We start from the raw sequence: 55,834 nt of genomic DNA, 5'->3' as shown, positions 1-55,834 counted from the left end.
ATCGACGAACCCATGGCTTGTCAAGCTATCGACCGCAGGCATCAATACTTGAGAGCCCTGAGATGCAGGTGTAAACGCGCCGCTGCGCGCCAAAAGCCCAAAAAGGCCGGCAAATCGGTGCCTGTTTGAGTCTTGCAAGGCGGGCGCTTAATAGCGGATCGCGTGGCGCGCATGCGAGGATAGTCGGCACAGTTTTATTCTTTGTGTCACCGCGCGCACAAGCGTACGGACCGCGGGCCTACCGTGTGCCGACCGCGGACCGGCCTGATACTTCCTCTGCTGCATCGCCATGCCATCTTCACCTCTTGCCAACGCCTTCGCTGCCGCTGCGCAGCCGCCCAGCATCGACAGCGAGCTGACCCGCATCCGCGCCATGGTCGATCGCGCGCAGTTCCTGGAGGCACTGTCGGACCTGGCGCAACTGGTGGCCCGGGACCCGCGCAACTCCAAGGTCTGGCTGCACATCGGCTTTGTCTACGTGCGCATGAGCATCTGGCCACAGGCCATGGAAGCGTTGCAGATGGCCTTGGAGATAGAGCCCCGAATGCCCAACGCCCAGCGCCTGCTGGCGCTGGCCCTGTTCAGCACGGGGCGCAGGCAGGAGGCCTGCGACCTGATCGACGACGCCTGCCGCCACGCCAAGAACGAGAACACGCACTGGATGACGCGGGCCTACATCCACTCGCACACCAGCAGCGATCCGCTCAAATCCCTGGAAGTGGCGCGCGACTGGGGCCGGCGCTTCGCCGATCCGCTGACCCGCAACGCCAAGCCCTTTCCCCCGCGCGATCGCAACCCGCGCAAAAAGCTCAAGGTCGGCTATGTCACGGCCGACTTCCGCCAGCACTCGGTGGCCTTCTTCATGCGGCCCGTGCTGGAGCACCACAACCCGGACAACGTCGAGATCCACGTCTACTCCAGCGGCCGCCCCGACAAGATGACCGAAAAGCTGCGCGCCCTGGTGCCGCACTGGCACGATGCGGTCGAGCAGACCGACGACCAGCTCTACGAACAGATCCGCGCCGACGGCATTGACGTACTGGTGGACCTTTCGGGCTTCACCCTGGGCCACCGCCTGGAAGTCTTCGCCCGCCGCGCCGCACCCGTGCAGGTGACCTGGCTGGGCTATATGCATACGCTGGGGATGAAGGCCATGGATTACCGGTTGGTGGATGGCGGCATCGCGCCGCCCAGCCATGCGCCGTATTACTCCGAGAACCTGTTTCAGCTGGCTTGCATGGCCAGCTACGCACCGCCGGAGTACTCGCCCCTTTGCGAAGAGCCGCCCATGCTGCGCAATGGGTATCCCACACTGATCTCCCTGAACAACTCCGCCAAGATCACCGACGAGATGCTGGCGGTCTGGGCGCGCATCCTGCACGAACGCCAGGACGCGCGGCTGATCATCATGGTCAAGGAGCAGGACCCGGACGCCGCGCAAGCCCACATGCAGCCGCGTGCGGAGGCCGCCGGCATGCCGCTGGACCGCGTGTCCGTGCTGCACCAGCAGCCGCTGGATGGTTTCATGGAGCTGGGGCATATCGCCGACGTGGCATTGGATACCTCGCCCATTTCCGGGGGGACGACGACCTTGCATGCGTTGTGGATGGGGCTGCCGATTGTGGCGCTGGATGCGGAGCGGGCGGTGGATGCATCTACTGCACGCGCACTGCAAGGACTGGGGTTTGGGGACGACGTGGCTAACAGCGTAGACAGCTACGTTCAGACCGCTGTGCGGCTCATGAATGATGTAGAGCATCTCCAGTTGCATAGATCAAGGGCACGCTCAAGTCTGGCGCACAGCGTACTCATGGACTACTCGGCGCGTGTTCAGGAGCTGGAGAAGGCGCTTCGTATCATGTGGCTCAACTGGTTGCGTGGTAGTCGAGACGCACTTTCGGTTGCTCATGACCTTGATGCTCTGCTGCAGCAAACGGATGCGCTCGCATGAGCAAGCAAACTACTGCATCTGACTGGGTGCCTCTGCTGGTGCCGGACATGCCATCGCCTCAAGTGTTGATGCCTTGGCTGGAACGCATGCATGCTGCGCGGCACTATTCAAATTTTGGCCCGCTTGTGCGGGAATTAGAGGCAGAGTTCGCGCAGCGCTTCGATGTCCCTGCAGAAGGCCTTACCACGGTGGCAAACGCGACGCTTGGCCTGGAGCTGGTATTGCAAGCCCTGGCTATGCCCCGCGGCTCCCGTATTCTCCTGCCTGCGTTTACCTTTGTAGCGACAGCTACAGCTGTGGTACGTGCGGGGCATGTGCCTGTGCTGACAGACGTGGACCCGAGTACCTGGATGCTCACGCCCGAGCTTGCCAGGGCAGCCTGTGCAGAAACACATATCGATGCCGTACTTCCGGTGGCAACTTTTGGAATGCCCCAGGACATGCAGGCATGGCAATTGTTCGAGCGAGAGACCGGTCTGCCGGTGGTCATCGATGCGGCGGCTGGTTATGGCAGCCAGTGGTTGCAAGGTGCACATGGGACATTGGTTTTCAGCATGCATGCCACCAAGAGTTTACCGGCTGGTGAGGGAGGACTTGTCGTTTCCACTCGCCCGGGATTGGCTGCTCGCGTGCGTCAGCTGTCTAATTTTGGAATAAATCTGGATCCTGCTTCGCATCTGCCTGTGGGTGCTCTGGCTTGTATTGGATCTAACGCCAAATTAAGTGAGTACCATGCAGCAATTGGATTGGCATCACTGCAAGTGTGGGAAGCTCACGCGTTTCAAAGGAGGTTGCTACAGTCTGAGCTTGTCAATGAACTTGACAAGATTTGTGATCAGCAGTTGTCTTGGCAGACACCCGGGCCAGGGGGTGTTTTGCAAGCGCCTTCGTTGCTATGTGTGCGAGTGCCAGATGAGAACGTGCGTATTTCTCTTGAGCGCTGTTGCAATCAGGCGCGAATTATGGTCCGGCGTTGGTATCAGCCCTTGCTGCAATATATGCCGGAATTATCCGCTTCTGTTGTTACGTTGAATACAAAGAATTCCCAGTTGCTAGCAAAAACCTTGTTGGGTTTGCCATTTTTTTTGGGAATTAATCAAGAGCAGAGACAATTGATTTTAAATGCGGTTCAACGGGCATGGAGAGAATGTACTGGTTGATGTCAGCCAATTCTTCTTGCGTAGTGGTCTGCAATACTGGAGTTTCTTTTGAAAATCTCCATGACCCTGTGCTCGGTATTCCCTGAGTTGTTTGCCAGATTATTCCACCATTTAGTGTCCGGGTTGATGTTGCTATCAAATTCCATTCCAAATAGCGGAGTGTATTTTAAAGAGTAGGTTGTCAATTCTGGTTCTACTGGGACGAGTTTTTCTCTCATGAACAGAAGGTAATCTTCAATTGTGTTGTTTGCATATCCAATATTTTTGGCATATGTAGACCATACGAAATTCTCATTCGTGGAACGCGCAAGGTCGGAGTGATGCATCTCCGGTGAGAAGAGTATGCTGGGATCGTCCTCGTGACGCTGATCTTCTTCAATGCTCCACAATGAAAGCATATCCTCTGCTCTCGCCACCATAAATGCCTCGGATATTTGAAATGGAATATTTCGCATAGTCCAACCCATATGGAATCCAATTCTTCCGGGAAAATAGCTGCCTTGGTGGCCGAATGTTGTTTGGATATATTTTCTGACATTTCCAATTGCCACGTTTCCGCTTCTAAGTCGGACGGAGTATTTTATGCCTTTTTTCTGGATATTTTCTGCGCCGGCCTTCGCTGTGCGAATCATATAGTTTCGGCGAAGCGGCCCCGGCACCTCAGGTAGTTGTACTTCGATTATCTCATCTACCCATCTTGCGCATCGGCTCAATGCTTCTGGGGACTGGCCGGCATCTGTCGCAAAGCAATGGTAGTCATTAGGGTATTGGAATCTCTGATAGGCCAGTGCAAGCTCCGTAAATGCGAATATTGGACCCTGAGTGAAAAATCCTATCTCTGAGTAATGTTCCTTTTGGGGAGGGACTAGATGAATATTTTTTTGAAGTAGCAAAAGCTCTTCGGCAATGTGATTGCTCTGTGTTCCGTATTCGATTGCAGGGATGGATTGAAAATTTCCAAGACTTCCAATTTGATGCGATACTTCAACAAAGGAAGCGGAAAATATTAGAATGAGAACGCTTTTTGGATCTTCATTTTTGAGAAGATAATCCGGTGATTTGACCTCTAGGTTATGGATTATCTTTCCTTGATTTTCTGAGTGAGGGCAGATTGTATATTCTGCCTTTATGCCAACAAGAGGGTAAAGATCTCTTAGAAATTGACCAGCGCCCCATGCAATGATTTTTATTTTCTTAAGATCAATGTTGGGGTATCTGATATGCAGCCTGGATAGGCCTCCTTGAATGATTGCCATTTTTTGGGTGAGTTTGTTAGATGAAGATGGCGTCGAGAAGTATTTCCACTGACTGCTTTGCCAGCTCGACGCGTGACTGCGGACTCATTTTTTCTTCGTAATTGAAGTTATCGGAAACCATGTTGATGGTTAGTGCATGACGTTTCCGAGTGATTGCCAGTAAATACAAATAATAAGTCTCCATATCAACACCGAGTATATTGGCATCTCTGTAGGCGTGCCACCAATCGGTTTTGTCATTGTAGAAATTATCAGAAGCGAAGAATGTGCCTACGTGAACACGCTTTGAATATTTGGACGAGGCCTGCATGAACTTATTCAGTAGTTCATGGCTGCAGCAAGGTGCGATACTGAAATCCTTGGTACCAAGCCGGCTATCACTGGAGGCACTCATTGGGACAATGATGTCTCCAATTTCAATTTCTTTTTGAAAACTGCCGCAAGTACCGATTCGAATGATGTGTTTTACATCATAAATATCGAACAACTCGGTTGCGTATATCCCAAGACTAGGTTGCCCCATTCCTGAGGCTTGAATGGATACTTTGTGCCCTTTGTAGTATCCCGTGAATCCTAGACAATTCCTTATGCTGTTAACCTGCTTCGAGTTGTCAAGGAAATTTTGCGCAATATACGCAGCTCGCAACGGATCTCCAGGCATCAATACCGTATCAGCATAATCTCCTGGCTTGGCTTCATTGTGTGGTGTCATTGAGCATCTCCTTAATCATTTTGTATTTTGATGTGTTTACATGATTGGCAACGCTAAATCCATCTAGTTCGCTGAGCAAGTTTTCAAATTTTTCAAGGATATTGAAATCTGCTTGTAATAATTCTATCTCTATCAGCTTAATGGTCGTATTGCGTACGGTGAAACTGTAAAGGACAAGAACTGCCTCATTGGATGTAAATATATGGCAGTTTTTTTGTATTTTGAAATCAAATTGAGATGCAACAAGATTGAGAAATGTCAATATGGATTGAGTCTTTGTCTCTTTTGATAGTTGTATGACAAGCTCAAATCGATTTAATGAGTTTGGGTTGGCATCTTTGATAGTGATGTCAGAAGGGAACGTCGCCCCTGCTGGCTGCTCTCGGTACCTAATGAACTCTATTTTTTCATTGTTTGGCGAGAAGTAATAATCTGCCGAATTGATGTGCTCATATGTGAAGCTTTGATCTTTAGAGAATATTTCGATGAAGGAATTTTCATCTACCTCGTTGGCGAGATATTTTTTTTCTATCTCGGTGTCTGCTGAAATATTTGTTGTGGACAAATATTTGTTATAGTTTTCCCAGGTTCCAATATCGATGTAATTGTTTTCATATGTGCGATCAAATCCGTATATATTTATTATTTCACCGATTTCTTTAGTTCTCTTGAATACATCATCTTCATGGAATTTTCTTAGATCTATTCCATCAAATTTTATAACACCCCAGAATCTATCTGAGTTATTCTCAGTTTTGGGAGACTTTACCTCGAATCTGGTTCCGCAAAGTGTTAAGCGATCCACCTTGGTGCTGTCCGTTGTCGTAAATAGTCCTGCGCAGATCCCCGAATGTCCCAGCATCTCCATAAAAGGATTGCCGTCGAAGATACTGTCGGGTAGGCCGAAAAGGCATTGGTCTTTGTCGTCAGGAAGGGTATGGAGATAAAAATCCCTTAATATTTGTGCAAATCCAATATCTTTTTGCTCTATATGAGAGAATTTTTGCGTATCAGAATAGTAAGAGACCACATCTTGTTTGAAGCTCTTTCCATGTATGAAAACTATCTTTTCTGCTCCTGCGAATAGCATTTTCTGCACAAGATGATTCGATACAGGATTATAAAATCCGTAATTTTTCTGAGGCAGCATTTCTTTGGAGTATGGCAAGCCTAGCCTGCTGCCTTGGCCACCTATTGGAATAAGACCATAAATCATAGTTTGATAATTTTGTTGATACTGATGTCTATGTGATGATGTAAAGATCGTGTGCTGTCTTAGATATTAATTGCTGGGTTGCATATTGTTTTTTTTCATTGCAAAGCAATATGCTCTCTGGAAGTGAGCTACCCGATCTTCAATTCCTTGTCCAAGAACTGCATATTGCGTAGCCTGCTGCACGCCTTGCTGTATCTTGTTGCAGATTTCGCCATCCTCAGAAAAAACCTTATGTGTGAAATCATGGCTATCTGAATAAATGCGCTCCATCATCTTTGCTCCTACCTCGGTGCTGTTGCTGAAGCCAACACCTATTGTGCGTGAGTGCACTCGCGTGCGACTGGCTGAGATAGGGTCGAAGCGCTGCACATGAAAGCTGTACCCCATGAATGAGGTGACGGTGAGGTTAGGGAAAATCAAGTGATGCGTATAGTGCTCAAAGCGCCATGGCCATTGACCTATTTTCGTGCCCAAGCGCGTAAACCGGGCGACCCAGTCGGGATTGGCTGTATGCTCCAGATGAGTGTGCAGGGGGTCATCTAGAAAAAAGACTGGTGCCTGCTCCTCCTGGCTCATGCCATCTATCTGGCCGAAGGTGCGATTGTGCACTGCGGGGACATGATAGCCCTCTAGTGAATTCTCGATAACTACCTTCCAGTTGGCTGTCACATCTTCCTGAAATTCATCAAGCACGCCATTCATCCCGGAACTGGCACGCTCAAGGAATTCATATTGATTTCCCAAATATTCTCTAAGACAGGGGCCTTGTGGGGAAAGACGTACGAAGACGAACTGACCAACAGCCTCACAGGAAAATTCCTTTAATCGGAATCTTTCAGGATCAGCTGTGACCATGGGAAACGATTTTTTTTGTGGAATCCCTGTGGGAATGCCTTCACGATCAAAAACCCAGCTATGGTAAGGACAGCGTATCGGACCCTTGTGCAGACCTGGCTCACATAGCTTGGCATGGCGATGAGAGCACACATTCAAGAAGGCGCGCGGATGGCCTTGAGTGTCTGCTTGCAGTAGCAGTTCGGTTTCGCCTAAACGAACACCATAATGCATTTTTCCCTGCAACTCAAGCATCAATCCTGCAAATAGCCAAGCCTGAGGGAATAGGTTTGTCAATTCCTGCGCATGCTGTTCTTTCAGCCAGTAAGCCTGAGGTGGGATGCGATCGGGAATCGATTCAATAGAGGAATTCATGAGGAATTTGCCAGTGGAGCTCAGTCGTTGCAAGATGTTGCGAACAGGTTGACCACGAAGGGGTGGCCGTAATGCTGATCCAGTCTGGGTAAGTATTCATGCAAAGATGTTTGGATGTTTTGGCGTAGATCAAAAAATATCTGCCTTAATGAGGTCTGAGTAATTGGGCTAGGATGTATGAGCGCATTATCTCAATGCAGAATTTTTAAGATCCCGATGTATTATCCTTTGTTTATGATAAGAGGTTTGGATTTATATTTAGGTTTTGAATATTGTTAATAATTGTGGCGTGATTTTATTCAATGATCAGCGGAATGAAAAACGTCGAGCAGGATTTCCAAGTATTGTAATTTCTGCCGGGATTTTTCCGATAACCACGCTGCCGGGTCCAACGGTAACTCCATCTCCGATAACAGCGCGACTGGTAATGACACTGTTCGGGTGAATTGTGACAAAATTACCTATCCGGGCGCCTCCTGCGATAGTACAGTGGCTATTGATCTGGCACCAATTGCCGATTTTTGCATCATGTCCGATAACGGTGTATTCCTGAATGTGGGTAAATTCACCAATATTGACATCCACGGAAATTCCAACATGAGGCGTAATTATGCAGCCGTGTCGTATTTGGGCGTGTCGATTTACGTTTGCGCGAGGGTGAGCCACAGTGATAAATTCGGCATCATACTTGTCGCGTAGTGCTGCAGTGTATTTGAATCGTTGCTGGGGATCTCCCAGTGCAGCCAAAAATACCTCTTCAGGTTTGGGCGTGTAAGTCAATGGGTTGCTGATGATGGGCACATTACGTGGTGTCGAATCCAACGCATTTGTTCGACTATCAAGAAAACCTTTGACGGCGAAGATGGGGTTGTCATCCTCTATATAGCTCAGTACTTCACGTCCGAATCCGCCTGCGCCGACAATCAATAAGGGTCGACGCGTATCTGGATGTTGCATTTTAACGAAAATTAGCTAATGGTTAGTCCGCCATCCATCACCAAGGTAGTTCCCGTGATCCATCGGCTGGCGTCTGACAATAGAAAAACTGCGGCATTGGCAACATCCTCTGGTTTGCCGAATCCGAGAGGATAGTTACCTCGCTCTTTTTCCATGGAACCTACTACGGTTGCTGTCGCCTCCAGTAGTGGTGTATCAACTAATGCTGGAGACAAGCAATTTGCCCGTATTCGTCGCTTGACAACCTCCATGGCCAAGCAGCGCACCATTGCTATTAGTGCAGCCTTTGTGCCTGAGTATGCCGCTACTCCTGGAACCCCTATATGAGCCGCAATTGATGAGAGAAAAACCAATGAACCATCTGCGCTTATGAGGTTCCGTTTGAGTAGAGCTTGCGTTAGAAGCATTGGGGCATCGACATTGATGGCTTGGACTTCTCTGAGGTGCTGCTCCGATATCATGCGTACGGGACTCAGGCGAGAGATTCCGGCGCTGTGCACTACTCCATGCACCGGGCCTCCAATATGTGCGACCAATCTTTCACGATCCCTTTCAAGGGTGAGGTCCGCCTGCAGCATTTCATGGGGCTTATCCGATATGGATTTCAACTGCTGCAGGCTGCTGGCCAGACGCTCTGGATTTCGCCCTATCCCCAGCACCTGGGCACCCATGCGTGCGCAAGCTAAGGCTGTAGCAAGACCCAGTCCAGAAGTTGCGCCCGTCACGATGATGCGGCGGTCATGCAGGTGAAAGGGAGTGAAAGTCTCGTGGTTCATGAGGGTTATTCTTCGATCAACTCAGGAAGACAAGCGCCATCGATATCCATGATGCAGGCTCCCCATGAAAGGCCAATTCCAAATCCCGAGAGAAGTATTTTGTGCCGGTCTTGCGCAAGTGTATTGCGAAGTCGCGCCGTAATTGTTATCGGTAAAGTCGCACTGCTGGTGTTGCCAAAATCATGCAAAGTGCTTGGAGTCTGTTCGATAGTAAGTCCCAGCTTTTTTCTGATGGTCTCATTTATCATTCTATTGGCTTGGTGAAAAATATAATAATCAATATTATTTTTTTCAAGCTTGGCATATTCGAGGATTTGCTGTACAGCAGGTGGCACTCTTTGGGTCGAGAAGCTAAGAACTGCTGGTCCATCCAGAGATAAATCATTGGGCCAATGGAGAATTCCATGGTCATCGCGGGTTGGAATGCCATGATGTATCGCGTACGGTTCCCTATGCCCCCCAATAGGCTTCATGATGGCCTTGTAGCCGCTGCCGTCACTATTGAGGTCAAAGTGCATGGGAGCTGCATCGGCCGAGAACTCTAGCGCTGTCGCGGTTCCTGCATCTGAGAAGAGTGGATCATTGATGTTAGCCGATTTATCGCCCACCAGCAGCAATCCCTTCCTTACTCCACCTGCTGCAATCATGCTGCCCAGGAGGTGTAGTCCGAACGGATAACCCGAACAGCCCAGGTTCACATCAAAAGCAATAGTTCCGTGTGGTAATCCCAGCCTGTCCTGAAGAATGATTGCGGTGGATGGAATCAGATAGTCGGGAGACTGGGTAACGACGATCAGAGCATCGATTTCGTTGCGCTGCCACTGCAGTTCGGCCAGCAACTTTTCTGTGGCAGCAAAGGCTAGGTCCGAAAAGCACTGCCATTCCGGGCAGATGCGCCGCGTCTTTATACCGATGTTGCGCACCAGCCTTTCACGCTCGGAGCGTTGCGATGGTGGGCAATCCTCCAGATTGGAGATCACCCGCTTGGGTACGCAACTGGACATGCCCGCAAAGCGGACGTTGTGCAGAGTGGACAGCGCCATGGTGGTTATCCCAGCAGCTTGTAGAGGTCGGTGATCGTCGAGCAGTTCTTGAGGTCGTCCCCGGTGATGGTCTTGCCGAACTCGACATCGAACATGACGATCACGCCCAGCGCGGCCAGAGAGTCCCACTCGGGCAGGCTCCTGAGCTCGGTTTCGGGGGTGACTTCTACGGCTTCCTGGAAGTCCACGGCGGTCAGAAAGCTTTCGATGAATTGGTCAATGGAGGGCATGGGATGGGTTCCTGAAAAATAGGCTGGGCGCCTGCCTATGAGGGCAAACGCTTCGATGAATTTTCGCAGAGCGCCCCTGCGCCGGAAGGCTGGAACTGTGGGCGAAAGCGAGTCCTGTTCCGATGCTGCGCGGGGCGATGCTGTCCTGGCGGACCCGGGGATGATGGCATATGGCTCCCTGGGGTGCTTCCTGTTTTGTAGCAGGCGGTGACCGGGCCACCTGGTAAAAGTGGAAGAAATGCGGTTTGCGCCCGCTTATCCAGGGGCCGTGTTTGCCGGCTTGCCTGCACGATGGCGGTATTTGTGCGGGTGCTGGCCTGGGTGCCGGGCCTGTGGTGGGGCGCTTGCCCGCAACCTTGATGACCAAGATGAATACGAACGAGCATTTGCAGCAGGCCCGCCAGTTGCACGACCAGTGGCAGTTCGAGCAGGCCCGCCAAGCCTATGAAAAGGTGCTGGAGCAGGAGCCTGCCCATGCCGAAGCCCTGCACGGCATGGCCCAGCTGCTGGGTCTGCACCAGCTGCGCAGCGCAGAGGCGCTGCCCTATCTGGAGGCGGCCATCGGCGTGCGGCCTGCGGATTTTGGCTACTGGCGCCTGTACATCCACATGCTGATCCGCGAGGGCCTGCTGGACATGGCCATCTCGCTGATCGACGTGGCACGGGCCAACGGCATGCAGGAGATTGCGCTGGAGCAGCTGGAAAAGGATGTGGCTCTGGTGCAGGGCGCCCAGGCCGCAGCGTTTCTGGAGGAGCAGGCCGCGCGTTGGCCGCTGGGGCCGGCTGAGCCGGAGATGGCGCCTGCTGCCGGCGATGGCCGGGGCCGGGTGCCCGATGCGCAGCTGCGGCTGCTGATGCAGCTGTTCGCCCAGCGCGAGCATGCCGAGGTCAGTCAGTTGGCGGGGTCGCTGGTTCGCCAGTATCCCAGGAGCGGCTTGGTCTGGAAGCTCAAGGCGGCAGCCGATCATGCGAACGGCCGCATCGAGGCGGCCCTGCAGTCAGCGCGCCAGGCAGCCGTTCTGCTGCCGCGCGATGCCGAGGTGCAGTTCAACCTGGGTGGTATCTGCCTGCAGGCAGGCCACGCGGCCGAGGCCGAGCGTGCGATGCGCGCGGCTTTGGCGCTGCGGCCGCATTGGACCCAGGCTTTCTCGCATCTGGGCGATGCACTTTGTGCCCAGGACCGTACCGAAGACAGCCTGCCCTGCTATGTGAACGCGCTGCTGCTCGATCCCGAGGATGTGGACACGCTGTCCCGGCTGACCGCTGCGCTGCAGAAGACCGGACGGCTGCAGGAATGTGCGCAGTTCCTGGTGCTGCTCATGCAGCAGCGGCCCGAGGACCTGCGCTTGTGCCTGGCCAGCGCCCATGTGCTGGGCGAGGCTGGCTGGGAGCTGCAGGCGGAAACGGCCTATCGCATGGCGCTGCAGCTCGATCCCGGCAGCCTGGAACTGCTGCTGCATCTGGCGTTGCTGCTGTGTGCCGGCGGCCGACTGGGGGAAGCCGAAACCTGCTTGCGCAAGGCGCTGCAATTGCGTCCCGACAATGCGGTGCTTCTCTGCGAAACGGCCTTCACGCTGTTCGCCCAGAAGAAGTGGGATCAAGCGTTGGAACTGCTTGAAGAAGCGCTGCGCATTCAGCCTGATAGCGCTCGCGCACAGATCATCCGTTGCCACGTGCTGCTTGAAACCCGTGATCTGCCCCGGCTCGACCAGGCGCTGACGGCCGCGCTGGAGCGCTTGCCCGGTGACCGGGAGCTGATGTTCCAGCGTGCCGCCTACTGGGACCGCTGCGGTGACGCCGCGCGCCACATGCAACAGCTGGATGAACTGGTGAGGCTGCACCCGGACTACGAGCCCGCCTACAGCGCGCGCCTGTTCGCCATGATCCATTCTCCTGAGGCCAGTGCAGCCTCGGTGGGCCGGGCCAACCGCGAATATGGCGCGCTCATGCGGTGCCACTCCGCGGGGCAGCAAGGGACCGGGCATGACAATGCCCGCGACCCCGGCAAGACATTGCGCCTGGGCTTTGTGTCCGGCGATCTTCGCGCCCATGCGGCCGCCAAGTTCTTCCTGCCGGTGATGCGCGAGCTGTCCCGGCATGGCGACCTGGTGTGCGTTGCCTATTGCAACAACGAGATCCACGATGAAGTCACCAAGGAGTTCCAGGGCCTGTTCCAGCTGTGGCGCGGTATCCGGGATATGAATGTGCAGTCGCTGTCGAACCTGGTGCGGGCCGACGGCATCGATATCCTGATCGATCTGAGCGGCCACACGCGCGGGCACCGGCTGGATCTGTTTGCCGCCAAGCCTGCGCCGCTGCAGATGACCTGGATAGGCAACCCCGGCAGCACGGGCCTGGAAAGCATGGACTACATCGTGCTCAGCGACCTGATCCTGGAAGATGAACTGCTCAAGACCCAGCTGACGGAGCGGCTGATGCGTGTTCCGCTGGCATATGTCTTCGACGGAGGCATCCACCAGGAGGCCGTGGCGCCACTGCCGGCGCTGCGCAACGGGCATTTGACGTTTGGCTCCTTCAACCGCCTGTCCAAGATCAACCGCAAGGTGGTTTCTGTCTGGGGTGAGGTGCTGCGCACCCTGCCCACGGCGCGGCTGAAGATCGCGGCCTGCTCCCGTTCCGGTCCTCCGCAGCACCTGCGTGACTGGCTGGCCCAGGAGGGCGTGGCCGCGCAACGCGTCGATTTTGTGGAGCAGATGGGATTCGAGCACTATCTGCAGGCCCACCATGACATAGATATCTGCCTGGATACTCTGCCCTTCACGGGCGGAGTGGTCACCAACCACGCACTGTGGATGGGCGTGCCCACGCTGACGCTGATGGGGGAGCTGCTGGCGGGGCGGCAGTCGGCCGAAGTGATGGCTCGTGTGGGCCTGGACCAGGGCTTTGCAGCGCGGGACCTGGCGCAATTGCTGGACCAGGCTGCGTACTGGCAGGCACATTTGCAGCAGCTGCAGCAGATACGCCAGGGGCTGCGCGCACGCCTGCAGGACCTGGAGCCGCAACAGGCGGATATCGTGGCGCGCTCGGTGGCGATGGGGATGCGCCAGGCCTGGGCCCGCTGGTGCCAGGGACAGGAGCCTGTGGATCTGCGTGTCTCCTATGAGGATCTGGGTCTGGCCGCTCCCGTGGCCCCCGTTTTGTAACAGCGAATCAGGCACCGCGCGGATGGGCCATGCCGCGCGGTGCAAAAAATCTTGTGAAGTCCCCCTAAAGTTCGCCGGGGCAGCTCCGAAAACCAACTCAGCAGAGGGACAAAAAGTCCTGAGCCCACCAAAAGCCGCGTAATTCGATGTGAAAGCGGCCGATGGTCGGATTGGGCCGCCGCCGCCCGCCTTGCGATAAGCGAGGGCACCGTGGCGGCGACGTAACTGACTTTACTAGGAGTTGTCACCATGGCCATGTCTATCAACACCAACGTGCAATCGCTGAACGCCCAGCGCAACCTGGCTACTTCGCAAAGCTCGCTGTCCACCACCATGCAGCGCCTGTCCTCCGGCCTGCGCGTCAACAGCGCCAAGGATGACGCCGCTGGCCTGGCCATCGCAGAACGCATGAATGCCCAGGTCCGCGGCATGAACGTGGCAGTGCGCAACGCCAACGACGGCGTGTCGATGGCCCAGACCGCTGAAGGCGCCCTGTCCAAGGTGACCGACGCTCTGCAGCGTATGCGTGAACTGGCTGTGCAGGCCCGTAACGGCACCAACGGCGCCAAGGACCAGGTTTCGCTGAACAAGGAATTCGTCGAGCTGGGCAAGGAAATCGACCGCGTGATCAAGGGCGCTGATTTCAACGGCAAGAAGATTCTGAGCACCGACTCCGGCGCCATCAACTTCCAGGTCGGCGCCAACACCTCGGCCAACGACTCGATCACGGTCACCACGAGCAACCTGGGCACGAACACCGACATCACGGCCATCACCAGCGCCTCGATCGGCTCCAACGCCACCACGGCTCTGGACGCTACCGCCCTGGCCACCGTGATCTCCAACCTGGACACGGCTCTGGACACGGTCAACTCCGAGCGCGCCGTGCTGGGCGCCACGCAGAACCGCTTCGAGGCCGTGGTCTCGAACCTGCAAGTGGCTTCCGAGAACACCGCTTCGGCCCGTAGCCGCATCATGGATGCCGACTTCGCTTCGGAAACCGCCAACCTGAGCCGCTCGCAGATCCTGCAGCAAGCCGGCACGGCGATGGTGGCCCAGGCCAACCAGCTGCCCCAGGGCGTTCTGGCCCTGCTGCGCTGATCGTAGTACGAGTCCGGCTGCCTTCCCAAGCAGGAGGCGGCCGGAATTCTCCAAACCCCAGGCATCTGCCTGGGGTTTTTTTTATGGCCGAAAGAGTGGGCGAAGAGGGTGTTCGAAGGGTGAATTGGCGCCGGATCATGGGCTTTATCGGCGCTTTGGCGCAGGGGCTTTTCCGCACAATCGTTGGCATCAGATAGGCAGAGCTGGAAGTCCTGGCGTGCTTTCTGGCGTTCTGGCGGCTTGGGGTCGTCGAACGGTTGGCCATTGTTCATGCCTAACGAGGAGCTGCCCCATGGCATCCATCATCAACACCAATCTTGTTTCGCTTAACGCCCAGCGCAATCTCAGCACATCCCAGTCGTCGCTGAGCACGACCATGCAGCGCCTGTCTTCGGGTCTGCGTGTCAACAGTGCAAAGGACGACGCGGCGGGTCTGGCCATTGCCGAGCGCATGAACGCTCAGGTACGCGGCATGAATGTGGCCATGCGCAATGCCAATGACGGCATTTCCATGGCGCAGACGGCCGAAGGCGCGCTGGGCAAGCTCAGCGACAACCTGCAGCGCATGCGTGAGCTGGCCGTGCAGGCCGCCAACGACACCAACGGCACGACGGACCGTGGTTCGCTGGACAAGGAGTTCCAGCAACTGGCACAGGAAATCGCCCGTATCGTCGGCAGCACGAGCTTCAACGGCCGCCAACTGCTGGACAACAATAATGCCACCGTGTTCCAGGTGGGGGCAAATACCGGCGCCGACAACCAGATCACGATCATGGCCGTCAACCTGACGGGCACAGCACCGGGCGGTTTGGATATCACGACCGGTACGCCTCCTTCGCTGGGTGGAGCTCTGGGTTCTCTGCTCGGTGCAGGCAGCTCGGCTCCTGATGCGCGCCTGTCCATGGCTGCCATCGATACGGCGCTGGACCTGGTCAACAACACGCGCGCCACCTTCGGTGCCGCACAGAACCGCTTCGAAGCCGTGATCTCCAACCTGCAGGTGGCTGCAGAGAACACCGCATCCGCACGCTCGCGCATCATGGATGCCGACTTTGCCGCCGAAACCGCGAACCTGAGCCGCACGCAGATCCTGCAGCAGGCCGGCACAGCCATGGTGGCTCAGGCCAACCAGCTGCCCCAGTCGGTGCTCAAGCTGATCCAGTAAGAGGGAGCCAGGGGGGCTTTTGAGCCTGGCTGCGCGGGGCGTGGCCAAGAAAAGCCTCAGGTTCCAGAAAAACCGGTCGATAAGATACCGGGGGATGCTCTCGGGCATTTGGTGTGCGTGTTCGCAAGGACGCGCTCTGCGCTATGGCGCGGAGGTGTTCTGCACTTAGAAAGGGATGGTCATGGCCACCTTGAGTTCAGCTGGCATCAGCGGCAGCGGCCTGGACGAGACGATGATCGCCAAACTGGTGGCCCTGCAAAGGCAGTCACTGGTTCCGCTTCAGCAAAAAGCGTCTGTCCTGGATTCCAAGATATCCACGTTCGGGCAGATCAAATCCCTGATGTCCACGCTTCAGGACGCGGCCACTTCCCTGGCCGACGCTGATACGTGGCGTTTATCCAATGCCACCTCGACCAATACGGCCGTGACTGCCACGGTGACGGATGCCAATGCACTGCCCGGATCTTCGGTGATCTCGGTGACGCAACTGGCGCGCAGCCAGTCCGTGGCGACCGGTGTCATGCCGACGGCCACCCAGTTCGGGGCTGGCAAGCTCACCATCACCATGGGCAGCTGGGACAAGACTGGCGACCAGTTCAGCAATCCCGGCACTCCCGTGGAGATCGATATCGCGGCTGGTGCCAAGCTGGAAGACGTGGTCCAGGCCATCAATAGCAAGGGCACGGGCGTGGTGGCGTCGGTGCTCAAGGATGCCCAGGGTGAACGCCTGGTGCTGCGCTCGCGTGCCACGGGTGCCGATGCCGGCTTCACGGTCGGTGCCAGCGGCGATTCCAGCCTGTCGGCCCTGGCCTTCAACGGCAAGGCAACCACGGGCTCCGTGGCGCAGTACGCCCAGAATGCCGAGATCAATGTCAACGGCATCACGGTGCAATCGACCACCAACGAGTTCAAGCAGACCGTGCCTGGCCTGAACATCACCGTGAACCAGGTGACGGCGGCGGCCACCCCGGTGACGGTGACGGTGTCCTCGGACACTGAGGGCATGAAGAAGAAGATCCAGGCCTTCATGGATGCCTACAACGGACTCAATGACGCGTTGGCCAGCTCAACCAAGTACGACGCCGAAAGCAAGGCCGCCGGCGTGCTGCAGGGCGACTCCACCACGGTGGGCATGACCAACAGCCTGCGCAGCGTGGTCTCGGGTACGGTTGCTGGCGCAGCGGACACGCTCAAGCGTCTGTCGGACATGGGCATTCAGATCCAGAAGGGCGGCAAGCTGACCTTCGGCACGACGGCAAGCGACAAGACCAAGCTCGATGCAGCACTGAAGGACCCCGAGTCCATGAGCAAGATGTTTGCTGCAGTGGGAACGGACGGGCAGCCTGATACGCAGGGCCTGGCCGCGCGCATGAAGGATTTCACGCGCAAGGCGCTGGAATTCGATGGCACCTTCGACACCAAGAGCAAGAGCCTGCAGGAGCTCAAGAAGAGCAACGGCAAGTCCCAGGACCGGATCAACGACCAGGCCGATTCGCTGGAAAAGCGCCTGCGTGAGCAGTACGCGTCGCTGGACAAGAAGATGAGCGGCTACTCGGCGCTCAGTGCCTACATGAACCAGCAGGTTTCCCAGTGGAATAAATAAATAGGAGCCATGCGGAGCGGCGGTCGTGTTTTCTGTAACCAATGCCCGGTGCCTCTAAATTTTCAGGCATTGCAGCCGAAGAACAAGACATCAAGGAAACGAACATGTACACATCGCTCAACCGCCGTGCTGCAAGTGCCTACGCCCAGGTCGGCGTCCAGTCGTCCGTGGACGGCGCATCGCCCCACCAGCTGATCCAGCTGCTGTTCGATGCGCTCGAAAAAGCGCTGAACGCGGCCAAGGGAGCCATGCAGCGTGGCGACATCGGTGAGAAGGGTGTGCAGATCGGCAAGGCCGTGCGCATTCTGGAAGAAGGCCTGAAGGCCTCCGTCAATCCCGATGAAGGTGGCGAGCTGGCCCAGAACCTGATTTCCGTCTACGACTACAGCATCACCCAGCTGACGCTGGCCAATCTGCGCAACGACACGGCGCTGCTGCAAAGCGCGCAGGATGTGCTGGCTCCGATTGCCCATGGTTGGCGCGACATCGCCAACGCGCCAGCCGTTGCCGGGACCTAGAAATGGAGCTGACATTGATTGACTTTTACCGGGCCATAGAAGACAGCAGCGCCAAGATGCTGCAGGCCGCACAGAACAAGGATTGGGAGGGGGTGACGCGCTACGAGGGCACTTGTGCCGTGCTGATCGAGCAGCTGCGGCTCAAGTCGCATGACGAGCCGCTGGCGCCCGATCAGCGCAAGGAGAAGGCCCGCATCATGCAGCGCATCCTGCGCAACGATGCCCAGATCCGCACGCTGGCCGAGCCCTGGCTGGCACAGTTCGAGCACATGTTCGACGGCCAGCCCCACGCCATGCATTGAGCAGGGCAGATCGGCAGGAGCAGCATCCGCAGCCTTCCTGCCGGCCAAAAAAAAACCGCCTGATGTTCAGGCGGTTTTTTTATGGGCGGAATCTGCGGATGCCAGGGGCGGCTGAGGCTTCCCACCCGGCTGCTGTGGACTGATCAGGCCGCAGGCGCGGGCTGCACCTGCAGTTCGCTGAGCATGCGCAGCAGGATGCGGTTCACGTCCTCGATCTCGAAGGCGTGTTCTTCGCGCAGCTGGCGAATCGGTGCGGGATCGTCGGACTCCAGCGCAATGGCCATGAGCAAGGCTGGCGCGTAGGGGCCGGTGCGCGTCACTGCGGCGTCGAAGACGCGCTCGGACACGGGAATGCGGCGCAGCGCGGTGGGCAGGGGCTCGCCCAGCAGCTGGTCCAGCTGCGAGAGCAGGCCCAGCAGATAGACCTCGCGCTGCAGGTCGTGGCTGATGCCGGCCTCGATCAGTCGCTCGGTCAGGCTGGCGCGCAGCCGGATGGCGGTGCGCACGGGCACCAGGCTGGGCTCGGTGCATGCGTGGGGCAGCTGGTCGGACAGCCAGCGCTGCAGCGTGCCGTATCCCAGCATCACCAGGCCGCGGCGCAGCGAGTCCACATTGCCCCGCAGGCCCAGGGCTGCGGAGTTGGTGTAGAGCATGAAGCGATAGGCCAGGATGGGGTCCTCGCCCAGGATCTGCTCGAAGGCCTCGATCGATTGCTCGGCATCGACGGCGCGCATCAGTGCGAGCACGGTGTCGCGGCTGGGCAGGGCGGCGTGATGGCGCTGGGCATGCAGCGTATCGGCCACGGGCCAGCCGGCGATGGCGCCCGCATGGAAGCTGTCCAGGCACAGATCGGTCAGGGCCAGGCTGTCCAGCCCCTCGTACATCTGGCCGCCCAGAAGTTGCAGGGGCGGCAGGGTGGGCGCGGGCCTGGCGGCCTGCTTCAGGGCCTGCAGCTTGGTCGGTGCCTGGGCTGCCTGCGCGGCCTGTTGCAGCGCAAGCGCTGTCTGGTTTTGCATGCCAGAAGCGCCTTCGGGCGGCAGGTGCAGCAGGCTGCTGGCAAACCAGTGGGCGGCCTGGGCGTCGGGCACATCGGACAGTGGCCCGCGCCACACCAGCATGAGGCCGCGCGCATGGGCCTGGCGCACCAGATCGTAGATGGCGGAGTCCTGCAGCCAGTCGCCGCGCACTTCGATCCAGGGGCTGCCCTTGGAGGCGTTTTCCAGCAGGTCGCACAGCACCTGGCGCGACTGGGGCGACAGCAGTACCGGCGGCGACTGCGTGCCCCAGGTCTCGCGCAGTATGCGCAGCAGGTGGGCCACGTCGGCCTGGACGCCGGGTTCCTCGTGAAGATAAAGCTGCACGCCCGCCAGACGGCGGGCCTGGTTCCAGAGCGGCCTATAGCCGAGGGTCAGAGAGCTCAGGACGGACTGGACCATGGATGCATGCGCGGGTGGCTATCAGTTGATGAAGTTGAACAGTGACAGTTTCTGGATCGAGGCATAGGACTGCAAGGCAGCCTGCATGCCCACCTTCTGCATGTCCACATCGGAGAGGGCCTTGATCATATCGATGTCTTCGGCCCGCGAACGCGCTGCTTCCTGCTGGTCCGCCTGGTTCTTCATGTCGTCTTCAAGGCGGTCGGCGCGGTTGAGCTGGTCGCCGGCGAAGCTGCGCATGGCCTGGACACGGCTCATGCCGGCATCGAGTTCATTGAGGCCGCGTGCCAGCCCTTGCTGCAGGCCGCCAGGGTCCGTGCCGCCGTTCTTGACTGCGGAAATCACGCCGTCGAGCACACTGAACAGGTCGGTGCGCTGGCTGGGCGCCAGCTTGAAGGTGTCGCCGGTGGCCGGGTTGCCCGAAATGCCGACGGACATGCCGTCCACGGTGAGTTTGCCGTCGGCGGGGAAGGCCGTACCGGCGGGAACCTTGTTGGTTGTGGTGCCCCCGGGGGCGGGCAGGGGGTTGAAGGCGTCGATGCTATAGGTGACGGCGTTGGTGACCGGGTCCTTGACGAAGGCAATGGTGTAGGTGTCACTGGTCAGTTGACTGGGATCCGTTACGGTACCCAGGCTCGCGTAGGCGGAACTGCCGGCCACCGACTGGCGCGAGACGGAAAACACGCCGTTGCCCGTAGGCACGTTCATCCAAGTCGAGAACCCGTCCAGCGCGATCGGCAGCCCGTTCTCGCCGCCTGTGCTCTGGCCTGCCTGCAGCTGGGAGCTCGCGCCAGGCGTGGCGCTGGTCAGGGGGTCTTCCTTGCTGCCCAGTCCCCGGAAGAGAGGCATGCCATTGGAGTCCTTGGCATTGGCGTAGCTCAGGACCTGGTCGCGCAGGCTTTGGAGTTCCTGCACCAGCGCATCACGGGCCTTTTGGTCATAGGAGCCGTTGCCTGCCGCCAGGATCTTGTCGCGGAAGTCCTTGAGTGCGTCCTGGGCCGTACCCAGCTTGGATTCGCCCTGGGCGATCACATCGCGCTGCAGGCCCAGCACGCGCTGGTCGTTTTCGGAGCGGGAGATGCGCGTGAGTGCGCGTTCGGCCTGTGCGGCGGCCACGGGGTCGTCGCTGGCGCGCACTACGCGCTTGCCGGAGGTGGTCTTTTCCATCAGGTCCACCAGACTCGTGTTGCGCGAGTTCAGGTTGTTGATGGTGCTTTCGTACATGTTGGCCGTGCCAATGCGGGAGATGCTCATGGTGGAATGCTCCTGTCCTGTGATCAGCGGCCTACGGTCTGCAGAACGCTGTCGAAAATGCTTTGCGCGACCTGCAGCATCTTGGCCGAGGCCTGGTAGGACTGCTGGTACTGCAGCAGCTTGGCGGCCTCTTCGTCGAGGTTCACGCCCGAGACGGCCGTGCGGTCCGCCTCCAGGTTCTTGGCAATGGTCTCGGACAGCTTGGCCGCGTACTGCGCGCTCTGCGTGCGCGTTCCGACCTGGGCCATGGCGGTGGAAAAACCGTCGCTCAGCGTGGTCGAGCCATCGAAGAGCTTGCTGTCGCGCAGGGCCAGGAAGGAGCTGGCATTGCCCGCATCGCGCTGATAGGCCGTGCCGTACTGTGGGTCGGTGGCCTTGCCCAGCGTGACCTTGTCGCTGGTGGTTCCGTTGATGGCGGGCGTGCCGGTGATCTTGACCTGCAGGCCCGGTGCCAGCTGGATCGGCTGGCCGGAGGTGTAGAGGCCGGTGGCGGGAATGCCGCCTGCCGGTGCCGGGGTGATGGTGTATTCCAGCTGACCGGCGGCGTTCTTGCTGAACGACACCTCGGCGCCGGCAAAGCCTGCCAGGCTGAAGCCGGCACTGACCTGGATGCCGCCCATTTGCAGGGTTGCATCGCCCAGCGATTTGATGCTGGCCGCCACGGGGTTGGCCACGGCCAGGTCGTTGGGCGAGTGCACGGCGGCCTGGATGTCGTGGGCGCCCGCCGCCATGGGGCGGAACAGCACGGTGTTGCCCGACACGCCTTCGGCCTTGAGGTCGAAGCGCAGGCCGTCGATCTCCTTGGAGCTCAGGTCGGCCATGTTGGTGAAGTCCGTGACCTTGCCGTCCGACAGGCGGATGACCTTGCCTGCTGGTGCCGTGCTGCCGAAGACGATCTGGTAGTCGGATGCCTTGAGCTGGCTGGAGTCGACCACCGTGGTCGTCGGCGTGGTGGCGCCTGTCCACTGCGCGCCCGTGGTCGAGCCGTTGCTGACCATGGACAGCTTGAACAGATTGCTGCCGCTTTGTCCCGACAGCGTCAGGCCCAGGTTGTTTTGCTCGTTCAGCGAGTCGCCAATGGCCAGGGCCATGCGGCCCAGCAGGTTGCGGCCCTCGGTCAGGTCGCTGCCCTGGAACTGCAGCAGGCCGGCGATCTCGCCGCCACCCAGCATGGAGGGCGTCAGTTCCACGTTCTGGCCGCCGGGCTGCTGGAAGTACAGGGCCATCTTGCCGCTGCCCGGGAACTCGGTGGCTTCCTTGAGCGTGAGCTGGGCGGAATTGGGTCCCAGCACCAGCGGCTGGCTGCCGCCCACGAACAGGCTGATGCTGCCGTCGTCCGCAGGGATCTGGCTGGTCTGCACGTATTTGTTGATGTTGCGCACCAGCTGGTCGCGCTGGTCCAGCAGGTCGTTGGGCGTCTGGCCCGAGGCGATGGAGCGGCTGATCTGCGCATTGAGCGTGGCCACCTGGCCGGCTAGGCTGTTGACCACGGTCACATCGTTGCCCATCTGCTGCTTGGCGCTGTAGTCCAGCTCGTCCAGCTGCGCCGATGCCGAGCGAAAGCGCGCCGCCAGCTCGTTCATGCGCGTGAGCACCACCTGGCGCGCCGACGGGTCGGTGGGCGCACCGGCCACGTCGCCGAACGAATTCATCATGTCGGTGATCGCCGCGCCCAGGCCAGTCTTGCCGCCGCCGAACACTTCCTGCATCTGCGCCAGCGAGGTGGCACGCGCCGAGTCGGCCGCCGACACGGCGCTGGCCGTGGCTGCCTGGCGGTTGAGCAGGTCATTGAAGTTGCGCAGGATGGTGTTCACATCCACGCCATTGCCGATGTAGCCGCTGCCCATGTTCTGGCCCGGCGAGGTCTGGAAGGCCACGCTCTGGCGCGAATATCCGGCCGTGTTGACGTTGGCGATGTTGTGGCCTGTGGTCTGCAGGGCGATCTGGTTCGCCATCAGGGCACGGGACCCGACGTTCAAAAGGCTCATGACGTGTTCTCTGGTTAGGCTTGGGCACGTGCCGCGCTCTGCACGGCGCTCTGGATGGCGCGGCTGAGCTTGCTGGCGTATTCGGGATCGGTGGCGTAGCCGGCTTTCTGCAGCTCGGTCGCATAGGCCAGGGCCGAGTCGGTCTTTCCCATGGCTTTCTCGTAGCGCGGATTGCTGGTGATCAGGCGCGCGTAGTCGCGGAAGGACTCCTCGTAGGAGTCGTAGGCGCGGAACTTGGCCGTGACCTTGCGCGCCACGCCGTCGATGTATTCGGTGGTCGTGACCTCGGCGACCTTGCCCGTCCAGCCCTTGCCGGCCTTGATGCCGAACAGGTTGTGGGCATTGCTGCCATTGGCATTCTTGATTTCGCTCTTGCCCCAGCCGGTCTCGTGTCCGGCCTGGCCCAGCATGAAGGCGGCCGGAATGCCGCTTTCCTGCGCCACGCGTGCAGCGGCGTCGCCATGGTGGGCGACGAAGTTGTCACGGCCTTTGGGCGCGGGCGCGTAGGCGTTGACGGACTGGGCCGCGCTGCTGCGGCTGCCGCTCCAGGCGCCTGTGGTGCCATTGGCGCTGCCGGCCGTGCTGCGCCAGGCGATGCGGCTCATGCTCAGTGTGGAGGGCACGGAGATCTCGGCATCCTCGGCGGCTTCCGAGCCCATGGTGCGGGCCAGCTGGCGCGTGATGGCATCCGACAGGCCGCCGGGCTGGCCCGACATGGCCACCGACAGCTGCTGGTCCAGCATGTCGGTGCTGAGGTTGCCCTGTGCGCTGTCCAGCAGGCCGGACTTCATGGTGGCCTCGCGCATGCTCTTGATCATCTCGCGCATGAACAGCGATTCCAGCTGCTTGGCGGTTTCCTTCGCGGCCTGCGGACTGTTCTCGCCGGCCGCGAATTTGAGTGCGTTGAGGGATCGGGCGTCGGCCGCCAGCGCATTGCTGGCCGCAGTCTGCGATCCGTTGGGAAGTGCGATGCTCATATCACCTCCAGTTCGGCGTTGAGGGCGCCTGCTGCCTTGATGGCCTGCAGGATGGCCAGCAGGTCCTGGGGCGTGGCGCCCAGCGTGTTGAGTGCGCGCACCACGTCGGTCAGTTGCGGGGAGCCGGGCATGTTGATGATGTTGCCGGGCTCCTGCTTGATCTGGATGTCGGACTTCTGGGCCACCACGGTCTGGCCCTGCGAGAAGGCGCCCGGCTGGCTGATCACCGGCGTGGTGCTGATGGTGATGGCCAGGTTGCCATGCGCGATGGCGCAGGGGCCCAGGGTCACGGCCTGGTTGAGCACGATGGAGCCCGTGCGTGCATTGATCACGACCTTGGCCGAGGGCTTGGAGGTCTCGATCGGCATCTCCTGGATCTCGGCGATCATGCGCACGCGCGATCCCGGGTCCTGGGGCGCGGACACGCGCACGGTGCGCCCGTCCAGCGCCTGTGCCACGCCCTGGCCCATGCGCTGGTTGATGGCGCGCACCACCTTGTCGGCGGTCTGGAAATCGGTGGCGTTCAGGCCCAGCGTGATGCTGTCGCCTTCATTGATCGGGGTGGGTACGGCGCGCTCGACCTGGGCGCCCTGCGGCACGCGGCCTGCGCTCAGGTGGTTGATCTGCACCTTGGAGCCGCCGGCCGAGGCGCCGGCGCCGCCGACCACGAGGTTGCCCTGGGCCAGCGCATAGATCTCGCCATCGGCGCCGCGCAGCGGCGTGGCCACCAGGGTGCCGCCCTTGAGCGACTTGGCATTGCCCACGGAGGAGACCACCACGTCGATGGCCTGGCCCGGCTGGGCAAAGGCCGGCAGTTCGGCGGTGACGATCACCGCCGCCACGTTCTTGAGCTGCAGCTGGCCCGAATTGCCTGTGGCGGGCAGCGAGATGCCCATCTGCTCCAGGTAATTGGCCAGGGCCTGCTTGGTGTAGGGCATCTGGGTGGTCTGGTCGCCCGTGCCGTCGAGGCCGACCACCAGACCGTAGCCGGTCAACTGGTTGCTGCGCACGCCCTGGATGGCAGCGACCTCTTTGATGCGTGTTGCATGCGCCGGCAGGGTCAGCATGCTGGCGCCAAGGGCGGCTGCAACCCAGAAGGGGCGCTGCGCTTGGCGCAATGTCAGGAGCATGGACAGTACTTTCATGCTGTCCATTCTCCGGAGAATCAGAACGGCATAACGTTCAAAAAGAACCGGGACAACCAGCCAATTGACTGCGCTTCCCCGGCCTGTCCGCGGCTGCGCGATTCCACGCGCACATTGGCCACCTGGGTCGATGCGACCAGGCTGCCGGGCTGCATCGTGCGCGGGTCCACCGTGCCCGTGAAGCGCAGCACATCCACGTTGTGGTTCACGCCGATCTGCTTTTCTCCGGCGATCACCAGATGGCCGTTTGGCAGCACATCGACCACCGTCGTGCTGATGGCGCCCGTGAACGTGTTGTCGCTCGACGTCGAGCCCGAGCCCGTGTAGTCGTTGTTGTTGTTGAAACCGATGTTCGAGCGGTCCTTGAGATTGGCCAGCGCATTGCCCGAGAACAGCGGCAGCGCAGAAATCCCCGCCGTGGTCTTGTTGGAGCGCTTCAGGCCCGAATCCGACTTCTGGCTGGCCGTCACGCGCTCCACGATCTGCACCGTCACCATGTCCCCCACCAGGCGCGCGCGCCGGTTCTCGAAGCCGGGACGGTAGCTGGCGGCATTGAACAGGCTGCCCGTAGGGCTGCCCGCCACGGGCGCGGCCGGCATCAGCACCGGAGGCGCAGTGGACGGCATGTCCACCGGCGGTGGGTCATTGAGCGTCGTGCAGCCCGACAGGACTGCCGCCAGCGCCAGGCACGTGCCCGTCGCGGAAAGGGAGAAGGTTCGTTGGGTCATGGCGATGTTCCCGGGTTCAATGGTTCATGGCTGCGCATGCAGACCCCACCCTCGAGAACTGGCATGTCCCAGCCCAGGGACACCGAGGAAGGGCCGCCCCGCACCGAGGGTGTCGTCCCCCTCCCGCGCAGCGAGAGAGGGGGAAGCGGCGAAGCCGCTCAGGGGGAGAGATCGATTACAGCTGCGCCAGCTTGGCCAGCATCTGGTCCGAAGTCGTGATGGCCTTGGAATTCATTTCATAGGCGCGCTGGGTCTGGATCATGGTCACCAGCTCCTGCACCACGTTCACGTTCGAGCCTTCCAGGTAGCCCTGCTTGATCATGCCCATGCCGTTGACGCCGGGCTGGCCCTGCTGGGGCTGGCCCGAGGAAGCGGTCTCGGTGAACAGGTTCTGGCCACGCGGCTCCAGGCCGGCCGGATTGATGAACTGGCTCATGGCGATATTGCCCACCTGCTGGGGCGCGGCCTGTCCGGCCATGGTCACGCTGACCACGCCCTCGGGGCTAATCGACACCTTGGTCGCGCCCTGGGGAATGGTCACGCCGTTGGCGATGGGCATGCCGCTGGCTGTCACCAGCTGGCCCTGCGCATCGACCTGGAAGGAGCCGTCACGGGTATAGGCCGTCGTGCCGTCGGGCATGTTGACCTGGAAGAAGCCGTTGCCGTCGATGGCCACGTCCAACGCATTGTTGGACTGCTGCAGGGCGCCCTGCAGGAAATTGCGCGAGGTGGCCACCGTGCGCACACCCAGGCCCAGGTGCAGGCCCGTGGGCAGCTGGTTCTGCTCGGTCGTCTGCGAGCCGGACTGGCGCAGGTTCTGGTAGATCAGATCCTCGAACACCGCGCTGGCGCGCTTGTAGCCCGTGGTCGAGACGTTGGCCAGGTTATGGGAAATCACGTCCAGCTGGGTCTGCTGGGCTTCCATGCCGGTCTTGGAGATGAACAGTGAATTGATCATGGCGTTTTCCTTTTCAGTGCTTTCAGCCGTTCATGCTCAAGAGTTGGCTGGCCGTCTTGTCATTGGTTTCTGCCGTCTGCAGCAGGCGCATCTGGGTCTCGAACTGGCGGGCGGCGGCAATCATGCCGACCATGGTCTCCACCGAGTTCACGTTCGAGCCTTCGATGGCGCCGGACAGCAGGCGTGCGTTCTCGTCGTTGGGCAGCGGATCGCCGTCGCCCGTGCGGAACAGGCCGTCATTGCCGCGCACCAGCGCGGTGTCCTCGGGCGGCGTGGCCAGCTTGACGCGGCCCACGGCCACGGGCAGCTGGTTGCCGGTCTTGGCGGTCAGCGTGCCGTCCGAGCCCAGCGTGATCGTGGACTCGGGGGGAATGTCGATGGGGCCGCCGCCGTCGGACAGCACGGCCTGGCCGTTGCTGTTGACCAGCTGGCCCTCGGGGGAGACTTCGAACACGCCGTTGCGCGTGTAGGCCTCCTGGCCATCCAGGCCCTGGACGGCGAACCAGGCGCGGCCCATGGCCATGGCGTCCAGTGCGCGGCCCGTGCGCTGGGTGGGTCCGGGCGTGTCCACGTAGCCGGAGGTCGCCTCCAGCGCGAACACGCGCGTGCCCGCGCCGCTGCCCTGCAGGGGCACGGAGCGGAAGGTGGACATTTCGGCCCGGAAGCCGTTGGTGCCGGCATTGGCCAGGTTGTGGGCCAGCACGGACTGACGCTGCGCCGCTGCGTTGGCGCCCGTCATGGATGTGTAGATGATGCGGTCCATGCCGGCTCTCCTGACTCAGTTCTTGGCTATCAGCGCAGGTTCACCAGGGTCGAGAAGACCTGGTCCTGGGTCTTGATGGTCTGGGCATTGGCCTGGTAGGCGCGCTGCGCGGTCATCATGTTCACCAGCTCGGCGGTCAGGTCCACGTTGGAGTCTTCCAGCGCGCCCGAGCGCAGCGAGCCGAAGGTGCCCGACTCGGCGGTGCCGTTCAGGGCCGGGCCCGAATCCGAGGTCTCCACCCACTTGTTGTCGCCCACGGCGCCCAGGCCCTGGGTGTTGGTGAAGGCGGCCAGGGCCAGCTGGCCCTCGGTGCGCGTCACGCCGTTGGAGTAGGTGGCCACGATGGAGCCATCGTTGCCGACATTGATGCCGGTGAGCGCGCCAGCGGTATAGCCGTCCTGCTTGAGGCTGCTGACCGCGAACTTGGTGCCGAACTGGGAGACATTGGAAAAGTCCAGCGTCACACTGACGGAGCCCGGGGTTGGCGAATTGGGATTGTTGGTCTGGATGGAGGCAACCGCAGGGCTGGGAGCGACTGTCTTGAGCTTGCCTGCAGCGTCAAAGGTCAGTGTTGCCAGCAAGGTCGCTGTCTTGGGCGGGTTTGCCGTAGGGTCATCAAGGCCGTCATAGACCTTCCAGGTATTGGCGGTCGCGTCCTTCTCGAAGTACATCTGCACAGGTGTGGCCACGCCTTGGCTGTCGTAGACATTGACCGATGTGCCATAGGTGGCGCGAGGAGTGGCCGGGATCGGTGGCGTTTTGGTGGCATCGCCTGCAGCCACGGTGGCACGGGCATCGAGGTTGAGATTCACGTCGATCTTGGTCGTGGTCTTGGCAGCGATCGGCTGGCCCGAAGGAAAGACCATGGGCACGGGCTGGCCGCCGGCCAGCACCTTGCCCGTGGTGGCGTCCACGGGGTAGCCCATGACGTTGTCGCCCTGCACGGTCTTGAGGTTGCCCTGCTTGTCCAGGCCGAAGTTGCCGGCGCGCGTATAGGCCGTGCTGCCGTCGGGCTGGCGCACGACGAAGAAGCCGTTGCCGTTGATGGCCACGTCCAGGTTGTTGCCCGTGGTGGTGATCGGGCCCTGGCGGAACTGCTGGGTCACGGCGGCCACATTGACGCCGATGCCGCTGTTCTGGCCGCTGGCCGAACCCACGGCGCTGGCCACGGCCTCGGCGAACTCGGCGCGCGAGGACTTGAAGCCCGTGGTGTTGGCGTTGGCGATGTTGTGGCCGATCACGTCCAGGTTCTTGCTGGCGGCGTTCAGACCCGAGAGGCCTTGTTGGAATCCCATGGTGTGCTCCTGCGATGTATTTGGGTGGATGGTGCGGGGGTCAGTACACGGCCTTGACGGAGGCGTAGGCGACGTTGGTGCCGTCGTCCAGCTCCAGCGTCAGCTTGCCGTCGGTGGTGCCTGTGGCGAGCACCGCATGGGGCGACAGCGTGGTCGAGGCCACGACCGTGTCGGCATTCGTGGCCTGCACCGTGTAGCGCAGCTGGCTGGCGTCGCCCGTGTACTTGCTGCCGTCCCAGGTGAAGTAGTTGCGGCCAGCGGTGCCGCTGCCCAGCTCGACGGTGTCCACCAGCTCGCCGCTGGCGGTGGTGATCTGCACCTTCACGTCGGCGGCCGGGCCTTCGAGGTCGAAGGCAGCCGTATAGGACTTTTCCTTGCCCACGCCCAGGGTGTTGCCTTCGGTCAGCACGGTGCGGCCGATCATCTGCGTGCCCTGCAGCACCTGCATGGCGGTGAACTGGCCGGCCATGCTTTCCATGGTCTTGTTCAACTGCTGGATGCCGGTGACGGTGTTGATCTGCGCCATCTGCGAGGTCATCTGCGCGTTGTCCATGGGATTCATGGGATCCTGGTTGTTCAACTGCGCGACCAGCAGCTTCAGGAAACGGTCCTGCGCCGCCGCGGGGTCGGTGGTCGAATTGCTCGTGGCGGACTTGTTGTTGATGTCGGCCGTGCTGGCGACGCTGCCTGCGCCATAGATCATGGGAGTGGCTCCTGGAAAGTGGTGCGGACGGGGCTCACTGGCCCATCTGCAGGGTTTTGAGCAGCAGCGACTTGGTCGTGTTCATGACCTCGACGTTGTTCTGGTAGGAGCGCGAGGCCGAGATCATGTTGACCATCTCGTCCACGGCGCTGACGTTGGAGTGCGTCACATAGCCTTCGGCATCGGCCAGCGGGTGCTGGGGGTCGTGGATGCGGCGGCCGGGCGTGTTGTCCTGGCTGATGGCGCTGACGCGCACGCCAGAGGAGCCTTCCTCGCCCATGGCCACGGTCTGGAAGACCACCTGGCGCGCCTGGTAGGCCTTGCCGTCGGGGCCGGCCACGGCATCGACGTTGGCCAGATTCGAGGCCACGACGTTCAGGCGCTGCGATTGGGCGCTGACGGCACTGCCGGAGATGCTGAAGATGGAGAACATTGACATGGGAAAGCTCCTGTGGTCTGTGGCGCCGGCTTACTGGCCCTGGATGGCCGACAGCATGGTCTTGGCCTGGCCGTTCAGAAAGCGCAGCGTGGCTTCGTAGCGCACGGCGTTGTCGACGAAGTTGGCGCGTTCGCGGTCCAGGTCCACGGTGTTGTTGTCCATGTTGGTCTGGGCCTGCACCGAGTAGCCGAGATGGCTTTGCGCGCTCTGCCCCGAGGCGGCGGCAGGCAGGGGAATGTGTCCGCCCTGGCTGACGCTGGCCAGCGTCATGGGCGAGGGGCCGGAGGTAACGGCCGTCAGCGCCTCGCGAAAATTGAAGTCGCGCGCCACATAGCCCGGGGTGTCGGCATTGGCGATGTTGCTGGCGATTGCACGCTGGCGCTCGGCGCGCAGCACCAGCGCCTTGCTCTGGAAGTCCAGTCGTTCAGTCATCTTGTCGAGCATGTCGGCCTCGCCCTCTGGGATTTGCGGTGATCGGTTGACGAAATGGCGGCAGCCCACGGACTGCGGCATGCGTCGATTATGGAAATCGGGCCCGAACGCTAAAGCGCGAAGAAAGCGCGTTTGCCTGCGCAGTTCGGCGCTTCGGAAAAGAGCGCTCGCCCTATATTTGCTGGCATCGCTCCAGGTGTCCCACCCATCCTGACGGGAGGCCGGAGCAAGTCAGGAGCCACAGCCATGCCGAACTTCAGCACCGCCCATTCGCCATCCGCCGTCCGAGCCCTCGCTCGCGCCGCCGCATGCGCTGCGCTTGCCGCTGGAGCGTCGCTGGCAGGCCCTGCCTTCGCGCAAAACGCTCCTGACGGTGCAGCCCAGCTCAGCCAGATCGGCCAGCGCTTTGCCGACGAGGCCCTGCAGCAAGGCATGGCCGGCGCGGGCGCCTTGCCCCTGCGCATGGAAGTGCAGATGGGCCAGCTCGATCCCCGCCTGCGCCTGGCCGCCTGCGCCAAGGTCGAACCCTATTTGCCCGCAGGCTCGCGCCTGTGGGGCCGTACCCGCCTGGGTCTGCGCTGCCTGCAGGGCGCCGTGGCCTGGAATGTGTTCCTGCCCATCACGGTCAAGGCCTGGGGGCCGGCCTGGGTGCTGCAAAACGGTGTGCCTTCGGGCCGCCCGCTGTCGGCCGACGATGCCGTCCAGGCCGAAGTGGACTGGGCCGAGGAATCGGCCGCCGTCTACGCCAACCAGCAGGACTGGGTGGGCCTGGTGGCCTCCCGCCCGCTGGCCGCAGGCCAGGCGCTGCGCCAGAACATGCTGCGCACGCCGGCGCTGTTCGCGGTGGGTGCCGAAGTGCGTGTGCTGGTCAACGGTGGTGGTTTTTCCGTCACATCGTCGGGCAAGGCCATGTCGGCCGCCGGCGAAGGCCAGACCGTGCGGGTTCGCATGGATAATGGCCGGCTCATCTCCGGGGTGGTGAATCCCGAGGGCGTGGTGCTGGTCCAGTAAAAAAACCTCAAGTTTTGTTCCAGGCAGTCGAAAGCTAGGCACAGCGCCTCACGCCGCCAGGGCGATTGGAGAATCAAGATGAAGATAGGTCAAAAACCGGAACTGCCCGCCGCTGCCTCCCAGGCCGCCGCCAAGCAGCCCAAGACAGCCAGCACCATTGCCACCGAGGAATCCTCCGCCCAGGCCCAGCCTGCCAAGGCGGCCGGTGTTCCCGTGTCGTTCTCGACCTCGGCCCGCGCACTGGACCAATCTGGTCGCGCCACGGCCGACTTCGATGCCAACCGCGTCAAGGAAATCCGCGAAGCCATTGCCAACGGCACCTTCCGCGTGAACGCCGACGCCGTGGCCGACAAGCTGCTGGCCAACTCCGAAGAATTCCTCTCGCACTCGCGCGTCTGAGCGCGGGTTCGGTTCTTTCTCGGTTTTCCTTCCGGCGCGAGCACGCGCTTTCTTTTTTCAGCAAGGCCTGTCCCATGACTCTCAGCGAGATGCTCGATTCCCTGGACGCGGTGGTCCGGATGGTGTCCGCCTCGCTGCAATCGAAGGATGCGGTCGCGCTGGAGCAGTCCAGCACCCGGCTGCGCGATGCCATGGCGGCGTTCTCCGAGCTGGCCCGGCGCTTCAGCGCGGCCGACTGGACGCAGGAGCTGCGCGAACGCGCCCAGGCGCTGGGCGAGCAGATGGCCATGCAGCGCGACCAGCTGGCACGCATGGCCGTGGTGGCCCAGAGCCAGGCGGCGGCGCTGATTCCCCAGACTTCGGACCAGGCCACGTATGGACGCGACCTGTATGGACATCCCCATGCCGGACCGGGCAAGGCGCGCATCTACCACTCGGCCAGCTGAAGCCGCGTCCCTTTTTTCTCTCTCTTCTCTCTTCTCTCTTCCCGCTGCTCAACCCTCCGGCATCCGTGCCCGAGGGTTTTGTCTTTTCCGGGCTGGGATTCGGTTGAATGAATCTGCGCGGAGGGCGCAGGCATGGCTGGAGCTTGGGCGTACCCATCCATGCGCGGGATGAGGCTGCGCTTGGTCAAAGAGGTGGAGGCGGGGGAGTGCTGGATGGCCGTGCGCAGGAAGGGCGGCCAGGAATGAGGGACGGCCAGAGGCCGGATCCGGGGAAAACGAAGCAAGGACCCTGAAGACGGCAAGATCCGAAATGCGCGGAAATGACGCTGCCATGCAATGGCAATGGCAATGGCAATGCAAGCGCAATGGCGCGCGCAAATCCCGTTCGGTCTGCGGTTTGCGGTCTGCGATCTGAGGAGGCAAAGAGGGTCCGGCCGGGGCCGGACGTCCTCACACCTGCATGTTCATCACGTCGGTATAGGCCTGCACGAGCCGGTTGCGCACCTGCATCGTGGCCTGGAAGCCGATCTGCGCCTTTTGCATGGCGATCATGGTTTCTTCGAGGCTGACGGCCGGGTTCTCCAACTGCACCTCACGCTGCAGCTGGCTGGAGTTGTTCTGGGCTGAACTGACGGACTGCAGCGCGCCTTGGAGGGCCTGGCTGAAGCCGCCAGCCGCCACTTTGGTCGATGCGTCGCCTGCGCCCACGCCTTTGGGGAGCTGGGTGCCGTACAGGGGAGAGGTGGTACTGGGGATGCGAAGGTCCATGACACATTCCATCGGAGTTAGCAAGATGACGAGATCGTAGGGCGGCAGGGTTTTCGCATCGCGGCAAATAGACGGCCAAACGGCGCGCTTATCGGGCGAATGTGAAGCGGCGGACTTCGAATAATCGGCAGCACGCTAGGGTCCTGTGTGTGCAGGGCTCGAACACCTGGAACCAAGATGTCTGCTGTCGCTGAAATCCCTGTCCCTCAAGCCACTCCCGTGCCCCAGCCTGCCTTGCAGCAGCGCTGGACGGCCATGGACCGTGGCGCGCGCCTGCGTTGGGGCGCGATCGCCGTGCTGCTGGTCGTCGCCCTGGGTGCGGCGGCCATGTTCTACCGCCAGCCGGACTACAAGGTGCTGTTCTCCAACCTGAGCGACAAGGATGGCGGCGCCATCGTCGCCCAGCTGTCGCAGATGAACGTGCCTTACCGCTACACGGAAGGCGGCGGTGCCATCCTCATCCCGTCCGACCGCGTGCACGATGTGCGCCTGAAGCTGGCCACCCAGGGCCTGCCCAAGGGTTCGGTGACGGGTTTCGAGCTGATGGAGAACAGCAAGTTCGGCATCACCCAGTTCCAGGAACGCCTCAATTTCCAGCGCGGCCTTGAAGGCGAGCTGACGCGCTCCATCCAGGCCCTGGCCGCCGTGCAAAGCGCACGCGTGCACCTGGCCCTGCCCAATCAGAACGGCTTTTTCCGCGAGCAGCAAAAGCCCTCGGCCTCGGTGCTGCTGAGCCTGTACCCGGGCCGCGTGCTGGATCGCACGCAGATCGCGGGCATCGTGCACCTGGTGGCCTCCAGCGTGCCCGAGATGGCGCCCACGGCCGTGAGCATCCTGGACGACTCGGGCAAGCTGCTGTCGCAGTCGCCCGACGGCAACGCTAACGCCGTGGACATGCAGCAGCTGAACTACACCCAGCAGATCGAGCAGCAGTACGTGCGCCGCATCCTGGAGATCCTGGAGCCCGTGGTCGGCAAGAACAATGTGAAGGCGCAGGTCTCGGCCGAGATGGATTTCAGCCAGACCGAATCGACTTCGGAGCAGCACCGCCCCAACCAGTCCTCCGACGCGGGCGTGGTGCGCAGCCAGCAGGTGGTGGAAAGCTCGGGCGAGCAAAAGCCGCCCCAGCCCACGGGCATTCCCGGCGCCACCAGCAACCAGCCGCCCCAGAACGCTTCCGCGCCCGTCAACGGCGCCAATCCCGCGCCCCAGGCGGCCGACGGCCAGAACGCCGCCCGCGCTGCCAGCAAGCGCGAGTCCATCACCAATTACGAAGTGGACAAGACCGTGCGCCATACACGCGGCAGCACGGGCAGCATCAAGCGCCTGACGGCCGCTGTGGTCATCAATGCGCCCCTGGTGGCTGCCCCTGCGCCGGCCGCTGCCGGTGCGGCCGGTGCGGCAACCGATGCAGCCACCGTCGCTGCCGCCGCACGCGGCCTGACGGCGGCGCAGCAGGCGCAACTGCTGACCCTGGTGCGCGAGACCGTGGGCTACAGCGCCGAGCGCGGCGACTCGGTCAACCTGGTCAGCACGCCCTTTGTGCAGGACGAAGTGCCCGCCGATGTGCCGCTGTGGCGCCAACCCGAAGTGCTGGCCATGGCCCGCAGCCTGGGCGTGCCCATCGGCCTGGCCCTGTTCGGCGCCATCTTGCTGCTGGGCCTGGTGCGACCCATGCTCAAGGGCCGCAAGACGGTGGCCGTGGGCGGACAGCTCAATGCCATCGAAGGCGAGCAGCTGGACCGTCCGGCGCTGGCTGCACCCGCTGTCGATCTTTCGCCCACTCAGGAGCAAGTGCGCCTGGAGCAGGCGCGCCAACTGGCCAAGCAGAACCCGATCGCGGTGGCCAACATCGTCAAGACCTGGATCAACGGCGAGGCCACCTGAGCCTCTCAAAACACGGATTGCTGAGATATGGACGAACGAGGCCTGAACGACGCCGCCATCTTGCTGGTCTCCCTGGGCGAGGAGGAAGCGGCCGAGGTGTTCAAGCACCTCACCCCGAAGGAAGTGCAAAAGCTCGGCGAGACCATTGCGCACATGCGCGGTGTCTCGCGCGAGAAGGTGGACTTCGTCATCAACCGCTTTGCCGATGACGCGGCCGCGCAAAGCCTGCTGGTGGACGACGCCAGCGGCTATGTGCGCTCGGTGCTCAAGCGCGCCCTGGGCGACGACAAGGCGGCGCTGCTGATCGACCGCATCCTGCAGGGCGGCGATGTCTCCGGCATCGAAAGCCTCAAGTGGATGGACCCGCTGTCCGTGGCCGAACTGCTGCGCGGCGAGCATCCGCAGATCGTGGCCGCCATCCTCGTGCACCTGGAGCACGAGCAGGCCGCTGCCGTCCTGATGCAGCTGCCCGAGCGTTTCCGCAGCGAAGTCATGCTGCGCGTGGCCACGCTGGAAGGCATTCAGCCGACCGCGCTCAAGGACCTCAACGAGGTGCTGTTCCAGGTGCTGGCCGGCGGCGACAAGATCCGCAAGACCTCGCTGGGCGGCGTCAAGACGGCGGCCGAGATGATCAACAACCTCGGCGGCAATGCCGACGTGGCCGTGCTGGACACCATCCGCAACTACGACCCGGACCTCGCCCAGAAGATCATGGACAAGATGTTCGTGTTCGACGATCTGGTCAAGCTGGACGACCGCTCGGTGCAGCTGGTGCTGCGCGAGGTGGTGTCCGAGACGCTGATCATCGCGCTCAAGGGCGGTTCGATGGAAGTGCGCGACAAGATTCTGGCCAACATGTCCATGCGTGCCGCCGAGTCGCTGCGCGAGGACCTGGAAGGCCGCGGCCCGATGCGCCTGTCCGAAGTGGAAGCGCAGCAAAAGGAAATCCTGAAGGTGGTGCGTCGCCTGGCCGAAGAAGGCCAGATCACCATCGGCAGCGGTGCGGAAGACAGCTATGTCTAACGGCATGAACTCGCGCTTCATCCCTTCCGAGGAGATCGACGAGCGCCAGGTGGTGCAGTGGCGCTTCGGCGCCGTGGACCACATGGGCGGCCTGAAAAGCCTGCCCAGCCTCGCGGGGCTGCCGGACATCCAGGGTGCGCCCGCCGCATCCGGTGCACAGGCTGCGCATGGCGGCGCGGGCATGGCGCGCGCGCCTGCCTCCTCGTCGGGCTTTCACAGCCTGTCGCTGCCCGGCCGCTCCGATGCGCCCCGGCTGGAGGCCGACTCCATGGTGCTGGATGTCGAAGCCGACACGCCGGGCGCCCCGGCCTCCACCGCCCCCGCAGTGGATGAGGAACAACTGCATGCCCTGCTGGAACAGGCACGCGCCGAAGGCCATGCCGAGGGCCTGGAGCAGGGCCGCCAGGAAGCCCAGCAGCAGTGGCAGCAACACATGGATGACTACGTCTCCGGCACGGGCCGCGAGACGGCGCAGCGCGTGGACGCGCTGCTGTCCGGCCTGGATGCCGGCTTCAAGCAGCTGCAGACGGATGCAGCGCAGGAACTGCTCAACCTGGCCTGCGACATTGCGCGCCAGGTGGTCCGCCAGGAGCTGCGCAGCCAGCCCCAGGCCCTGTTGCCCGTGGTGCGCGAGGCGCTGGACATGCTGGCCGCCGACGGCCGCGCCGCCACCGTGCGCCTGAACCCCGCCGACTTCGCCGTGCTGGACGAGGCGCTGCGCGCCGAGCATGGCGCCCAGTCCAAGGTGCAGTGGATCAGCGACGCCTCCGTGGCCCAGGGCGATGTGCGCGTGGAATCGGGCGGCGCCCAGGTCGATGCCGGCATGGACAAGCGCTGGCGGCGCGCCGTGGCCGCGCTGGGCCTGGTCTCCACCTGGTATGACGGAGAACGCGATGCCGGTTGATGCCCCGCTGGCCGACGCCGCCAAACTGACCCCCGAGCCTGCCGCCAGGCCCTGGCAGCAACTGCTGTCCAATGCCCGCGCCCGCCTGCAAGGCGACATTCCCCTGGAAACCCACGGCACGCTCACGCGCCTGACCGGCCTGGTGCTGGAGGCAACGGGCCTGCAGGTGCCCGTGGGCTCGCAGTGCTGGATACGCCAGCAGGGCCAGGACCCGGTGCTGGCCGAGGTCGTCGGCTTTGCCGGCGAGCGTGCGTTTCTCATGCCTGCGGGCGACATCCAGGGCCTGTCCAGCGGCGCCATCGTGACGCCGGCCGAACCCTTTGTCGCACCGCTGCGCTTTGGCGACGGTGTCGAGCCGCCCGTGTCCCTGGCGGCCGGCGTGCTGCGCCTGCCCATTGGCAGCGGCCTGCTGGGCCGTGTCGTGGATTCGCAGGGCCAGCCCCTGGACCATGGCGGCCCGCTGGCCGACGTGAGCGCCGATCTGCTGGACCGCAACCCCATCAACGCCATGGACCGCGACCCGGTGCGCGAGACGCTGGACACCGGCGTGCGCTCGCTCAACGCCCTGCTCACCGTGGGCCGGGGCCAGCGTCTGGGCCTGTTCGCGGGCTCGGGCGTGGGCAAGTCCGTGCTGCTGGGCATGATGGCGCGCTACACCCAGGCGGACGTGATCGTGGTCGGCCTGATCGGCGAACGCGGCCGCGAGGTCAAGGAATTCGTCGAGGACATCCTCGGCGCGCAGGACCGCAGCCGCGCCGTGGTCGTGGCCGCGCCGGCCGATGCGCCGCCGTTGCTGCGCATGCAGGGCGCCGCCTATGCCACGGCCATTGCCGAGCATTTCCGCGACAAGGGCCAGCATGTGCTGCTGCTCATGGACTCGCTCACCCGCTATGCCATGGCCCAGCGCGAGATCGCCCTGGCCATTGGCGAGCCGCCGGCCACCAAGGGCTATCCGCCGTCGTGCTTTGCCAAGCTGCCGGCCCTGGTCGAGCGCAGCGGCAACGGCCTCAACGGCGTGGGCTCGATCACGGCCTTCTACACCGTGCTGTCCGAAGGCGACGACCAGCAGGACCCTATTGCCGACGCGGCGCGCGCCATTCTGGACGGCCACGTCGTGCTGTCGCGGGCGCTGGCCGAGTCGGGCCACTACCCGGCCATCGATATCGAGCAATCGGCCTCGCGCGTGATGCACAACGTGGTCTCGCGCGAGCACTTCGAGCTGGCACGGCGCTTTCGCGCTGTCTATTCGCGCTACCAGAAGGGGCGGGACCTGGTCCAGGTCGGCGCCTACATGGCGGGCTCGGACCCGCAGATGGATGAGGCGATACGCCTGCAGCCGGCCATGGCGGCCTTTCTGCAGCAAAGCATGTTCGAGTCGGCTTCCATGGACGAGAGCATCTCGGGCATGGCTGCCGCACTCGGTGGGCAGTGACGCGGCGACGCGGCATTGCCAAAACGCGACCAACGCGATAACGAACACAGGGAGGAAACCCCGGTATGTCGTCCTTGAATGCCTTGATGGTGGCCATCGATGCCGCGTCGCGCAAGCGTGACGAGGCGCGCCAGGCGGTGCAGGAGCGCCTGCGCTCGCAGCAGGCCGCGCAGACGCAAATGGAGCAGCTGCAGCACTATGTGCAGGAAATGCAGACGCGCTGGGGCGCGCAGGAAAACCAGTCCGTGCAGCCCGAGGTCATGTTCCACCAGTACCAGTTCATGGACCGCCTGCAGCACGCCATCGGCCTGCAGACGCGGGTGCTGGCCGATCTGGCGATCCGCCTGGAGGTCGCGCAAAAGGCCTTGATGGCCTGCGAGCTGCGGGTCAGCAGCCTGCGCAAGGTCGTCGAGGTGCGCCGCCGCGATCTGGCGCTGAGCCAGATGCGCCGCGAGCAAAAGGAGACCGATGAACGTGCGGCCATCCAGTTTTTCCGTCGCAGCTTCGGGCTGACATTCCAGGAGGCTTGACGCATGTCCACCAACCAGATCGAACAGCGCGCCGATGCGCGCAGCGCCATGCAGCGCGCCATGGAAGGCGTTCGCTCCGCGCGCGGCACGCAGCCGCCCTCCAACGACCAGGCCGCAGGCTTTTCTTCGTTGCTGGCGGCGATGGACGGCATTGGCGGATTGCCGGCGCTGGCCTCGGGCGCCCTGGGCCAGGCCTTGGGCGAGGACGGCAGTGCCGCTCTTTCCGCGCTGTCCAGCCTCAAGGGCGCAGCCAAGGACGGCCTGAAGGACGCCGCAGACCTGCTGGCCGATCCCGGCCTGGCGCAGGGCCTGCTGCAGCAGCCGCAACTGCCGCTGCAACCGCAGGCGGAGCCGACCGATATGACCACCTCGGCGCAGGCCGATGCCATGGCGCTGGCTGCCAACGGCCAGGCGCCCTGGCTCAGCCTGGTCGGGCAGACCGCCCATCTGGACGGTAAGGGCGACCGCGACATGCTGCAGGGCGTGGCGGGCGACTGGCTGTCCGGCCGGGGCAGCGCTGCCATGATGGCCCTGCGCCAGGAGCAGGGCGCTGTGGCGCACGCGGCCTTCCTGGCTCCGCAGTCCGCAGCCGGTGATGCCGCAGGCACGGCGCTGGCCACGGCCAGCGCCAATGCTGCGGCCCTGGCTGCCGCTGCGGACCCCAATGCAGCCGTGGCCCTGACCGATGGCGCTGCGCGCAGCACCCAGGCCCAGGCCCAGGCCGCCGATGTGCTGGCCGCCGTGCAATCCGATGCGGCACTGACGGCCGCCGCCGCACGCACGGCAACCACCGCCCAGGCCACGCATGAACACACGCCCCAGGCCCTGGCGGCCGGTGTGCGGCAGGACGTGGCCCTGGCGTCGGGCATTGCGCTCAACGGCATGGCCGCAGTGCGGCCCGAAGAATGGCGCGGCCTGTTCGAGCGAGCCCGTGAAGGCGGCACCGCCTCCACGGAGTCGGCGGCGAACGGACTGCACGGCGTTGCGGCTGCCGTGGGCGCCGCCCATGCCGGCCAATCCCTGGGCCAGCAGGCGGCCGGCCAAAATGGCGCGGCCTTTGCCCAGCCCGACGCCCAGGCCCAGCCGGGCAACTCCACCGAGCGCGAGCAGCAGGTGTCCGAGCAGGTGGCCTTCTGGGTCCACAACAAGAACCAGAACGCCTCGCTGTCCGTGGAGCATGAGGGCCGGGCCATCCAGGTGCAGGTCAGCCTGCAGGGCAACGAGGCCCATGTGCGCTTTGGCGCCAGCGAAGCCCAGGCGCGTGACTGGCTGGGCAATGGTGCCGACCAGCTGCGCGAGCTGCTGCAGGCCCAGGGCCTGCAACTGGCCGGCGTCAGCGTGGATGCGGGCGGCCAATCCGGCAGCGGCGATTCGGCAAGACAGGGGGCGGACGCCCAGGCGCGCCAGGGCCGCGTGAGCGCCATGGTCGATGCCGCCGGCGTTACAGGCGGCAATGGTGCCGCACAGGCCGGCGGTGGCCGCGCGGCAGCGGGCGGGGTGGATCTGTTCGTCTGATTCTTCCTGCGCTTCTTGCGGGGCGGCGCATGCGCCGTTTCAGGGTTTTCACAACAGGCCGGGTGGCGACAAGCTGCCCGGCCTGTGGCGTTTGAGGGCCATCAAGCCAGCGAGAAACCGGGGTTTCATGCGCTTATTCAGGCCATGGTCCGGGGTCCAATCGCCGAATAATTCCTGCCATGGGCCTGCTGCGTCATGGCGCCGCGCATGAAGCGCGTGCGCGTGGCGGTCCCGCTCACCCAGAGGAATTCCAGTGTCTGCCACACCCAATGCCGCCAACAATGCAGCTCCCGCCCCGGCCAAGGGCAAGAAGCTGATCGTGCTGATCGTCATCATTGCCGTCCTGGCCATAGGCGCGGCCGCTGCCTTCATCCTGCTGTCCAAGCGCCACAGCAGCGGCGATGAGGAAGAGGGCAGCGCCAGCAAGGCGGCCGTTACCGTGCCCACCTTCCTGCCGCTGGACAACCTGGTGGTCAATCTGTCCGATACGGGCGGCGACCGCTTCGTGCAGATCGGCATCACGCTGGAGCTGGCCGACGAGAAGACCGCCACCACGGTCAAGCAATACCTGCCCAGCATCCGCAACGGCATCCTGATGCTGGTGTCCCAGCGCACGGCCGAGGAACTGCTGGAGCGCGAAGGCAAGGAGCGCCTGGCCGCCGACGTGCTCAACGAAGTGTCGGCCCCGCTGGGCTACGGCAACCAGGCCAAGGCCAAGAAGCGCAGCCGCGACGAGGATGCCGAGGACGAAGACGGCGAGCGCCGCCGCTCCTCCGCTGGCAAGAACCCGGTGCGCCGCGTGCTCTTCTCCAGCTTCATCATCCAGTAACCGGGGAGGCCAGGCGCCATGAGCGATTCGTTTCTCTCCCAGGAAGAAGTCGATGCCCTTTTGGAGGGTGTGACCGGCGAGAGCCAGAAATCCACGACCGAGGAGGTCGAGGCGGGCATCATCCGCCAGTACGACATCTCCAGCCAGGAGCGCATCGTGCGCGGGCGCATGCCGACGATGGAAATCGTCAATGAGCGCTTTGCCCGCAACTTCCGCATCGGCCTGTTCAACTTCATCCGCCGCAGCCCCGAAGTGTCCGTGGGCACGGTGTCGGTGCAGCGCTACAGCGCCTTCCTGCGCGAGCTGGTGGTGCCCACCAACTTCAACATCGTCGCCATCCGTCCGCTGCGCGGCAGCGGCCTGGTGGTCTGCGACCCCTCGCTGGTGTTCGGTGTCATCGATACGCTGTACGGCGGCACGGGCCGGCTGCAGACGCGTATCGAAGGACGTGACTTCTCGCACACCGAGCAGCGCGTGATCAACCGCCTGGTCAACGTGATCTGCGAGGAATACAAGAAGGCCTGGCACGGCATCTATCCGCTGGAGCTGGGCTACCAGCGTTCGGAGATGCAGCCGCAGTTCGCCAACATCGCCACGCCCAGCGAAATCGTCGTGTCCACGGCCTTTCAGCTGGAGATCGGCGACATCTCGGGCTCCATCCACATCTGCATGCCCTATGCAACGCTGGAGCCCATCCGTGATGTGCTGTATTCCTCGACACAGGGCGACTCCATCGAAGTGGACCGCCGCTGGGTCAAGGTGCTCAAGCGCGAGATCCAGGCCGCCGAGGTGACCCTGGTGGCCGAACTGGCACGTGCCGACGCCACGGTGGAGCAGCTGCTGGCCATGCGCCCCGGCGATTTCATCGAACTCGACCGCGAGCCGCTGATCCGCGCCTCCATTGGCGGCGTTCCGATTTTCGAGTGCCAGTACGGCACTCACAACGACAAGTACGCAATCCGCGTCGAGAACTGCCTGCGTGGCGCCGACGCTGGCTGGATGGGAGAAAACAATGGCAACTGAAGATACGCAAAAGCCCGCTGGCGATGATCCGTTCTCGGGCTGGGCAGAGGCATTGGACGAGCAGCGCGAGCGCGACGCCAAGCTGGAAGAGGAGCAGGGCGGCCCGCTGACGGGCGAGCCCGTGCGTCCCTACGCCGGTGGCGGCGATGTGCCGGTCAACGACATCAACATGGTGCTGGACATTCCGGTGCAGCTGTCGGTGGAGCTGGGCCGCACCAAGGTGCCGATCAAGTACATCCTGCAACTGGCCCAGGGCTCGGTGGTCGAGCTCGACGCACTGGCCGGCGAGCCCATGGATGTGCTGGTCAACGGCTACCTGATCGCCCAGGGCGAGGTGGTGGTGGTCAACGACAAGTTCGGTATCCGCCTGACCGACGTGGTCACGCCGTCCGAGCGCCTGCGCCGGGTCAGCCGTGGCTGAGAGCGCCGGCATGGGCCCGCTGTGGCCGACCCTGCTCACGGTGGTGGCCCTGGTCACGGCCATGGCCGCTCTGCCCTGGCTGCTGCGCCGCTTCCAGCAGCGCACGGCTGCGCTGCGCGGTGCCGCCGGCCTGCAGTCGCGGGTGCTGGGCGCCGTGGGCGTGGGCCCGCAGCAGCGGGTGGTGACGGTGGAAGTGGGCGAGGGCGCGCAGACCGTGCGTCTGGTGCTGGGCGTCACGGCGCAAAGCATCCAGTGCCTGCATGTGCTGCAGGCCCCGGCCCCTGCTGATTTTTCGGCTGCGATGGCGCAAGCGCGCAGCCTGCCTGCGGACGGTGCGAATGTCTGAATATTCCTGCAAGCGCCCGGCGCGCACGCTGAGCCAGGCCGCTGGCGCCGCAGCGCTGGCGCTGTGCTGCGCCACGCCCCTGGCCTCCTGGGCACAGGGCGCGCCCGCCAGCCTTCCGCTGGTCATCGGCCAGGGCAGTGGTGGCACCAGCTTTTCGGTGCCCATCCAGACCCTGCTGTTCTTCACGGCGCTGTCCTTCCTGCCGGCCATCCTTTTGATGATGACGGGCTTCACCCGCATCGTCATCGTGCTGTCGCTGATGCGCCAGGCGCTGGGCACGCAGTCGGCGCCGCCCAACCAGGTGATCATCGGCCTGTCGCTGTTCCTGACGCTGTTCGTCATGGGCCCCACCCTGGACCGCGTGTACCAGGAGGCCTACGTGCCCTACACCACGAATGCCGTGACCTTCGAGCAGGCCATTGAGAAGGCCGAGGCGCCCATGCGCGACTTCATGCTCAAGCAGACGCGCCAGTCGGACTTTGCGCTGTTCGCGCGGCTGGCCAAGCTCGATGCAGGCGTCACCAGCGAGACCGCACCGCTGCGCGTGCTGGTGCCCGCCTTCGTGACCAGCGAGCTGAAGACCGCGTTCCAGATCGGCTTCATGATCTTCATCCCCTTCCTGGTCATCGACATGGTCGTGTCCTCGATCCTGATGTCCCTGGGCATGATGATGCTGTCGCCCGTGCTGGTGGCCCTGCCGTTCAAGCTCATGCTCTTCGTGCTGGCCGATGGCTGGAACCTGCTCATAGGCTCGCTGGCGGCCAGCTTCGCCGTCTAGCCCCGCTCTTTTTTGGAAATCCTTCCATGACCTCCCAATACGTGCTCACCTTCGGCCGCGAGGCGCTGACCTTGCTGCTCATGATCTCCATGCCCGTGCTGGGCGTGGTGCTGGCCGTGGGCCTGGCCGTCAGCGTCTTCCAGGCGGTGACCCAGGTGCATGAGGCCACGCTGGCCTTCGTGCCCAAGCTCATCTCCGCCGTGCTGGTGTTTGCCATTGCCGGTCCGTGGATGCTGAGCACGCTGGTGGACTTCATCCGCCGCACCATCGAGACCATTCCGCAGGCGGTGGGCTGAGCCCTTCGCCGCGCACTGGAAACGCCACTGTGATCACCTTCAGCGAAGCCCAACTGGTGGCGTGGCTGTCGCCCGTTCTCTGGCCGTTTCTGCGCGTGCTGGCCATGTTCTCCGTGGCCCCCGTGTTCTCGCAGCGCGTCATTCCCATGCGGCTGAAGATCGGCCTGGCCTTTCTGGTCGCGGTGTGCGCGCAGCCCGTGCTGGGCGACCAGCCCGTGATCGGCATCAACTCGCCGCAGGCGCTGGGCACGCTGATTCAGCAGGTCGGCGTGGGGCTGGCGGTGGGCTTTGCCGTGCGCCTGGTGTTTGCCGCCGTGGAGGTGGCGGGCGAGGTGGTCGGCCTGCAGATGGGCCTGAACTTCGCCAGCTTCTTTGATCCGACCACGAATGCCCAGCTCAGCGCGGTGGCGCGCTTCATGGTCCAGATTTCCACGCTGCTGTTCATCGTCATCAACGGGCACCTGCTGGTGCTGATGGCCGTGCTCAAGAGTTACGAGGCGTTTCCTGTGGACGGCAGCTTCCTGCAGGCCATCAACCAGATGCGGCTGCACGAGATGGGGGCGGCGGTCTTCGCCAGTGCCTTCTGGATCGCCCTGCCCATGGTCGCCATGCTGCTGTTCGTGAACCTGGTGCTGGGCATCATTTCGCGCGTGGCACCGCAGATGAACATCTATGCCGTGGGTTTTCCGGTCACGCTCACCGTGGGCCTGACGGGATTGATGGCCACGCTGCCGCTGCTCGAGCAGCCCCTGGTCGCCTTGCTGCAGCGCGGCATCGCGGTATTTGGCACTTCAATGTAAGCAGTTGTGAAAAACAACAGATTTACAGGCCTGTCGGCCGCAAAAGCCTCAGATCAGCTGGTTGTGGATGGCGTAGGCCGTGAGTTCGGCATTGCTGCTCATCTGCAGTTTTTCCAGCACGCGGGCCCGGTAGACGCTGACGGTCTTGGGGCTGAGCATCAGCTCGGTGGCGATGTCGGTCAGCCGCTGGCCGGCCGCGATCTTGATCAGGGTCTGCAGCTCGCGCTCGGACAGGCTTTCATGCGGCACCTGGGGTGCGGGCTGGGCCAGGCTGTCGGCCAGCATCTGGGCCACTTCGGACGTCAGGTACTTGCGCCCCGTGGCCACGGTACGCACCGCCTCGATCAGCAGCACCGGGTCGCCTGCCTTGTTGGCGTAGCCCTGCGCGCCCGCCTTCAGGCAGCGCAGCGCGTACTGATCCTCGGGGTACATGGAGACCATGAGCACCTTGATCAGCGGATGGGTTTCGCGCACGCTGGCCAGGGCTTCCAGGCCACTGCGGCCGGGCATGTTGATGTCCAGCAGCAGCACGTCGCAGGTGGCGGTGCGCAGCTGTTCGCGCAGCTCGGCATAGCTGCCTGCTTCGGCGGTGACGCTGATGTCCACTGCCTCGGCCAGGGTGTCACGGATGCCCCGGCGCAGCACCGCATGGTCGTCGCACAGCACCACGTGGATCAAAGTCGGCCTCCTGGAAAAAGGGTCACGCCGCCATGGCGTTCAGCATTCATTGCCCGGGATATTAGGGCAAGTGCCGCCATCGTCCAGCGGAATGGAGACGATGACCGAGGTTCCTCGCCCGGCTTGACTGCTGACATCCAGCCAGCCCTGAACGGTGCGCGCACGCTCGCCCAGACCGCGCAAACCGAAGGATTCGGGCTTGTCGCGCGCGCCTTCGGCCAGGCCCACGCCGTCGTCCGTCACCTCCAGCGTGAGAAAGCCTTCGCGGTCCGAGAGATCGATGTCCACATGGCGCGCCTGGGCATATTTGCCGACGTTGGTCAGCGCCTCCTGGGCCGTGCGGTAGGCCACGACCTGGATGTCGGGCGCGATGTCCATGCTCTCGCGGCTGCTGCGCACCCGGGTGGGCACGCCCGTGCGGCGCTCGAAATTCTCGGCCAGCCACTGCACGGCGGCCACCAGTCCCTGGTCCAGCACGGGCGGGCGCAGGTTCATCATGATGCGCTGGCTTGCACCCAGCGCATGCTCCAGCATTTCCAGCGCGGCCAGCGCATGCTCGCGCAGTCCGCCCTCGGGCGCATTGCGCGCAATCCAGGCCACATCGAACTTCACCGAGGTCAGCGAGCCGCCGATGTCATCGTGGATCTCGCGGGCAATGCTGGCGCGTTCCCGTTCGGTGGAGGTCTGCAGGTGCTCGGTCAGATCGGCCAGGCGCCGCTCGGATGCCGCCAGCTCGGCCGCCGCGCGGCGGCGCGCCAGGCGTGCCTCGTGCACTTCCAGCGCATGCGAGACCACATGGGGCAGGCGCGTGATGTGGTCCTTGAGCAGGTAGTCGCTGATGCCCTCGCGCATCACGTCCACGGCGGCCGACTCGCCGATGGCGCCCGACAGCAGCACAAAGGGCGGATGCCCGGGCTGGCGGCGCACCAGCTCCCAGGCGTCCAGCGCCGTGAAGCCGGGCAGGTGGTAGTCGGCCAGGATGAGGTCGAATGCCTGGCTCTGCAGCGCGGCTGCGGCATCATCGAGCAGGTCGACCGCGACAATCTCGCAGACCAGCCCGCCGCGCAGCAGGCTCAGCCGCGCCAGCGCCTGGTCGGCCGCCGAATCCTCGATGTGCAGTATGCGCAAGGGCTTGTGCGGTGGTCTGGCATCCCCGGGGGCGCTATCATGAGATACATTTTGGAACATAAATGCAAGTGGTCGTGTATATCAAGGGATGCGCTGCATTCCTGGGGACGATTGACAAGGGCTGGCCATGCTGCAGAGCATGGCGAACATTGGGCTGAAACGCTGGTGGTGGAGTAACAATGCAGTCAATGCACAAGCCTTCGGGCGAGCCTGCCGTCCCCATGCCCGTCATGGTGGCCGCAGACCTGCAGGATGCCTTGCTGGTGGCGATGCGCGATCTGCAGCGCCTGGAAGGCCTTCTCAATCATGCAACGCAGAACCTGCTGGACCGTTTCGACGAGACCCACGGCCAGCTGGCCGGTGAGGCGCTAGGCGCCTTGCCCGAGCTGGACGCCGCGCGGTCCACGCTTCGGTTGGCGGTGACCGAGTTGCAGTTTCACGACATGTCCTCCCAGTTGATCGCCCATATTACGAAGATTTTGCAAGGCTGCGCGTTCCAGTTGGCCGCAGCCACCATGGGCGTGGACGAGGGGGAGGACGATTCCCTGGGCCTGCCGGCGATACCCGACCGGCCCAATCCCGTCACGCAAAGCGAGATGGATGCTGGCTCGGTCGAGCTGTTCTGACCACTGACCATGCACTCTTCTACCTTTTATTGCCCGTCTGTTGGAGCTATACATGCGATCGATTCTGGCTGTTGATGATTCCCCCTCGATGCGAAAGATGGTGGCGTTCACCCTCGCAGGGGCGGGATTTCGCGTTGTGGAGGCGGTTGACGGCGTGGATGCGCTCGAAAAGGCACAGCTCGAACAAGTCGACCTGGTGCTGGCCGACCAGAACATGCCGCGTCTGGATGGCATCGGTCTGACCCGCAAGCTGCGCGAAGACCCCAAGTTCCAGAACACGCCGATTCTCATTCTCACCACCGAATCCAGCGACCAGATGAAGCAGGCCGGACGCGCCGCGGGCGCCACGGGCTGGCTGGTCAAGCCCTTCGATCCAAACCGTTTGATCGAAGTCATTCAGAAAGTAATGCGTTGAGCCGATAAGTACGGGCAACAGGAAACAGCAGGACCAAAGATGGCGGATCTACACCAGGATGGGGCAGGAGCGGGCGCAGACTTCGACCTGAGCCAGTTCTATCAAATCTTCTTCGAAGAAGCGGCCGAGAACCTCGACCAGATGGAGCAGATGCTGCTGAATCTGGATCTGTCAGCGGCCAATGACGAGGAACTCAACGGCATCTTCCGATGCGCGCACTCGATCAAGGGCGGGGCGGCCACCTTCGGCTTTGCCGACGTGACCGAGCTGACGCACCGCATGGAGTCGCTGCTCGACCGGCTGCGCCGGCACGAGATCACACCGATTCCGGAGATGGTCGATGTGTTGCTGGAGTCGGCTGATGCCAGCCGCAGCCTGCTGGCACGCCACCAGGCCGGCAACGAGGGCGAGGCCCTGTCCACCACGGATCTGGTGGCACGCATCGAGACGCTTGCGGAAGGCCGCAGCGCCGTACCTGCAGCGGCAGCGCCGGCTCCCGCACAGACCCCAGCTCCAGCCCCTGTGGCTGCGCCGGCGCAGGCTCCGGCCCCGGTTGCTGCAGCACCTGTCTCGGGCGGCGCCGTCGGCACGGCACCCAGCAGCGGCGGACGTTCGCTGCATATCCTGATCGGTCCGCTGGAGCGCCTGGAGATGGCCGAGGCCATCAAGGAGCTGTTCCGCGACATTCCAGGTCTGGGACGCATCGAGGACCTGGCCTGCGATCAGCCGCAAAGCCGCCTCTTTGACGTGCAGACCTCGTCCACCGACGACGACCTGCTCGATCTGTTCGCCTTCCACGTGGCCAAGGAGCAGGTCCGCATCACGGCGGCCGGAGCCCCTGCCGAGGCAGCACCCGCAGCGGTGGCGGCGCAAGCCCCGGCTGCTGAAGAGCATGCGCACGACCCTGATGCCGCCCTGGCCTCGGCCGCCATCCCGCCTGCCGATGAGGCCTATGGCTTCTTCAACGGCGCGCCCGGCATGCCCCAGGCCGATGGCGCGCTGGCCATCCAGCCGGCCGGCGCCGTGGCCAAGCCCGCCGCCAAGACGGCGGCCCAGACGCAGCAGGCGCAGATGGAGTCCACCAGCATCCGCGTGTCGGTGTCCAAGGTCGACCAGCTCATCAACCTGGTGGGCGAGCTGGTCATCACCCAGGCCATGCTGGCGCAAAACAGCCACGGACTGGACGCATCGGCCTACCAGCAACTGCTGGCAGGCCTGGCCGACCTGGATCGCAATACGCGCGATCTGCAGGAGTCGGTGATGTCCATCCGCATGATTCCCATGTCCACCGTGTTCAGCCGTTTCCCGCGCATGCTGCGCGACCTGGCCGGCAAGCTGGGCAAGAAGATCGACCTGATCACTCTGGGCGAGGCCACGGAGCTGGACAAGGGACTGGTCGAAAAGATCACCGACCCGCTGACCCATCTGGTGCGCAACAGCGTGGACCACGGCATCGAAATGCCCGAGGACCGCCTGGCGGCCGGCAAGTCCGAGCACGGCACGCTGACGCTGGCAGCCTCCCATCAGGGCGGCTCCATCGTCATCGAGGTGCGCGACGACGGGCGCGGCATGAACCGCGAGCGGATTCTGCAGAAGGCCCGCGAGCGCGGCATGGATGTCTCGGACAACATGCCCGATCAGGAGGTCTGGCAACTGATCTTCGCGCCGGGCTTCTCCACGGCCGACGTCGTCACCGACGTGTCCGGGCGCGGCGTGGGCATGGACGTGGTCAAGCGCAATATCGCGGCGCTGGGCGGCTCGGTCGAGATCGAGTCCACCCAGGGCAAGGGCATGCGCGTGGCCGTTCGCCTGCCGCTGACCCTGGCCATCATGGATGGCATGTCGGTCGGCGTCAGCGACGAGGTCTACATCCTGCCGCTGTCCTCGGTGGTCGAGTCCTTCCTGGTCAAGGCCGAAGACGTGAACACCGTGGCCAACGGCACGCAGCTGGTCAAGGTGCGCGACGAGTACATGCCCGTGTTCGCGCTGGAAAAGACCTTCCGCGTGCCGCGCAGCGACACCAGCCAGTCCAGCAACATCATGGTGGTTGTCGAGTCCGACGGCAGCCGCGTGGCCCTGCTGGTCGACGAGCTGCTGGGCCAGCACCAGGTGGTGGTCAAGAACCTTGAATCGAACTACCGCAAGGTGCCCAACGTTTCGGGCGCCACCATCCTGGGCGATGGCACGGTGGCGCTGATTCTGGACACCGGCGCGCTGGTGCGTCGTGCACGCCACTGAACGGGACAGGGATACCTGACCACAATCGACGGCGCCGCAGGCAGTGCCTGTGCGCCGCCAAGAAACCATGGCCTTCGCCACCACGGCGCGGGCCCGACAGTTGAGGAGCTGAGCAATGAGCGTGATCGCTAAGACCGCAGAAGGCGTCGCCACCGGCGCGCGCGAGTACCTGACCTTCCGCCTGGACCAGGAGGAATACGGCATCGACATCCTGAAGGTGCAGGAAATCCGCGGCTACGAGCCGCCGACCCGCATCGCCAATGCGCCGGAATTCATCAAGGGCGTGGTCAATCTGCGCGGCACCATCGTGCCCATCGTGGACATGCGGCTGAAGTTCAACTGCTCCCAGGTGGAATACAACAGCTTCACCGTCGTCATCATCCTGAACCTGCGCAACCGCGTGGTGGGCATCGTGGTGGACTCGGTCAGCGACGTGATGGAACTGGCTCCCGAAGCCGTGCGCCCCGCGCCGGACATCGAAAGCGCCATCGACAGCGGCTGCATTCTGGGCCTGGGTTCCGTGGGCGAGCGCATGCTCATCCTGCTGGACATCGAAAAGCTCATGAACAACGTGGACATGGGCCTGGTCGCCTCGGTCGACTGAGACCCGTTCTTGCACTGAGCGCCCTCATGCGATCCGGCTCTTCCAATGCGGCACTGGCCGCACGTCCCGTCGCCGACGACGGGGATGCCAACGGGCCCCTGGCCCAGGGGCGCGAATTCGAATGGTCGTCGCGGGACTTTGCCCGCGTACAGGCGCTGATCTACCAGCGGGCCGGCATCAGCCTGCACGATGGCAAGCACGCCATGGTCTACAGCCGCCTGTCGCGGCGCCTGCGCGAGACGGGCTACGACAGCTTCTCCACCTACCTGGACTGGCTGGAGTCGCAGTCCGACGGCGTGGAGTGGCAGGAGTTCGTGAACGCGCTGACCACCAATCTCACGGCGTTCTTTCGCGAGCAGCACCATTTCGAGATCTTTGCCCAGCATCTGCGCAGCAAGCCGGCCGGCACGGCCTGGAAGGTCTGGTGCAATGCGGCCTCGACCGGGGAAGAGCCTTACTCCATCGTCATGACGGCGCTGGAAGCGCTGGGTGCCACGCCCAGCTTTCAGCTGCAGGCCAGCGACATCGACTCGCGCGTGCTGGACACGGCATCGGCCGGCGTCTACCGCGCCGAAAGCATCAAGGGCATGAGCGCCGAGCGCCTGCACCGCTTCTTCCTGCGGGGCAAGGCAGGCAATGCAGGCCTGGTGCGCGTCAAGCCCGAACTGCGCCGCCTGGTGGAGTTCCTCAACGTCAACCTGATCCGTGACGACTGGCCGTTCCGCGACCCCTTCGACGTGGTCTTCTGCCGCAACGTGATGATCTACTTCGACGCGGCCACGCAGCGCCGCGTGCTGGAGCGCATCCACCGCGTGATGAAGCCCGGTGGCCTGTTGTTCGTCGGGCATGCCGAGAACTTCAGTGAATCGCGCGATCTGTTCACGCTCAAGGGGAAGACCGTCTATGAGCGCCGCTGACGCAGGTCCTGCCGCACGCCAGGAGGTGCTCCCATGATCGGAGACCGCCCTGCCTTCGCACCGCCACCGGCGCCCTCGGAGCGCCGCCGGATGCCGCGCATCAACAGCTATACCGCTGCAGACTATCCGGCGCCGGGCGATCCGGTGCCGCGTTCCTCGCTGGAGCAGCTCAAGCGCCAGCAGCGCTACCCTGGCGAGGCTTCGTTCTTCTATTACGACCCGCATTTCCAGCACAACGCCGTCAAGGTGCTGCCCGGCGAATACTTTGTCTCCAACGAGGATGTGATCCTGGTCACCGTGCTGGGCTCTTGCATCTCGGCCTGCATCTGGGACCGCACCATGCGCGTGGGCGGCATGAACCATTTCATGCTGCCCGACGGCGACTCTGCCGATGCATCGGGCCGCTACGGCTCGTACGCCATGGAGTTGCTGATCAACGAAATGCTCAAGCTCGGTGCCCGGCGCGAGTCGCTGCAGGCCAAGATCTTCGGCGGCGGGCAGGTGATGCACAACTTCACCACCATGAACGTGGGCGAACGCAATACCGCCTTCGTCACGCAGTACCTGCAGACCGAACGGATCCCCATCGTCTCGGAGGATGTGCTGGACATCTACCCTCGCAAGGTGGTGTTCTTCCCCGCCAGCGGCAAGGCCATGGTCAAGCGCCTGGCACATGCCCATCCGGAGGAACTGGTACAGCAGGAATTCACACGCGGCAATGCAGCCGTCGTGGCACGCAATACGGCAGGCGGCTCGGTCGACCTGTTTTGAGGAAGGTTCAAAGGAATGGACAGGAAAATCAGGGTGATCGTGGTGGACGACTCTGCGCTGGTGCGCAGTCTGCTGTCCGAGATCATCAATCGCCAGCACGACATGGAATGCATCGGCTCGGCCAATGACCCACTGATCGCACGCGAAATGATTCGCGAGATGAATCCCGACGTGATCACGCTCGATGTGGAAATGCCGCGCATGGATGGCATCGACTTCCTGGGCCGGCTCATGCGCCTGCGTCCCATGCCGGTGGTCATGATCTCCACGCTGACCGAACGCGGCGCCGAGGTCACCATGCGTGCACTGGAGCTGGGCGCCATCGACTTCGTGGCCAAGCCGCGCGTGGGTGTCTCCAACGGCCTGCAGGAACTGGCCGCGCAGATCGTGGACAAGATCCGCGTTGCTGCCGTGGCCCAGGTACGGCGCCTGCCGGTCGCTCCCCGCAGTGCAGCCTCTGCCGCAGGCAGCGCGGCAGCGCCGGTCGCTTCCTCTGCAGGTTCGGCCGTGCCGCGCCAGGCTGCACCGACGTCGCTGCTCGGACGGCTTTCCACGGAGAAGCTGGTTGCCATCGGCGCCTCCACGGGCGGCACCGAGGCCATCCGCGAAGTGCTCACCCATCTGCCGGCCGACTGCCCGGCCATCGTCATCACCCAGCACATGCCGCCGGGCTTCACCACCAGCTTCGCGGCCCGGCTCAACAGCCTGTGCCAGATGACCGTGAAGGAAGCGCAGCATGGCGAGCGCCTGCTGCCCGGTCACGCCTATATCGCCCCGGGTGGCAAGCATTTCTCCGTGCAGCGCAGCGGCGCCAACTATGTCGCCGTGGTCGATGACAGCCCGCCGGTGAATCGCCACAAGCCTTCGGTCGAAGTGCTGTTCAAGTCGGTGGCCGCCTGCGCGGGTCGCAACGCCTACGGCATCATGCTCACCGGCATGGGCGCCGATGGTGCGGTCGCCATGCGCGAAATGCGCGATGCAGGCAGCTACAACCTCGTGCAGGACGAGGCCAGCTGCATCGTCTTCGGCATGCCGCGCGAGGCCATCGCCCACGGCGCTGCCGACGAAGTGCTGCCCCTCAACCAGATCGCCGCCGCCTTGCTGGGCAAGCTGCGCATAGGTTCGGACCAGGTGCACCACCGCATCTGAGCGCAACGGCCCGCTCTGGCTGCCTCCATGAAAAAAAAGAGCGCATGGCGCTCTTTTTTTCGTCAGTTCGACACGGTGCTTACTCGGACAAGGCGCTCCAGCGCTCCAGCGCCTCCATCAGCTGTTCATCGATCTCGCCATCGCGCTGGTGCAACTGAACGGCGCGGGAGTTGTCGTTGGCATACAGCGAGCCGTCGGCGAGGGCCTCGCGAATGGATTTTTGCTCCGCCTCCAGCGATGCAATGGTCTCGGGCAACTGATCGAGCTCGCGCTGCTCCTTGTAGCTGAGCTTGCGCTTGGGCTTGCTGTCGCTGCGCACCGCCGTCGGCTTGGCTTCTTCCTTGGCAGGCTTGGGCTGTGCAGCCTCGGCCAGATCCTGGCTGCGGCGCGACTGGTCCAGCCAGTCCTGCACGCCGCCTTCGTATTCGCGCCACTTGCCCGGCCCTTCCCAGGCAATGGTGCTGGTGACCACGTTGTCCAGGAAACTGCGGTCATGGCTGACCAGGAACACCGTGCCGTCGTAGTTCTGCAGCAGGTCTTCCAGCATCTCCAGCGTCTCGATATCGAGGTCGTTGGTCGGCTCGTCCAGAACCAGCACATTCGCGGGGCGGGCAAACAGGCGCGCCAGCAGCAGGCGGTTGCGCTCGCCGCCGGACAGTGAACGCACAGGAGAGTGAGCGCGTGCCGGAGAGAACAGGAAATCCGACAGATAGCTCTTCACGTGCTTTTTCTGGTTGCCGATCTCTATCCACTCGCTGCCGGGGCTGATGAAATCCTCCAGCGTGGCATCCATATTGATTTGGTGCCGCATCTGGTCGAAGTAAGCCACCTGCAGATTCGCACCCAGCCGCACGTTGCCGCTGTCAGGCGCCAGTTCGCCCAGAATCATCTTGAGCAGCGTCGTCTTGCCGGCACCGTTGGGCCCGATCAGTCCCACCTTGTCACCGCGCAGGATGGTGGCGCTGAAATGCGAGACGATCTGCTTGTCGCCAAAGGACTTGGCCACATCGGTCAGCTCGGCCACGATCTTGCCCTGGTAGCCATCGCCCCGGCCCGAGGCAATGTCCATCTTCACCCCGCCCAGCACATCACGGCGGGCAGCGCGGTTGGCCCGCAACTGCTCCAATCGGCCGATGCGGCTCTGGCTGCGCGTGCGGCGCGCCTCCACGCCCTTGCGGATCCACACCTCCTCCTGGGCCAGCAGCTTGTCGGCCTTGGCGTTGATCACGGCTTCCTGGGCCAGCTGATCTTCCTTGGTTTGCTGGTATTGAACGAAATTGCCGGGATAGGAGCGCAGCGTTCCACGATCCAGCTCCACGATGCGCGTGGAGACGCGGTCCAGGAAAGAGCGGTCGTGGGTAATGGTCACCACGCTGCCCTTGAAGTTCAGCAGCAGCTCCTCCAGCCACTCGATGGCATCCAGGTCCAGGTGGTTGGTCGGCTCGTCCAGCAGCAGCACGTCAGGACGGGCCACCAGCGCCTGGGAAAGCGCAACGCGCTTCTTCATCCCCCCGGACAACGTGCCCACCAGGGCGTCGGGATCCAGGTGCAGCCGCTGCAGCGTCTCTTCCACGCGCTGCTCCCAATTCCAGGCGTCATAGGCCTCGATCTGGGACTGCAGCGCATCGAGATCCTCGCCCTCGCCACCCGCCAGATAGCGCTCGCGCACGGCGATCACCTCGGCAATGCCGGCGGACGCCGACTCGAAGATCGTCTGCTCGGGCACAAGCACCGGCTCCTGTGCCACATAAGTAATGCGGATACCGGACTGCGTCTGGACCTGGCCGTCATCGGCCTTGGCCAGTCCGCCAAGAATCTTCAACAAAGAGGACTTCCCTGCGCCGTTTCGACCGATCAGGCCCACACGTTCGCCGCTCTCCAGGGAAAACTGGGCGTGGTCGAGAAGCGCCACATGCCCGAACGCCAGTTGGGCGTCTATCAAAGTAATCAATGCCATCGTGCGCGCATTATCTATGCGGGCCCGATTCCTGGTGCATGCAGCAAGGCCTCCCCGCCCGGAGCCTGCCCGCAGGGCAGGCTCCGGGCCGGTTTCAGAGGGCGGGGCGCTGGCTTCTTCACGTGTCTGCAAGGAAGTTCACGAATTTCACGCCATCGGTAAAAACCCATGCTATAGTTCGATCCCTCGTCGCCACACTGCCTTGCAGACAGCGATGAGTCAGAAAAGTCTTGTAGACAGCACGAAAAAACGTGCTACAATGCAAGGCTCTGCTGAAGAGAAGCGATGCAGATCGCTGGTGTTGAGAAGATCGAAGAAATTTGATTGCAACGACGCTAAAAACTGTGCTAGAATTCAAGGCTTCGCTGATCGCAGCGAGTCGGAAGCAAAGAAGAAATTCTCTGCTTCGATCCTTAAAAATATACAGCCGATAAGCGTGGGCGTTTGAGGCGAACAGCCAAG

55 protein-coding genes are annotated in these 55,834 nt (G+C 62.7%); 31 read left to right on the top strand and 24 right to left on the bottom strand.

Going from position 1 to position 55,834, the window contains the following annotated elements:
* Nucleotides 1–289: 289 nt before the first annotated feature.
* On the top strand, nt 290–1,951 hold the full coding sequence (locus ACM14_RS14575) for a hypothetical protein (protein ID WP_065346528.1): 1,662 nt from the start codon (nt 290–292) through the stop codon (nt 1,949–1,951).
* Nucleotides 1,948–3,111: a DegT/DnrJ/EryC1/StrS aminotransferase family protein gene (locus tag ACM14_RS30705; RefSeq protein ID WP_175403273.1), complete on the top strand. Its 1,164-nt coding sequence runs from the start codon at nt 1,948–1,950 to the stop codon at nt 3,109–3,111. The genes ACM14_RS14575 and ACM14_RS30705 overlap by 4 nt, the downstream gene beginning before the upstream one ends.
* A gap of 2 nt (nt 3,112–3,113) precedes the next feature.
* Here the strand turns inward: ACM14_RS30705 and ACM14_RS31585 are convergent, their stop codons facing one another.
* From ACM14_RS31585 to ACM14_RS14550, 8 genes are all read right to left on the bottom strand, one after another.
* A complete protein-coding gene (locus ACM14_RS31585) occupies nt 3,114–4,367 on the bottom strand; it encodes a hypothetical protein (RefSeq protein WP_139093431.1) in 1,254 nt (417 codons plus the stop codon).
* A 16-nt stretch (nt 4,368–4,383) separates the two neighbouring features.
* Nucleotides 4,384–5,079 carry a purine-nucleoside phosphorylase gene (locus ACM14_RS14570; protein ID WP_065346527.1) on the bottom strand — a complete coding sequence of 232 codons (696 nt, stop codon included), beginning with the start codon at nt 5,077–5,079 and terminating at the stop codon, nt 4,384–4,386.
* A complete protein-coding gene (locus ACM14_RS31580; RefSeq protein WP_139093430.1) occupies nt 5,063–6,295 on the bottom strand; it encodes a hypothetical protein in 1,233 nt (410 codons plus the stop codon). Before ACM14_RS31580 ends, ACM14_RS14570 begins: the two co-directional genes overlap by 17 nt.
* Nucleotides 6,296–6,361: 66 nt before the next feature.
* On the bottom strand, nt 6,362–7,504 hold the full coding sequence (locus ACM14_RS14565; RefSeq protein ID WP_065346526.1) for an aromatic ring-hydroxylating dioxygenase subunit alpha: 1,143 nt from the start codon (nt 7,502–7,504) through the stop codon (nt 6,362–6,364).
* A gap of 306 nt (nt 7,505–7,810) precedes the next feature.
* The gene (locus ACM14_RS30700; protein ID WP_084027379.1) at nt 7,811–8,461 is read right to left on the bottom strand and encodes a NeuD/PglB/VioB family sugar acetyltransferase; all 651 of its coding nucleotides are present in this window, start codon (nt 8,459–8,461) and stop codon (nt 7,811–7,813) included.
* Between the two features lie 11 nt (nt 8,462–8,472).
* Nucleotides 8,473–9,237: an SDR family NAD(P)-dependent oxidoreductase gene (locus ACM14_RS30695; RefSeq protein WP_084027378.1), complete on the bottom strand. Its 765-nt coding sequence runs from the start codon at nt 9,235–9,237 to the stop codon at nt 8,473–8,475.
* A 5-nt stretch (nt 9,238–9,242) separates the two neighbouring features.
* The gene (locus tag ACM14_RS30690; RefSeq protein ID WP_084027377.1) at nt 9,243–10,280 is read right to left on the bottom strand and encodes a ketoacyl-ACP synthase III; all 1,038 of its coding nucleotides are present in this window, start codon (nt 10,278–10,280) and stop codon (nt 9,243–9,245) included.
* A gap of 5 nt (nt 10,281–10,285) precedes the next feature.
* Nucleotides 10,286–10,510, bottom strand: coding sequence for an acyl carrier protein (locus tag ACM14_RS14550; protein WP_065346523.1), 225 nt, complete (start codon nt 10,508–10,510; stop codon nt 10,286–10,288).
* Nucleotides 10,511–10,869: 359 nt separating this feature from the next.
* Between ACM14_RS14550 and ACM14_RS14545 the strand changes: the two genes are divergently transcribed.
* From ACM14_RS14545 to ACM14_RS14520, 6 genes are all read left to right on the top strand, one after another.
* The gene (locus ACM14_RS14545; RefSeq protein ID WP_065346522.1) at nt 10,870–13,674 is read left to right on the top strand and encodes a tetratricopeptide repeat protein; all 2,805 of its coding nucleotides are present in this window, start codon (nt 10,870–10,872) and stop codon (nt 13,672–13,674) included.
* Between the two features lie 249 nt (nt 13,675–13,923).
* Nucleotides 13,924–14,775 (top strand): flagellin domain-containing protein, encoded by an 852-nt coding sequence (locus tag ACM14_RS14540; protein WP_065346521.1) that lies wholly within the window; start codon nt 13,924–13,926, stop codon nt 14,773–14,775.
* 292 nt (nt 14,776–15,067) lie between these two features.
* Nucleotides 15,068–15,940 (top strand): flagellin domain-containing protein, encoded by an 873-nt coding sequence (locus ACM14_RS14535; RefSeq protein ID WP_065346520.1) that lies wholly within the window; start codon nt 15,068–15,070, stop codon nt 15,938–15,940.
* Nucleotides 15,941–16,115: 175 nt separating this feature from the next.
* Complete coding sequence (gene fliD / locus ACM14_RS14530; protein WP_368072935.1) at nt 16,116–17,543, top strand: flagellar filament capping protein FliD; 1,428 nt, start codon at nt 16,116–16,118, stop codon at nt 17,541–17,543.
* Between the two features lie 104 nt (nt 17,544–17,647).
* The gene (fliS, locus tag ACM14_RS14525; protein WP_012202552.1) at nt 17,648–18,061 is read left to right on the top strand and encodes a flagellar export chaperone FliS; all 414 of its coding nucleotides are present in this window, start codon (nt 17,648–17,650) and stop codon (nt 18,059–18,061) included.
* A 2-nt stretch (nt 18,062–18,063) separates the two neighbouring features.
* Entirely contained in the window at nt 18,064–18,363 is a 300-nt protein-coding gene (locus ACM14_RS14520) for a flagellar protein FliT (RefSeq protein WP_012202553.1), read from the top strand.
* Nucleotides 18,364–18,506: 143 nt separating this feature from the next.
* Here ACM14_RS14520 and ACM14_RS14515 read toward each other — a convergent pair whose 3' ends face one another.
* The 12 genes from ACM14_RS14515 to flgB form a co-directional block, all read right to left on the bottom strand.
* Entirely contained in the window at nt 18,507–19,799 is a 1,293-nt protein-coding gene (locus ACM14_RS14515; protein ID WP_034398042.1) for an HDOD domain-containing protein, read from the bottom strand.
* A 21-nt stretch (nt 19,800–19,820) separates the two neighbouring features.
* Nucleotides 19,821–21,053 (bottom strand): flagellar hook-associated protein FlgL, encoded by a 1,233-nt coding sequence (gene flgL / locus ACM14_RS14510; protein WP_034398045.1) that lies wholly within the window; start codon nt 21,051–21,053, stop codon nt 19,821–19,823.
* Nucleotides 21,054–21,076: 23 nt separating this feature from the next.
* A complete protein-coding gene (gene flgK, locus ACM14_RS14505) occupies nt 21,077–23,041 on the bottom strand; it encodes a flagellar hook-associated protein FlgK (protein ID WP_065346519.1) in 1,965 nt (654 codons plus the stop codon).
* Between the two features lie 14 nt (nt 23,042–23,055).
* Nucleotides 23,056–24,018, bottom strand: a complete 963-nt coding sequence (gene flgJ / locus ACM14_RS14500) for a flagellar assembly peptidoglycan hydrolase FlgJ (RefSeq protein WP_012202557.1) — start codon at nt 24,016–24,018, stop codon at nt 23,056–23,058.
* A complete protein-coding gene (locus ACM14_RS14495) occupies nt 24,015–25,163 on the bottom strand; it encodes a flagellar basal body P-ring protein FlgI (RefSeq protein WP_012202558.1) in 1,149 nt (382 codons plus the stop codon). The genes flgJ and ACM14_RS14495 overlap by 4 nt, the downstream gene beginning before the upstream one ends.
* A gap of 20 nt (nt 25,164–25,183) precedes the next feature.
* A complete protein-coding gene (locus ACM14_RS14490) occupies nt 25,184–25,891 on the bottom strand; it encodes a flagellar basal body L-ring protein FlgH (RefSeq protein ID WP_013800361.1) in 708 nt (235 codons plus the stop codon).
* A 175-nt stretch (nt 25,892–26,066) separates the two neighbouring features.
* Nucleotides 26,067–26,849: a flagellar basal-body rod protein FlgG gene (flgG, locus tag ACM14_RS14485; protein ID WP_013800362.1), complete on the bottom strand. Its 783-nt coding sequence runs from the start codon at nt 26,847–26,849 to the stop codon at nt 26,067–26,069.
* Between the two features lie 22 nt (nt 26,850–26,871).
* The gene (locus tag ACM14_RS14480; RefSeq protein ID WP_012202561.1) at nt 26,872–27,612 is read right to left on the bottom strand and encodes a flagellar basal body rod protein FlgF; all 741 of its coding nucleotides are present in this window, start codon (nt 27,610–27,612) and stop codon (nt 26,872–26,874) included.
* A 29-nt stretch (nt 27,613–27,641) separates the two neighbouring features.
* Nucleotides 27,642–28,907 carry a flagellar hook protein FlgE gene (flgE, locus tag ACM14_RS14475; RefSeq protein WP_065346518.1) on the bottom strand — a complete coding sequence of 422 codons (1,266 nt, stop codon included), beginning with the start codon at nt 28,905–28,907 and terminating at the stop codon, nt 27,642–27,644.
* 40 nt (nt 28,908–28,947) lie between these two features.
* On the bottom strand, nt 28,948–29,610 hold the full coding sequence (locus tag ACM14_RS14470; protein ID WP_012202563.1) for a flagellar hook assembly protein FlgD: 663 nt from the start codon (nt 29,608–29,610) through the stop codon (nt 28,948–28,950).
* Nucleotides 29,611–29,644: 34 nt separating this feature from the next.
* Nucleotides 29,645–30,049, bottom strand: coding sequence for a flagellar basal body rod protein FlgC (gene flgC, locus ACM14_RS14465; RefSeq protein WP_012202564.1), 405 nt, complete (start codon nt 30,047–30,049; stop codon nt 29,645–29,647).
* Between the two features lie 30 nt (nt 30,050–30,079).
* Entirely contained in the window at nt 30,080–30,493 is a 414-nt protein-coding gene (gene flgB / locus ACM14_RS14460) for a flagellar basal body rod protein FlgB (RefSeq protein WP_013800365.1), read from the bottom strand.
* Nucleotides 30,494–30,727: 234 nt separating this feature from the next.
* Here flgB and flgA point away from each other — a divergent pair, with 234 nt between their 5' ends.
* The 3 genes from flgA (at nt 30,728) to ACM14_RS14445 (ending at nt 32,337) form a co-directional block, all read left to right on the top strand.
* On the top strand, nt 30,728–31,492 hold the full coding sequence (gene flgA / locus ACM14_RS14455) for a flagellar basal body P-ring formation chaperone FlgA (RefSeq protein WP_013800366.1): 765 nt from the start codon (nt 30,728–30,730) through the stop codon (nt 31,490–31,492).
* Nucleotides 31,493–31,570: 78 nt separating this feature from the next.
* Nucleotides 31,571–31,891, top strand: coding sequence for a flagellar biosynthesis anti-sigma factor FlgM (flgM, locus tag ACM14_RS14450; RefSeq protein WP_012202567.1), 321 nt, complete (start codon nt 31,571–31,573; stop codon nt 31,889–31,891).
* Nucleotides 31,892–31,965: 74 nt separating this feature from the next.
* The gene (locus ACM14_RS14445) at nt 31,966–32,337 is read left to right on the top strand and encodes a hypothetical protein (RefSeq protein ID WP_012202568.1); all 372 of its coding nucleotides are present in this window, start codon (nt 31,966–31,968) and stop codon (nt 32,335–32,337) included.
* Between the two features lie 450 nt (nt 32,338–32,787).
* Here the strand turns inward: ACM14_RS14445 and fliE are convergent, their stop codons facing one another.
* Nucleotides 32,788–33,105 (bottom strand): flagellar hook-basal body complex protein FliE, encoded by a 318-nt coding sequence (gene fliE / locus ACM14_RS14440; RefSeq protein WP_013800367.1) that lies wholly within the window; start codon nt 33,103–33,105, stop codon nt 32,788–32,790.
* A 177-nt stretch (nt 33,106–33,282) separates the two neighbouring features.
* Between fliE and fliF the strand changes: the two genes are divergently transcribed.
* From fliF to fliR, 13 genes are all read left to right on the top strand, one after another.
* Nucleotides 33,283–34,992 (top strand): flagellar basal-body MS-ring/collar protein FliF, encoded by a 1,710-nt coding sequence (gene fliF / locus ACM14_RS14435; protein WP_063327630.1) that lies wholly within the window; start codon nt 33,283–33,285, stop codon nt 34,990–34,992.
* A 27-nt stretch (nt 34,993–35,019) separates the two neighbouring features.
* A complete protein-coding gene (gene fliG / locus ACM14_RS14430) occupies nt 35,020–36,015 on the top strand; it encodes a flagellar motor switch protein FliG (RefSeq protein WP_012202571.1) in 996 nt (331 codons plus the stop codon).
* Entirely contained in the window at nt 36,008–36,919 is a 912-nt protein-coding gene (locus ACM14_RS14425) for a FliH/SctL family protein (protein ID WP_065346517.1), read from the top strand. Before fliG ends, ACM14_RS14425 begins: the two co-directional genes overlap by 8 nt.
* The gene (gene fliI / locus ACM14_RS14420) at nt 36,909–38,351 is read left to right on the top strand and encodes a flagellar protein export ATPase FliI (RefSeq protein ID WP_012202573.1); all 1,443 of its coding nucleotides are present in this window, start codon (nt 36,909–36,911) and stop codon (nt 38,349–38,351) included. The genes ACM14_RS14425 and fliI overlap by 11 nt, the downstream gene beginning before the upstream one ends.
* A 65-nt stretch (nt 38,352–38,416) precedes the next feature.
* Nucleotides 38,417–38,881: a flagellar export protein FliJ gene (fliJ, locus tag ACM14_RS14415; protein ID WP_065346516.1), complete on the top strand. Its 465-nt coding sequence runs from the start codon at nt 38,417–38,419 to the stop codon at nt 38,879–38,881.
* A 3-nt stretch (nt 38,882–38,884) separates the two neighbouring features.
* Nucleotides 38,885–40,396 carry a flagellar hook-length control protein FliK gene (locus ACM14_RS14410; RefSeq protein WP_065346515.1) on the top strand — a complete coding sequence of 504 codons (1,512 nt, stop codon included), beginning with the start codon at nt 38,885–38,887 and terminating at the stop codon, nt 40,394–40,396.
* A gap of 253 nt (nt 40,397–40,649) precedes the next feature.
* Nucleotides 40,650–41,225, top strand: a complete 576-nt coding sequence (locus tag ACM14_RS14405) for a flagellar basal body-associated protein FliL (protein ID WP_012202576.1) — start codon at nt 40,650–40,652, stop codon at nt 41,223–41,225.
* A gap of 18 nt (nt 41,226–41,243) precedes the next feature.
* A complete protein-coding gene (fliM, locus tag ACM14_RS14400; RefSeq protein WP_012202577.1) occupies nt 41,244–42,248 on the top strand; it encodes a flagellar motor switch protein FliM in 1,005 nt (334 codons plus the stop codon).
* Complete coding sequence (gene fliN, locus ACM14_RS14395) at nt 42,238–42,669, top strand: flagellar motor switch protein FliN (protein WP_013800372.1); 432 nt, start codon at nt 42,238–42,240, stop codon at nt 42,667–42,669. Before fliM ends, fliN begins: the two co-directional genes overlap by 11 nt.
* 10 nt (nt 42,670–42,679) lie before the next feature.
* A complete protein-coding gene (locus tag ACM14_RS14390; protein WP_012202579.1) occupies nt 42,680–43,015 on the top strand; it encodes a flagellar biosynthetic protein FliO in 336 nt (111 codons plus the stop codon).
* A complete protein-coding gene (gene fliP / locus ACM14_RS14385; RefSeq protein ID WP_012202580.1) occupies nt 43,008–43,793 on the top strand; it encodes a flagellar type III secretion system pore protein FliP in 786 nt (261 codons plus the stop codon). Before ACM14_RS14390 ends, fliP begins: the two co-directional genes overlap by 8 nt.
* A gap of 26 nt (nt 43,794–43,819) precedes the next feature.
* Nucleotides 43,820–44,089, top strand: a complete 270-nt coding sequence (fliQ, locus tag ACM14_RS14380; RefSeq protein ID WP_012202581.1) for a flagellar biosynthesis protein FliQ — start codon at nt 43,820–43,822, stop codon at nt 44,087–44,089.
* A gap of 29 nt (nt 44,090–44,118) precedes the next feature.
* On the top strand, nt 44,119–44,889 hold the full coding sequence (gene fliR, locus ACM14_RS14375; protein ID WP_012202582.1) for a flagellar biosynthetic protein FliR: 771 nt from the start codon (nt 44,119–44,121) through the stop codon (nt 44,887–44,889).
* A gap of 48 nt (nt 44,890–44,937) precedes the next feature.
* Here fliR and ACM14_RS14370 read toward each other — a convergent pair whose 3' ends face one another.
* Together ACM14_RS14370 and ACM14_RS14365 are read right to left on the bottom strand one after the other, a co-directional pair.
* The gene (locus ACM14_RS14370) at nt 44,938–45,567 is read right to left on the bottom strand and encodes a response regulator transcription factor (protein ID WP_012202583.1); all 630 of its coding nucleotides are present in this window, start codon (nt 45,565–45,567) and stop codon (nt 44,938–44,940) included.
* Nucleotides 45,568–45,606: 39 nt separating this feature from the next.
* Nucleotides 45,607–46,755: a response regulator gene (locus ACM14_RS14365; RefSeq protein WP_065346514.1), complete on the bottom strand. Its 1,149-nt coding sequence runs from the start codon at nt 46,753–46,755 to the stop codon at nt 45,607–45,609.
* 119 nt (nt 46,756–46,874) lie between these two features.
* On the opposite strand from ACM14_RS14365, the gene ACM14_RS14360 reads away from it, so the two are divergent.
* The 7 genes from ACM14_RS14360 to ACM14_RS14330 all read left to right on the top strand — a co-directional run bounded on the left by ACM14_RS14360 (nt 46,875) and on the right by ACM14_RS14330 (nt 53,415).
* On the top strand, nt 46,875–47,321 hold the full coding sequence (locus ACM14_RS14360) for a hypothetical protein (protein WP_012202585.1): 447 nt from the start codon (nt 46,875–46,877) through the stop codon (nt 47,319–47,321).
* A 52-nt stretch (nt 47,322–47,373) separates the two neighbouring features.
* Nucleotides 47,374–47,736 (top strand): response regulator, encoded by a 363-nt coding sequence (locus tag ACM14_RS14355; RefSeq protein WP_012202586.1) that lies wholly within the window; start codon nt 47,374–47,376, stop codon nt 47,734–47,736.
* A 39-nt stretch (nt 47,737–47,775) separates the two neighbouring features.
* A complete protein-coding gene (locus tag ACM14_RS14350; protein WP_065346513.1) occupies nt 47,776–49,974 on the top strand; it encodes a chemotaxis protein CheW in 2,199 nt (732 codons plus the stop codon).
* 115 nt (nt 49,975–50,089) lie between these two features.
* Nucleotides 50,090–50,578, top strand: coding sequence for a chemotaxis protein CheW (locus ACM14_RS14345; RefSeq protein WP_012202588.1), 489 nt, complete (start codon nt 50,090–50,092; stop codon nt 50,576–50,578).
* 26 nt (nt 50,579–50,604) lie between these two features.
* Nucleotides 50,605–51,495, top strand: coding sequence for a CheR family methyltransferase (locus tag ACM14_RS14340; protein ID WP_013800375.1), 891 nt, complete (start codon nt 50,605–50,607; stop codon nt 51,493–51,495).
* 33 nt (nt 51,496–51,528) lie between these two features.
* Nucleotides 51,529–52,266, top strand: coding sequence for a chemoreceptor glutamine deamidase CheD (gene cheD / locus ACM14_RS14335; protein ID WP_012202590.1), 738 nt, complete (start codon nt 51,529–51,531; stop codon nt 52,264–52,266).
* A gap of 15 nt (nt 52,267–52,281) precedes the next feature.
* A complete protein-coding gene (locus tag ACM14_RS14330) occupies nt 52,282–53,415 on the top strand; it encodes a chemotaxis response regulator protein-glutamate methylesterase (RefSeq protein ID WP_013800377.1) in 1,134 nt (377 codons plus the stop codon).
* A 79-nt stretch (nt 53,416–53,494) separates the two neighbouring features.
* On the opposite strand, the gene ACM14_RS14325 is transcribed toward ACM14_RS14330, so the two are convergent.
* Nucleotides 53,495–55,372: an ATP-binding cassette domain-containing protein gene (locus tag ACM14_RS14325; RefSeq protein ID WP_013800378.1), complete on the bottom strand. Its 1,878-nt coding sequence runs from the start codon at nt 55,370–55,372 to the stop codon at nt 53,495–53,497.
* Between the last annotated feature and the right edge of the window lie 462 nt (nt 55,373–55,834).

Source organism: Delftia sp. JD2 (assembly GCF_001682645.1).
Taxonomy (GTDB): Bacteria; Pseudomonadota; Gammaproteobacteria; order Burkholderiales; family Burkholderiaceae_C; genus Comamonas; species Comamonas acidovorans.
Note: the sequence above shows the minus strand (reverse complement) of the source record. Positions and strands in the feature narration are given on the sequence as shown.

Excerpts from the sequence above, each read along its gene's own strand:
- ACM14_RS14545 (WP_065346522.1), top strand. The coding sequence starts at position 10,870 with ATGACCAAGATGAATACGAACGAGCATTTGCAGCAGGCCCGCCAGTTG.
- fliG (WP_012202571.1), top strand. The coding sequence starts at position 35,020 with ATGGACGAACGAGGCCTGAACGACGCCGCCATCTTGCTGGTCTCCCTG.
- ACM14_RS14570 (WP_065346527.1), bottom strand. The coding sequence starts at position 5,079 with ATGACACCACACAATGAAGCCAAGCCAGGAGATTATGCTGATACGGTA.
- flgG (WP_013800362.1), bottom strand. The coding sequence starts at position 26,849 with ATGATCAATTCACTGTTCATCTCCAAGACCGGCATGGAAGCCCAGCAG.
- flgJ (WP_012202557.1), bottom strand. The coding sequence starts at position 24,018 with ATGAGCATCGCACTTCCCAACGGATCGCAGACTGCGGCCAGCAATGCG.
- ACM14_RS14445 (WP_012202568.1), top strand. The coding sequence starts at position 31,966 with ATGACTCTCAGCGAGATGCTCGATTCCCTGGACGCGGTGGTCCGGATG.
- ACM14_RS14325 (WP_013800378.1), bottom strand. The coding sequence starts at position 55,372 with ATGGCATTGATTACTTTGATAGACGCCCAACTGGCGTTCGGGCATGTG.
- ACM14_RS14470 (WP_012202563.1), bottom strand. The coding sequence starts at position 29,610 with ATGATCTATGGCGCAGGCAGCGTCGCCAGCACGGCCGACATCAACAAC.
- fliN (WP_013800372.1), top strand. The coding sequence starts at position 42,238 with ATGGCAACTGAAGATACGCAAAAGCCCGCTGGCGATGATCCGTTCTCG.
- ACM14_RS14355 (WP_012202586.1), top strand. The coding sequence starts at position 47,374 with ATGCGATCGATTCTGGCTGTTGATGATTCCCCCTCGATGCGAAAGATG.
- fliM (WP_012202577.1), top strand. The coding sequence starts at position 41,244 with ATGAGCGATTCGTTTCTCTCCCAGGAAGAAGTCGATGCCCTTTTGGAG.
- ACM14_RS14410 (WP_065346515.1), top strand. The coding sequence starts at position 38,885 with ATGTCCACCAACCAGATCGAACAGCGCGCCGATGCGCGCAGCGCCATG.
- ACM14_RS14490 (WP_013800361.1), bottom strand. The coding sequence starts at position 25,891 with ATGACCCAACGAACCTTCTCCCTTTCCGCGACGGGCACGTGCCTGGCG.
- ACM14_RS31580 (WP_139093430.1), bottom strand. The coding sequence starts at position 6,295 with ATGATTTATGGTCTTATTCCAATAGGTGGCCAAGGCAGCAGGCTAGGC.
- ACM14_RS14540 (WP_065346521.1), top strand. The coding sequence starts at position 13,924 with ATGGCCATGTCTATCAACACCAACGTGCAATCGCTGAACGCCCAGCGC.
- cheD (WP_012202590.1), top strand. The coding sequence starts at position 51,529 with ATGATCGGAGACCGCCCTGCCTTCGCACCGCCACCGGCGCCCTCGGAG.
- ACM14_RS14520 (WP_012202553.1), top strand. The coding sequence starts at position 18,064 with ATGGAGCTGACATTGATTGACTTTTACCGGGCCATAGAAGACAGCAGC.
- fliP (WP_012202580.1), top strand. The coding sequence starts at position 43,008 with ATGTCTGAATATTCCTGCAAGCGCCCGGCGCGCACGCTGAGCCAGGCC.
- ACM14_RS14350 (WP_065346513.1), top strand. The coding sequence starts at position 47,776 with ATGGCGGATCTACACCAGGATGGGGCAGGAGCGGGCGCAGACTTCGAC.
- ACM14_RS14480 (WP_012202561.1), bottom strand. The coding sequence starts at position 27,612 with ATGGACCGCATCATCTACACATCCATGACGGGCGCCAACGCAGCGGCG.
- ACM14_RS30690 (WP_084027377.1), bottom strand. The coding sequence starts at position 10,280 with ATGGCGCTGTCCACTCTGCACAACGTCCGCTTTGCGGGCATGTCCAGT.
- fliE (WP_013800367.1), bottom strand. The coding sequence starts at position 33,105 with ATGGACCTTCGCATCCCCAGTACCACCTCTCCCCTGTACGGCACCCAG.
- ACM14_RS14515 (WP_034398042.1), bottom strand. The coding sequence starts at position 19,799 with ATGGTCCAGTCCGTCCTGAGCTCTCTGACCCTCGGCTATAGGCCGCTC.
- ACM14_RS14575 (WP_065346528.1), top strand. The coding sequence starts at position 290 with ATGCCATCTTCACCTCTTGCCAACGCCTTCGCTGCCGCTGCGCAGCCG.
- flgB (WP_013800365.1), bottom strand. The coding sequence starts at position 30,493 with ATGCTCGACAAGATGACTGAACGACTGGACTTCCAGAGCAAGGCGCTG.
- flgA (WP_013800366.1), top strand. The coding sequence starts at position 30,728 with ATGCCGAACTTCAGCACCGCCCATTCGCCATCCGCCGTCCGAGCCCTC.
- flgC (WP_012202564.1), bottom strand. The coding sequence starts at position 30,049 with ATGTCAATGTTCTCCATCTTCAGCATCTCCGGCAGTGCCGTCAGCGCC.
- fliS (WP_012202552.1), top strand. The coding sequence starts at position 17,648 with ATGTACACATCGCTCAACCGCCGTGCTGCAAGTGCCTACGCCCAGGTC.
- ACM14_RS30700 (WP_084027379.1), bottom strand. The coding sequence starts at position 8,461 with ATGCAACATCCAGATACGCGTCGACCCTTATTGATTGTCGGCGCAGGC.
- ACM14_RS14365 (WP_065346514.1), bottom strand. The coding sequence starts at position 46,755 with ATGTTCCAAAATGTATCTCATGATAGCGCCCCCGGGGATGCCAGACCA.
- fliJ (WP_065346516.1), top strand. The coding sequence starts at position 38,417 with ATGTCGTCCTTGAATGCCTTGATGGTGGCCATCGATGCCGCGTCGCGC.
- ACM14_RS30695 (WP_084027378.1), bottom strand. The coding sequence starts at position 9,237 with ATGAACCACGAGACTTTCACTCCCTTTCACCTGCATGACCGCCGCATC.
- ACM14_RS14495 (WP_012202558.1), bottom strand. The coding sequence starts at position 25,163 with ATGAAAGTACTGTCCATGCTCCTGACATTGCGCCAAGCGCAGCGCCCC.
- fliF (WP_063327630.1), top strand. The coding sequence starts at position 33,283 with ATGTCTGCTGTCGCTGAAATCCCTGTCCCTCAAGCCACTCCCGTGCCC.
- ACM14_RS14330 (WP_013800377.1), top strand. The coding sequence starts at position 52,282 with ATGGACAGGAAAATCAGGGTGATCGTGGTGGACGACTCTGCGCTGGTG.
- flgK (WP_065346519.1), bottom strand. The coding sequence starts at position 23,041 with ATGAGCCTTTTGAACGTCGGGTCCCGTGCCCTGATGGCGAACCAGATC.
- ACM14_RS14425 (WP_065346517.1), top strand. The coding sequence starts at position 36,008 with ATGTCTAACGGCATGAACTCGCGCTTCATCCCTTCCGAGGAGATCGAC.
- ACM14_RS31585 (WP_139093431.1), bottom strand. The coding sequence starts at position 4,367 with ATGGCAATCATTCAAGGAGGCCTATCCAGGCTGCATATCAGATACCCC.
- fliQ (WP_012202581.1), top strand. The coding sequence starts at position 43,820 with ATGACCTCCCAATACGTGCTCACCTTCGGCCGCGAGGCGCTGACCTTG.
- fliD (WP_368072935.1), top strand. The coding sequence starts at position 16,116 with ATGGTCATGGCCACCTTGAGTTCAGCTGGCATCAGCGGCAGCGGCCTG.
- ACM14_RS14535 (WP_065346520.1), top strand. The coding sequence starts at position 15,068 with ATGGCATCCATCATCAACACCAATCTTGTTTCGCTTAACGCCCAGCGC.
- fliI (WP_012202573.1), top strand. The coding sequence starts at position 36,909 with ATGCCGGTTGATGCCCCGCTGGCCGACGCCGCCAAACTGACCCCCGAG.
- ACM14_RS30705 (WP_175403273.1), top strand. The coding sequence starts at position 1,948 with ATGAGCAAGCAAACTACTGCATCTGACTGGGTGCCTCTGCTGGTGCCG.
- ACM14_RS14565 (WP_065346526.1), bottom strand. The coding sequence starts at position 7,504 with ATGAATTCCTCTATTGAATCGATTCCCGATCGCATCCCACCTCAGGCT.
- flgL (WP_034398045.1), bottom strand. The coding sequence starts at position 21,053 with ATGAGCATCTCCCGCATTGGCACGGCCAACATGTACGAAAGCACCATC.
- flgM (WP_012202567.1), top strand. The coding sequence starts at position 31,571 with ATGAAGATAGGTCAAAAACCGGAACTGCCCGCCGCTGCCTCCCAGGCC.
- ACM14_RS14340 (WP_013800375.1), top strand. The coding sequence starts at position 50,605 with ATGCGATCCGGCTCTTCCAATGCGGCACTGGCCGCACGTCCCGTCGCC.
- flgE (WP_065346518.1), bottom strand. The coding sequence starts at position 28,907 with ATGGGATTCCAACAAGGCCTCTCGGGTCTGAACGCCGCCAGCAAGAAC.
- ACM14_RS14345 (WP_012202588.1), top strand. The coding sequence starts at position 50,090 with ATGAGCGTGATCGCTAAGACCGCAGAAGGCGTCGCCACCGGCGCGCGC.
- ACM14_RS14390 (WP_012202579.1), top strand. The coding sequence starts at position 42,680 with ATGGGCCCGCTGTGGCCGACCCTGCTCACGGTGGTGGCCCTGGTCACG.
- ACM14_RS14360 (WP_012202585.1), top strand. The coding sequence starts at position 46,875 with ATGCAGTCAATGCACAAGCCTTCGGGCGAGCCTGCCGTCCCCATGCCC.
- ACM14_RS14550 (WP_065346523.1), bottom strand. The coding sequence starts at position 10,510 with ATGCCCTCCATTGACCAATTCATCGAAAGCTTTCTGACCGCCGTGGAC.